The organism is Roseovarius sp. (assembly GCF_018066915.1).
Classification (GTDB): Bacteria; Pseudomonadota; Alphaproteobacteria; order Rhodobacterales; family Rhodobacteraceae; genus Roseovarius.
Genome location: NZ_JAGPVV010000362.1, coordinates 1 through 52,751, shown reverse-complemented (window position 1 = coordinate 52,751; position 52,751 = coordinate 1). Strand labels below are relative to the sequence as shown.

52 protein-coding genes and 1 pseudogene are annotated in these 52,751 nt (G+C 64.3%); 18 read left to right on the top strand and 35 right to left on the bottom strand.

Annotated features, from left to right (window positions below; genetic code table 11):
* Positions 1-183: pseudogene (locus KBT70_RS20655) on the top strand (RNA polymerase sigma-54 factor); the annotation flags it as partial.
* Between the two features lie 15 nt (positions 184-198).
* Here the strand turns inward: KBT70_RS20655 and KBT70_RS20650 are convergent.
* Positions 199-897: a PDZ domain-containing protein gene (locus tag KBT70_RS20650; protein WP_296638719.1), complete on the bottom strand. Its 699-nt coding sequence runs from the start codon at positions 895-897 to the stop codon at positions 199-201.
* Between the two features lie 12 nt (positions 898-909).
* Positions 910-1,605 (bottom strand): hypothetical protein, encoded by a 696-nt coding sequence (locus KBT70_RS20645; protein ID WP_296638715.1) that lies wholly within the window; start codon positions 1,603-1,605, stop codon positions 910-912.
* A gap of 144 nt (positions 1,606-1,749) precedes the next feature.
* On the opposite strand from KBT70_RS20645, the gene KBT70_RS20640 reads away from it, so the two are divergent.
* The 3 genes from KBT70_RS20640 (at position 1,750) to KBT70_RS20630 (ending at position 5,695) form a co-directional block, all read left to right on the top strand.
* Complete coding sequence (locus tag KBT70_RS20640; RefSeq protein ID WP_296638711.1) at positions 1,750-2,334, top strand: hypothetical protein; 585 nt, start codon at positions 1,750-1,752, stop codon at positions 2,332-2,334.
* 229 nt (positions 2,335-2,563) lie between these two features.
* Complete coding sequence (locus tag KBT70_RS20635; RefSeq protein ID WP_296638708.1) at positions 2,564-3,058, top strand: oxidoreductase; 495 nt, start codon at positions 2,564-2,566, stop codon at positions 3,056-3,058.
* 3 nt (positions 3,059-3,061) lie between these two features.
* Positions 3,062-5,695 carry a PAS domain-containing hybrid sensor histidine kinase/response regulator gene (locus KBT70_RS20630; protein WP_296638703.1) on the top strand — a complete coding sequence of 878 codons (2,634 nt, stop codon included), beginning with the start codon at positions 3,062-3,064 and terminating at the stop codon, positions 5,693-5,695.
* Here KBT70_RS20630 and KBT70_RS20625 read toward each other — a convergent pair.
* The 10 genes from KBT70_RS20625 to KBT70_RS20580 all read right to left on the bottom strand — a co-directional run bounded on the left by KBT70_RS20625 (position 5,681) and on the right by KBT70_RS20580 (position 17,028).
* Entirely contained in the window at positions 5,681-6,751 is a 1,071-nt protein-coding gene (locus tag KBT70_RS20625) for a sigma-54 dependent transcriptional regulator (protein ID WP_296638700.1), read from the bottom strand. The two genes, KBT70_RS20630 and KBT70_RS20625, sit on opposite strands and share 15 nt — an antisense overlap.
* Positions 6,752-6,874: 123 nt before the next feature.
* Positions 6,875-7,651, bottom strand: a complete 777-nt coding sequence (locus KBT70_RS20620; RefSeq protein ID WP_296638697.1) for a transglycosylase SLT domain-containing protein — start codon at positions 7,649-7,651, stop codon at positions 6,875-6,877.
* A 50-nt stretch (positions 7,652-7,701) separates the two neighbouring features.
* A complete protein-coding gene (flgL, locus tag KBT70_RS20615; RefSeq protein WP_296638694.1) occupies positions 7,702-8,940 on the bottom strand; it encodes a flagellar hook-associated protein FlgL in 1,239 nt (412 codons plus the stop codon).
* Positions 8,941-8,948: 8 nt separating this feature from the next.
* The gene (gene flgK, locus KBT70_RS20610; RefSeq protein WP_296638688.1) at positions 8,949-12,956 is read right to left on the bottom strand and encodes a flagellar hook-associated protein FlgK; all 4,008 of its coding nucleotides are present in this window, start codon (positions 12,954-12,956) and stop codon (positions 8,949-8,951) included.
* 3 nt (positions 12,957-12,959) lie between these two features.
* On the bottom strand, positions 12,960-13,286 hold the full coding sequence (locus KBT70_RS20605; RefSeq protein ID WP_296638686.1) for a rod-binding protein: 327 nt from the start codon (positions 13,284-13,286) through the stop codon (positions 12,960-12,962).
* Positions 13,287-13,299: 13 nt separating this feature from the next.
* The gene (locus KBT70_RS20600; RefSeq protein WP_296638683.1) at positions 13,300-14,412 is read right to left on the bottom strand and encodes a flagellar basal body P-ring protein FlgI; all 1,113 of its coding nucleotides are present in this window, start codon (positions 14,410-14,412) and stop codon (positions 13,300-13,302) included.
* Positions 14,413-14,423: 11 nt separating this feature from the next.
* On the bottom strand, positions 14,424-15,089 hold the full coding sequence (locus tag KBT70_RS20595; RefSeq protein WP_081507924.1) for a flagellar basal body L-ring protein FlgH: 666 nt from the start codon (positions 15,087-15,089) through the stop codon (positions 14,424-14,426).
* An 8-nt stretch (positions 15,090-15,097) separates the two neighbouring features.
* Positions 15,098-15,886 carry a flagellar basal-body rod protein FlgG gene (gene flgG, locus KBT70_RS20590; RefSeq protein ID WP_296638674.1) on the bottom strand — a complete coding sequence of 263 codons (789 nt, stop codon included), beginning with the start codon at positions 15,884-15,886 and terminating at the stop codon, positions 15,098-15,100.
* Positions 15,887-16,014: 128 nt separating this feature from the next.
* Positions 16,015-16,650 carry a hypothetical protein gene (locus KBT70_RS20585; protein ID WP_296638671.1) on the bottom strand — a complete coding sequence of 212 codons (636 nt, stop codon included), beginning with the start codon at positions 16,648-16,650 and terminating at the stop codon, positions 16,015-16,017.
* Positions 16,651-17,028 carry a hypothetical protein gene (locus KBT70_RS20580; protein ID WP_296638668.1) on the bottom strand — a complete coding sequence of 126 codons (378 nt, stop codon included), beginning with the start codon at positions 17,026-17,028 and terminating at the stop codon, positions 16,651-16,653.
* Between the two features lie 119 nt (positions 17,029-17,147).
* On the opposite strand from KBT70_RS20580, the gene KBT70_RS20575 reads away from it, so the two are divergent.
* Together KBT70_RS20575 and KBT70_RS20570 are read left to right on the top strand one after the other, a co-directional pair.
* On the top strand, positions 17,148-17,648 hold the full coding sequence (locus tag KBT70_RS20575) for a hypothetical protein (RefSeq protein WP_296638665.1): 501 nt from the start codon (positions 17,148-17,150) through the stop codon (positions 17,646-17,648).
* Between the two features lie 55 nt (positions 17,649-17,703).
* A complete protein-coding gene (locus KBT70_RS20570; protein WP_296638663.1) occupies positions 17,704-17,850 on the top strand; it encodes a hypothetical protein in 147 nt (48 codons plus the stop codon).
* 20 nt (positions 17,851-17,870) lie between these two features.
* On the opposite strand, the gene KBT70_RS20565 is transcribed toward KBT70_RS20570, so the two are convergent.
* The 11 genes from KBT70_RS20565 to KBT70_RS20515 form a co-directional block, all read right to left on the bottom strand.
* A complete protein-coding gene (locus KBT70_RS20565) occupies positions 17,871-18,092 on the bottom strand; it encodes a hypothetical protein (protein WP_296638661.1) in 222 nt (73 codons plus the stop codon).
* Entirely contained in the window at positions 18,092-18,400 is a 309-nt protein-coding gene (locus KBT70_RS20560) for a hypothetical protein (RefSeq protein ID WP_296638657.1), read from the bottom strand. The genes KBT70_RS20565 and KBT70_RS20560 overlap by 1 nt, the downstream gene beginning before the upstream one ends.
* 17 nt (positions 18,401-18,417) lie before the next feature.
* Positions 18,418-18,816, bottom strand: coding sequence for a flagellar protein FliS (locus KBT70_RS20555; RefSeq protein ID WP_296638654.1), 399 nt, complete (start codon positions 18,814-18,816; stop codon positions 18,418-18,420).
* Between the two features lie 96 nt (positions 18,817-18,912).
* Positions 18,913-22,638 carry an Hpt domain-containing protein gene (locus tag KBT70_RS20550; RefSeq protein WP_296638651.1) on the bottom strand — a complete coding sequence of 1,242 codons (3,726 nt, stop codon included), beginning with the start codon at positions 22,636-22,638 and terminating at the stop codon, positions 18,913-18,915.
* Positions 22,639-22,672: 34 nt separating this feature from the next.
* The gene (locus tag KBT70_RS20545; protein ID WP_296638646.1) at positions 22,673-23,077 is read right to left on the bottom strand and encodes a response regulator; all 405 of its coding nucleotides are present in this window, start codon (positions 23,075-23,077) and stop codon (positions 22,673-22,675) included.
* A gap of 65 nt (positions 23,078-23,142) precedes the next feature.
* Positions 23,143-24,948 carry a methyl-accepting chemotaxis protein gene (locus KBT70_RS20540; protein ID WP_296638644.1) on the bottom strand — a complete coding sequence of 602 codons (1,806 nt, stop codon included), beginning with the start codon at positions 24,946-24,948 and terminating at the stop codon, positions 23,143-23,145.
* 147 nt (positions 24,949-25,095) lie between these two features.
* Positions 25,096-25,617, bottom strand: a complete 522-nt coding sequence (locus tag KBT70_RS20535) for a chemotaxis protein CheW (RefSeq protein WP_296638641.1) — start codon at positions 25,615-25,617, stop codon at positions 25,096-25,098.
* Between the two features lie 2 nt (positions 25,618-25,619).
* Positions 25,620-26,747 (bottom strand): chemotaxis-specific protein-glutamate methyltransferase CheB, encoded by a 1,128-nt coding sequence (gene cheB / locus KBT70_RS20530; protein ID WP_296638639.1) that lies wholly within the window; start codon positions 26,745-26,747, stop codon positions 25,620-25,622.
* Complete coding sequence (locus tag KBT70_RS20525) at positions 26,747-27,556, bottom strand: protein-glutamate O-methyltransferase CheR (protein WP_296638726.1); 810 nt, start codon at positions 27,554-27,556, stop codon at positions 26,747-26,749. Before KBT70_RS20525 ends, cheB begins: the two co-directional genes overlap by 1 nt.
* A complete protein-coding gene (locus tag KBT70_RS20520; protein WP_296638637.1) occupies positions 27,556-28,767 on the bottom strand; it encodes a chemotaxis protein CheW in 1,212 nt (403 codons plus the stop codon). The genes KBT70_RS20525 and KBT70_RS20520 overlap by 1 nt, the downstream gene beginning before the upstream one ends.
* A 139-nt stretch (positions 28,768-28,906) precedes the next feature.
* Positions 28,907-29,215 (bottom strand): hypothetical protein, encoded by a 309-nt coding sequence (locus tag KBT70_RS20515; protein ID WP_045682434.1) that lies wholly within the window; start codon positions 29,213-29,215, stop codon positions 28,907-28,909.
* A 364-nt stretch (positions 29,216-29,579) separates the two neighbouring features.
* On the opposite strand from KBT70_RS20515, the gene KBT70_RS20510 reads away from it, so the two are divergent.
* From KBT70_RS20510 to KBT70_RS20480, 7 genes are read left to right on the top strand one after another with little or no spacing between them, the layout of a single operon-like run.
* On the top strand, positions 29,580-30,716 hold the full coding sequence (locus KBT70_RS20510; RefSeq protein WP_296638635.1) for a sigma 54-interacting transcriptional regulator: 1,137 nt from the start codon (positions 29,580-29,582) through the stop codon (positions 30,714-30,716).
* Between the two features lie 12 nt (positions 30,717-30,728).
* Positions 30,729-31,055 (top strand): flagellar hook-basal body complex protein FliE, encoded by a 327-nt coding sequence (fliE, locus tag KBT70_RS20505; protein ID WP_296638631.1) that lies wholly within the window; start codon positions 30,729-30,731, stop codon positions 31,053-31,055.
* Between the two features lie 56 nt (positions 31,056-31,111).
* Positions 31,112-32,806: a flagellar basal-body MS-ring/collar protein FliF gene (gene fliF, locus KBT70_RS20500; RefSeq protein ID WP_296638629.1), complete on the top strand. Its 1,695-nt coding sequence runs from the start codon at positions 31,112-31,114 to the stop codon at positions 32,804-32,806.
* Positions 32,803-33,840: a flagellar motor switch protein FliG gene (fliG, locus tag KBT70_RS20495; protein WP_296638627.1), complete on the top strand. Its 1,038-nt coding sequence runs from the start codon at positions 32,803-32,805 to the stop codon at positions 33,838-33,840. Before fliF ends, fliG begins: the two co-directional genes overlap by 4 nt.
* Positions 33,841-33,844: 4 nt before the next feature.
* A complete protein-coding gene (locus KBT70_RS20490; RefSeq protein ID WP_296638625.1) occupies positions 33,845-34,636 on the top strand; it encodes a FliH/SctL family protein in 792 nt (263 codons plus the stop codon).
* Positions 34,633-35,967, top strand: coding sequence for a FliI/YscN family ATPase (locus KBT70_RS20485; RefSeq protein WP_296638624.1), 1,335 nt, complete (start codon positions 34,633-34,635; stop codon positions 35,965-35,967). The genes KBT70_RS20490 and KBT70_RS20485 overlap by 4 nt, the downstream gene beginning before the upstream one ends.
* Complete coding sequence (locus KBT70_RS20480; protein WP_296638621.1) at positions 35,964-36,380, top strand: hypothetical protein; 417 nt, start codon at positions 35,964-35,966, stop codon at positions 36,378-36,380. Before KBT70_RS20485 ends, KBT70_RS20480 begins: the two co-directional genes overlap by 4 nt.
* Positions 36,381-36,399: 19 nt before the next feature.
* On the opposite strand, the gene KBT70_RS20475 is transcribed toward KBT70_RS20480, so the two are convergent.
* The gene (locus KBT70_RS20475; RefSeq protein WP_296638618.1) at positions 36,400-37,263 is read right to left on the bottom strand and encodes a helix-turn-helix transcriptional regulator; all 864 of its coding nucleotides are present in this window, start codon (positions 37,261-37,263) and stop codon (positions 36,400-36,402) included.
* Positions 37,264-37,371: 108 nt separating this feature from the next.
* On the opposite strand from KBT70_RS20475, the gene KBT70_RS20470 reads away from it, so the two are divergent.
* Complete coding sequence (locus KBT70_RS20470; protein WP_296638615.1) at positions 37,372-38,310, top strand: fatty acid desaturase; 939 nt, start codon at positions 37,372-37,374, stop codon at positions 38,308-38,310.
* Positions 38,311-38,550: 240 nt separating this feature from the next.
* Here the strand turns inward: KBT70_RS20470 and tsaA are convergent, their stop codons facing one another.
* The 10 genes from tsaA to KBT70_RS20420 form a co-directional block, all read right to left on the bottom strand.
* On the bottom strand, positions 38,551-39,033 hold the full coding sequence (gene tsaA / locus KBT70_RS20465) for a tRNA (N6-threonylcarbamoyladenosine(37)-N6)-methyltransferase TrmO (RefSeq protein WP_296638612.1): 483 nt from the start codon (positions 39,031-39,033) through the stop codon (positions 38,551-38,553).
* 16 nt (positions 39,034-39,049) lie between these two features.
* On the bottom strand, positions 39,050-39,403 hold the full coding sequence (locus KBT70_RS20460; protein WP_296638609.1) for an H-type lectin domain-containing protein: 354 nt from the start codon (positions 39,401-39,403) through the stop codon (positions 39,050-39,052).
* Positions 39,404-39,517: 114 nt separating this feature from the next.
* Entirely contained in the window at positions 39,518-39,943 is a 426-nt protein-coding gene (locus KBT70_RS20455; RefSeq protein ID WP_296638603.1) for a F0F1 ATP synthase subunit epsilon, read from the bottom strand.
* 66 nt (positions 39,944-40,009) lie between these two features.
* Entirely contained in the window at positions 40,010-41,434 is a 1,425-nt protein-coding gene (gene atpD / locus KBT70_RS20450) for a F0F1 ATP synthase subunit beta (protein ID WP_296638600.1), read from the bottom strand.
* An 18-nt stretch (positions 41,435-41,452) separates the two neighbouring features.
* Positions 41,453-42,328: a F0F1 ATP synthase subunit gamma gene (locus tag KBT70_RS20445; protein ID WP_296638597.1), complete on the bottom strand. Its 876-nt coding sequence runs from the start codon at positions 42,326-42,328 to the stop codon at positions 41,453-41,455.
* Positions 42,329-42,343: 15 nt separating this feature from the next.
* Positions 42,344-43,882 (bottom strand): F0F1 ATP synthase subunit alpha, encoded by a 1,539-nt coding sequence (atpA, locus tag KBT70_RS20440; protein WP_296638594.1) that lies wholly within the window; start codon positions 43,880-43,882, stop codon positions 42,344-42,346.
* On the bottom strand, positions 43,883-44,449 hold the full coding sequence (locus KBT70_RS20435) for a F0F1 ATP synthase subunit delta (protein ID WP_296638722.1): 567 nt from the start codon (positions 44,447-44,449) through the stop codon (positions 43,883-43,885).
* A 373-nt stretch (positions 44,450-44,822) separates the two neighbouring features.
* Positions 44,823-45,485, bottom strand: coding sequence for an NnrU family protein (locus KBT70_RS20430; protein ID WP_296638589.1), 663 nt, complete (start codon positions 45,483-45,485; stop codon positions 44,823-44,825).
* Positions 45,485-46,699: an NnrS family protein gene (locus tag KBT70_RS20425; RefSeq protein ID WP_296638587.1), complete on the bottom strand. Its 1,215-nt coding sequence runs from the start codon at positions 46,697-46,699 to the stop codon at positions 45,485-45,487. The genes KBT70_RS20430 and KBT70_RS20425 overlap by 1 nt, the downstream gene beginning before the upstream one ends.
* On the bottom strand, positions 46,696-47,391 hold the full coding sequence (locus KBT70_RS20420; protein ID WP_296638583.1) for a 5-formyltetrahydrofolate cyclo-ligase: 696 nt from the start codon (positions 47,389-47,391) through the stop codon (positions 46,696-46,698). Before KBT70_RS20420 ends, KBT70_RS20425 begins: the two co-directional genes overlap by 4 nt.
* Before the next feature lie 116 nt (positions 47,392-47,507).
* On the opposite strand from KBT70_RS20420, the gene KBT70_RS20415 reads away from it, so the two are divergent.
* Positions 47,508-47,930, top strand: a complete 423-nt coding sequence (locus KBT70_RS20415) for an Rrf2 family transcriptional regulator (protein ID WP_296638579.1) — start codon at positions 47,508-47,510, stop codon at positions 47,928-47,930.
* Positions 47,931-47,975: 45 nt separating this feature from the next.
* Here KBT70_RS20415 and KBT70_RS20410 read toward each other — a convergent pair whose 3' ends face one another.
* A complete protein-coding gene (locus KBT70_RS20410; RefSeq protein WP_296638575.1) occupies positions 47,976-48,716 on the bottom strand; it encodes a class I SAM-dependent methyltransferase in 741 nt (246 codons plus the stop codon).
* A 63-nt stretch (positions 48,717-48,779) separates the two neighbouring features.
* On the opposite strand from KBT70_RS20410, the gene gloB reads away from it, so the two are divergent.
* The 3 genes from gloB to KBT70_RS20395 all read left to right on the top strand — a co-directional run.
* Positions 48,780-49,547 carry a hydroxyacylglutathione hydrolase gene (gloB, locus tag KBT70_RS20405; RefSeq protein ID WP_296638570.1) on the top strand — a complete coding sequence of 256 codons (768 nt, stop codon included), beginning with the start codon at positions 48,780-48,782 and terminating at the stop codon, positions 49,545-49,547.
* 154 nt (positions 49,548-49,701) lie between these two features.
* Positions 49,702-52,038, top strand: a complete 2,337-nt coding sequence (gene clpA / locus KBT70_RS20400; RefSeq protein ID WP_296638567.1) for an ATP-dependent Clp protease ATP-binding subunit ClpA — start codon at positions 49,702-49,704, stop codon at positions 52,036-52,038.
* Positions 52,035-52,751: M23 family metallopeptidase (locus KBT70_RS20395; RefSeq protein WP_296638565.1), on the top strand; the 717-nt coding region annotated here is incomplete at its 3' end. The genes clpA and KBT70_RS20395, both read left to right, overlap by 4 nt.

Here is a 52,751-nt window from a genome sequence, read left to right as displayed (position 1 = left end):
CGCATTCAAAAGATGGTGGCGCATGAAGACCCCGCCAATCCCCTCAGCGATGATGCCATCGCCCAGATGATCAGCACCGATGGCCCGGTTCTGGCCCGTCGCACGGTCGCGAAATACCGCGACATGCTGCATATCCCCTCGTCCTTTCAGCGCAAGCGTCAGGGCAAGTTGAACGGGATGTAACAGAGGGCCGAGGCGTCAGCGCGCCTCGACCCGCTTGGGCATGGGCCGTGCCGCCGCATGGAAAAACCGCAGATCGGGCGCCAAGCTGGTCATCTGCCGGTGCAAGTCCCGCTCTGACCGCGCCGCAATCACCCGCCACAGGCGAAAGCCGCGCGCCGTGCGATCCGTCCGCACCAGCATCGGGGCCGCCCGCCAGAAATAAACACAAACCAGAATCTGCAGCGCCGCGCCCGCGACCCATCCCAAAGGGACGGACACCAGCGCCAGGGCCGCCCAGAGAGCCAGCGGCGTCCAGAGCCGCATCTGGACCATGTAGAGCGGCGGCAAGAGCGCCATCACCGAAGGCGTCCGGGGCTGCGCATCATAGGTCTCGTCCGGGCCAATCATCACATCGAAATTCTGCAAGCGTTCCGCCGGGCGATGTTCTGGCAGGGTCGCAATCCCTTCTGGCCGTGGCATCACCCGCCAACGCCCCAGAATGGCGCTGCGCCCCAGCACCGGCCACACCTGCCCATCGCGCCAGATCCACAGCACACGCGCGCGATCGGGTTGTGCGCGAAAGAGCGCCTGAATATCCTTGGTCTTGCCATCCACCGCCTGCCCGTCCACCCGCAACAGGATGTCACCGGGCCGCAGCCCCAGCGATTTCCCTTGCGGATTGACCGAGGCCAGCGCAAGCGCCGTAGGGCGCAGCACGGGATCAGAGGGACTCATGCGCCCATCCTCCTAGGGAAAGCCAAAGGGATTGGGCTCGGCGCGGGCCTGCGGCTTCTTGCGCGACGGTGCCTTGGCAACCGGCTTGGGGGCGGCGGCGACACTCTGAGGTGCGGCCTTGGCCGTCACCTCGGTCCGCTCGGCCAGCATCTTGGTCAGGGCCAGTTGCAGATCCGACAACCCCTTGGCAAAGGCATCGCGTGTCTCGACATGGCTGCTCTCGACCCGGTCCACCAGACCGCGCAGCATTTGCGGCGCGGCGGGATCTTCGGTGCCCGACATGGCCTCGGCCAGACGCGCGGTCTCGGCCATCATCGCCGCTTCCAGCCGCTCGATCCCGGCGGTCTGTGCCGCCTCGATTGCCGCCACCTTCTCGGACATATCGCCCAGCGCCTCCAACTGCGCCTGCAAATCGCCCACGGATTTGGAAAACACCGTCAGCGCCTCGATCTGCGTGGCGGTCGCGGTGCGCATGTCCGACAGGGTGCGCAGATAGACCAGCCCGGCCAGCGCCACACAGAGCACCGCCGCGGCCACCACACCGAACAAGAGCGGCTTCATGCCCTTGGCGAATTTGTCCAGCCGCGCGGCGGCGGCCAATGTCTCGGTGGACACGCGCGCCACGTCCTCGGCGCTGTCATTGGCGGCGGTCGCCGCCTCCAGCGCCAGTTGAATACTGTTTTCCAGCTCGGTCGGGGGGGTGGTCATGCGGGAATCCTTCGGATGTTGCGGCATACCGGGAGACCCGGCTTTGACCCCAGCGTGCAGGGTTCATGCCAAGTGAGCGGCTAACATTCCGACAGGGGCGGTCGTTGACACACGCAGACCCAGACCCAAGATCGAGACCTGCACATGCACAGCCAGACACTGATGACCGATACCTTCGCCCCCCGTGCCGAGGGCCGTCCCCGCTGCGCCAGCCATGGGCATGTCTGCAGCGCCAGCGCACCGTTTGCCCACCTCACCTTGGGCGCGCGCAGCTATGAGATCGCCGAGGCCACGGGCGAGGGCGAGCGTCTGGCCTTTCGGGCGCAGGGCCAGCAGGAATGGTGCGCGCTTGACCGCCGCATCGCCGAAGGCTGGATCGAGGTCGGATCAGACATCCTCTTGCTCGATCCCGATGTGCTCTATGATTTCCTGATGACCCATGCGGTGCGCACCCAGACCGCCCAGGAACCGCCCTATGACATGGCTTTTGACACCCTCGGCACCAAATGGACCGCGCGCCTCTTGCAGGACCGCGATGGCGAGGTGTGCTTTGGCGATGGCATCTGGCACCATGCCCGGCTGGGTCTCAAGGCCCCGCAGGACGGGCGCGAGCGCGCGATCATGGTCTTGATGGCCGCCCTGCCCGATGCCCGCCTGCGATTCGAACCGCATATCACCAATTGGGCCCGCCGCATCGCTCAGGGCCTGCGCGTTATGCCGGTGATGTGACGTTGCGCAACCCGCTGCAATCCTGGGCGCGGATGCTAACATAGGGGCAGAATTCACATTTATGTGACGGCTTCCCCAAGCGACCCATCCGTTGATTTTGCAGCACTTTCACCGGGCGCTGCTATCTTTAGATATGCCTATCCCTTTAGATAGCACCCGCCTCCCCAAAAACTCTGCTAGAACACTCACGGCGACATCGCCTTGTTCCGGTATCCAAATGAGACACATCATGAATCGTAGATTCTTTCTGACCCTCGCGGCCCTTGGCCTTACCCTTGCCCAAACCGTCGCAAGCCCTGCTTTCGCCGACGAGGTCATCCTGACCGTGAACGATCTGCGCAGCGGTGCGACCAAGACCTTCACCGAGGCCGATCTTCTCGCCCTGCCGCAACAGAGCTTTGAGACAACGACCATCTGGACCGACACGACGCCCAAAACCTTTTCGGGCCCCTCGCTGAAAACCGTGCTCGATGCCGCAGGCAGCACGCCCGGCAACCTGCGGGTCTATGCCATCAACGATTACAACGTGACCTTCCCCGAGGCGCGGATGGAAGAAAACGTGCCGATCCTCGCCATCCGGATCGACGATGCGGCCTTTTCGGTGCGCGAAAAAGGACCGCTCTGGCTGGTGTTTCCCTATGATTCCGACACCCGCTATCAGAGCGAAGAGTATTTTACCCTCAGTGTGTGGCAGTTGAACAAGATCGACATTCTCGCGGAATGACCCGTGCTGACTCCGCCCCCCACAGGTTCTGGTCCAGACAAGGTCTTTAACACGACCAAGCGTCTTTCGGCGCAAATCCTGCTGTTCCTGATGCTTGTGGCCAGCATCGCGCTGCTCGTCAGCGCGATGGCCTTTCAGCAGCGCCTCGAAGATATCCGCTCGGCCAACACCGACAATGGCGGCTGGGTCGTGGCCCAGCTCGAGGTGGATCATCTGGGGCTGATGCAGAAACTCGATGCGGCAGTTCTGGTGACGCGGCCCGATATCACGGCACCGCTCACTCCGGAAACGCTGGCCATGGTCAAGCGAGAGTTTGATATCTTTTACAGCCGCGTAGACATCTTCAGCGCGACCCTGCAACGCATGGAGGTATCCGAGGACCTGCTGAACCAGGTCGAGCGGCTCAAGGTCGCGCGCGAACGTCTTGCCAACCGGATCGACGCCATCAAAGGCGATGATCCGGCGGCACTCGAGGCGTTCCGCACCGCCGTCGAAGACACCTATCCGATGGTCCGCGACATCACCGTGGCCGGGCTTCAGGAAATCACCGTCGAAACCTCCCGCGCGCGCGGAGAGGAAAAACGCCTCTTTGTGCGCTTTTTCATCCAATCCCTGCTTCTCTTCTGCCTGATGGCCATCGGCGCGGTTCTGGCGGTGCGCATCTGGCGCGAGTTGGAGCGCCGCACCGCCGAGACAGGGCGCATCGCGGCCATGCTCTCGACCGCGTTCAATTCGACCATGAACGCGGTCATCGTGACCGATCCGCAATCACGCATCCTCTACAGCAACGCCCGCGCGCAACGCCTTCTGGGCTATACCGCCGAAGACCTGCAGACCATGCGTGCCGAGGATATCCTGATCTTCGATCCCTCCGTGCCGCGCGACGCGGTCGAGGGTCTGGCACCTCGGGAAAAGGCCCCCTTTGTCGCCGCCTGCCGCAGCGCTGTGGGCCGCGAGATTCCGGTGGATTTCGCGATGGTCGAGGATCACGACATTTCCGGCAATCCCATCGTCATTCTCTTCATCCGTGATATCTCGGTTCAGGTCGAGGCCGAAACCAATCTGCGTGAAGCCCTGGTTCAGGCTGAACAGGCCGCCCGCGCCAAGAGCATGTTCCTCGCCACCATGAGCCATGAGATGCGCACGCCGCTGCATGGGCTGATGGCCTCGCTTTCGTTGATCAACGAAACCGACATGTATCCCGAAAACCGCGCCTTGCTGAAAACCGCCCGCGATTGCAGCGCCCGCGCGCTCGTTCAGGTCGATGACGTGCTGGAACTGACCCGTCTGGGCGAGAGCACGGAAACGCCCGTGCCCTTCAGCCCCGCGCGTATCGCCGCCGACATCGTGGACGAATTGCAGCCCCTCGCCAAAAAGGCCAATAACCGGATCGAACTGATCACCCAAGGCGACTTTGACCTGCACCGGCTGGAAGGTCTGCCCAATGCCTTTTCCCGCACGCTCTATAATCTTGCCGGCAATGCGGCCAAATTCACCAAGAATGGCACCATCACCATCCGGCTCAGCTTGGGCGGCCACGCGCCCGACAATCTCGACCTCACGGTCGAGGTCGAGGATACCGGCATCGGCATTGCCCCCGAGGATCAAAAGCGCATTTTCGAGAGCTTCGAGACCGTTGGCCGCAGCGAGGTGAATTCCGCCATGGGCACGGGCCTTGGCCTGCCCATTGCCAAGCTCGCGATCGAACGGCAAGGCGGCGTTCTGGGCCTATACAGCACACCGGGCGTTGGCAGCCGCTTTTTCTTCACGATCCCGCTGCGCCTGTCACAAGCGCCGCAGCAAGGCCCCGCACCCGCACCCAAGGCGGCAGAGCGCCTCATCACGGACACGCCCCGGCGTATCCTTGTCGTTGATGACAATGACATCAACCTGACCCTGATGACCGAAATGGTCCGGCGCATGGGCCATAATCCCGCCACCGCCATGAACGGCCAAGAGGCGCTGGACAAGGCCGCGACCGAGGCCTTTGACGTGATCCTGATGGATTTCTCGATGCCGGTGATGGACGGGCCGACATCGGCCAGGATGATCCGCGCCTCTGGCGGGCGCTCCGCGCAGGCGGTGATCATCGGCGTGACCGCCCTCATCGGCGCGCATACCGGCGACGAGCAGGCGGCAGCGATGGACAATATCTTGACCAAGCCCGTCAGCCAGGAACATCTCGCCCGCGCAATCCGCGACACGCGGCGCAAGGAGAGCGCCGCCGTCGAAACCGCAGAAGGTGATGCGGACGAGGATCTTGTGACCGAGAGCCGCGATGCCGCGACCCTGCTGCACGATCTGGGCAAAATGGTGGGCCACGATACCGCGCGGCGGCTGGTCCGCACCACGCTCAGCGATGCCGAAGCTGCCTTCGCGGCCATGATCGACACCGGCCTCACGCTCGACGACAAGGCGGCGATCATTCACAAGGCGGTGGGATCGACCGGCGTCATCGGGCTGGAAGAGCTGACAGAAACCCTGTCAGAGGCAGAAACCCTCGCGCGGGCGGGCACAGACCCCGGCACCACCGGGCTCGTCGCCGCTGCACGGGCGCTCTTGAACGAGGCGCGCAGCGATTTCGCACCCCTTCTGCCTGCGGATGGAAATTCCGGCGCGACCTCAGAGACCGTCTGATTCAAGCCCCAGCTTCTGCATGCGGCTGATGAGGGTGGTCCGCTTGAGCCGCAGCATTTCCGCCGCACGGGTAACGCGCCCCTCGCTCAGTTCCAGCGCCGATTGGATCACCTTGACCTCGACCCGCTGCAACATGGTGCGCAGGTCGAGTGTGCCGCTTCCGGCCAGCATCCCCTTGAGATCGGTCACACCCTCCGGCAATGTATCGACCACCGGCTCGGGCGCCACCGGGGCACCCCCGGCAAAACTCAGGCGCGACACCATGGCGATGCGCGCTTCTTCTTCGGTGATGGTGCGGTTGCGAAAGAGGATTTGCGCCCGGTCATGAAAGTTGCGCAATTCGCGCACATTGCCCGGCCAGTCCTGCGCCATGAGCAGCGCCAGTGCACCGGGGGTCAGTTGCAGCGTGCTGCCGCCCCGGCTGCCCTGCTCCATCGCCCGCAGGATTTGCGGAATATCCTCGGCATGCTCACAAAGGGCCGGCACGCACAGGCTGAACACCTCGATGCGGAACAACAGGTCCTCGCGGAACCGCTTTTGGATGACTTCTTGCTGCAAATCGCGGTGCGTGGCACTCAGTAGGCGGAAATTGACCGGGATCGGCGCGCCGCCCCCGACCCGTTGGATGGTCTGGGTTTCGAGCGCACGCAGCAACTTGACCTGCACATGCAGCGGCGTCTCGCCAATCTCGTCGAGAAAGAGCGTGCCGCCCTCGGCCTGTTCGATCAACCCGATCCGCTGCGCCGTAGCGCCCGTGAACGAGCCCTTTTCATGGCCAAAGAGTTCGGATTCGAGCAGGTCGGCGGGAATGGCCCCGCAATTGACCGGAATCATCGGCCCCGTGCGCCCCGACATTAGGTGCATCGCATTGGCCACCACCTCTTTGCCCGCGCCAGTGGGTCCGTTGATCAGAACCGGCACATCGCTCGGGGCGATGATGCTGATCGCCTGTTTCAACCGCCGCATCACCGGCGCATCACCGACCAGCACGGCATCCAGCCGCAGGTCGATGGGAAACTGTTCCGTGATGGAAGAGGTCGGCCAATAACTTGTCATGCTACGCGATCCGGTATGCTTAAGGATATGCATCCTCATTAACAGCATCTCGGACGTTACCTATGCGTGCAAAAGGAGTCCGCCGATTATCTAAAGATACGCGCTGCGCCCGTGGCCACGCACTCAACGACGCGTCTTGTCGGGGGTCTTGCGTGCGGGCATGCGCGGCACCGTGCCTTCTGGCAGGGCCGCAGTCTCCCAATAGCGCACCTGCTGCACTTGGCTCACAAGTGGTGCCGACCCGGCAAAGCGCCGGTCCTCGCGCGGCGCAGGCTCTGCAAGACGCGGGGCCTCGCGCGGCGGGATCATCGGCCCCGTCATCCCCATCGCGGCCCGCGCAACCTCTGCCTCTTGCCCCCTCTCGGAAGAGGCCTCGACCGGCCCCAGCCGCGCCAGAACCTGACGCACCCGGCCCAGATAGGCTGCCCCCCGCCGTGGGTCTCGGGAATGGTAATAGCGCGTCGCGGCATCCCAGCTCCCGGTTTCCGCGCGCAACTCGCTCAGGTAACGGGCGGCATATTCCGTGTTGCGGGCCGGGTCGATCATCTCTTCCAGATCGGCGAAATTGTCGCCATGCCACCGATAATTGAGCTGCATGCAGCCCACATCGAACCCCCGCACACCGCGCGCCACCAACTGCCGCATATGCGTCAGCGCCTCATCCTTGCTGTCATAGTAATAGCCCTTGCCCCGCACATTCGCGGTCCAGGCCCAGGCGCGCGCGCCTGCTTTACCCTCGGCGCGCCCCGATTCCGTGCGCGCAATCGCCCGCAAGAGGCCCTCGGGCAAACCATAGCGCTCGGCAGCCTGCGCCGCCAACGCCTCGCAATTCGCGGGGCTGGCGAGAGAGAGGGACGGCACCCAGAAAAGCGCCACACAAAGAAGGATTACATGTCTCATGCCCCAGCTTTGCAAGCGTCGGGCCAACTGTGGCCTGATGGCCAAAAACCCTAGCGCAGGAAATCAAAGAGGCTCTGTTGCGCGATCCGCACATAGGCCTGTTGCGTCGCATCCCGCGTCAGCATGGATTGCTGGAGCCGGGTCAGCGCATTGGCAAGGTCCAGATCCTCCAATCCCGACACCGCCTTGCTCATCGCGAGCTTGCGGTTGTCGATCATGTCCGAATGTCGCGCGGCATCCGCTGACAAGGCCCCCAGTTGCGTGCGTTGGTCGATCAGATGCTCGGACGCCCCGCGCAGCCGGTCAATCACCGCATCCCGCGTGCGCGCGTGCGGCACCAGCGCCTGTGTCCCCCCTTCGGCATCGCGCGCCACCATCAGCACGCCGCCGTCGTCGGGCTGTCGGGCAACATTCGAAACCGTAACAGCACCCTCAGCCGTCAGGATCAGACCGCGGGTCTCGGGATCAAGGGCGGCGCTGATACCAGTGGCGGTGGTCTGGGCATTGATCGCCTCGACCGCCCCCGACATGGCCCCTTGGGCTGCGACAAACGGAACTGTCGCCGTGCCCAATGGCCCCTCAAGCGTCATCGCCCACTCTGCCGGTGCGCGGGTCAACGCAGGCTCAACGCTCAGGTGCCCGGCCCCCGTCACACTGGCGCGCGGCGCGGCACTTGCCGTGCCAAGACTGCCCAGAAAATCGTCGATCACAGCAAAGACATCACCGCCCTCGGCCCCCATGGCAAACACCGCATCGCCGCTCAGCCCCGACGGCAGGCTCAGGGATTCCGACACTTGCAACCGCGATTGCCCGCCATCACCCTGATAGACCACACCGTCCGGCCCATCACGGAACGGATCGGATTGCGTGCCATAGCCGCCAAAGAGCGCGCGACCACTCTCGTCGCGGGCATTGGCAAGACCCAAGAGACTGTCGCGCAACGACCGCACCTCGGTGCCGATACTGTCGCGCTCTGTTGCCGTCGCCGTGTCCGAGGCCGCACGCAGCGCCAATTCGCCAATCCGGCGCATGACATTGCCCGCCTCAGACAGCACCGTATCGGCCTGATCAAGCCGCGCACCCGCCCGGTCAAGATTGCTTGAATAGCGGTCCAGCGCCTCTTGCTGCTCTTTCGCCGCCGACAGGCGCAGCGCGCGCACCGGATCGGCCGAGGGGCGCGGATCATTCACCCCTGAGGAAATCTGCCCCTGAAGATCGGAAATCCGCTCATTCACCTGCGACAGGTTGCGCGTGGTGACGTTGTGAAAAAAACTGGTGCCGATACTCATTCAGAGCCTCATATTGCTTGCAGCAGGGTGTCGAACAGGGAACGCGCCACGGAAAGAACCTGCGCATTGGCCTGATAGGCCTGTTGCTGTTGCATCAACTGTGCCGCCTCTGCATCGAGATCGACGCCGCCCAATTCGGATTCCGCGCGCGCCGCACTTTCGGCCTCGGCCTCGGCGGTGGCGACCCGGCTCTCGCTGGCCGTGACCTGCGCGCCCGCCCGCTGTTGCAGGCTGGCAAAGCCGGTGGCATAGCCGCCCTGCCCGGTCAGCCCGTCGCGCTGTCGCAGATTGGCCAGTGTCTCGATGCTGCGCCCGTCCCCGGCCCCGCCGGTGCTGGGCGAGAGGAGGTATCGGTCGCCCGTCACGCGCCCACCCCCCAATGTCACCTCGAGATCGCCAAACCGCGCGGTGCCTGCGGCATCCAGCGTGCGCGACGCCAGATGCGCGCCGCTCGCGCTGTCAAAAAGACCAACCAGACCCGTGGCGGCATCGAGCACCCGCACTTCGCGCGCGCGCTCAGCAGCCGGCGTGTCGCTGACCTCACCGGCCAGCCGCAAGGCCCCCGTGCCGCCCATGACCACGATCAGATCCTCGTCGGGAATGTCCTTCAAACGCAGCACCGATCCGCCGCCACTGGCCACACTCTCGACCGCCAATACCCGGTCATCGGTGGCGGTCAGGCGCAGCGCGCCACCCTCTGTCACCTCGGCGCGCAGGCCCAAGGTCTCGAACCCCGCCGCCGCAGCCCCCGGCTGCGCGTCAATCAGCATCTCGCCGTCAAGGGCGCTGAACTGGATTTCTACCCGGCCAAAGGCGGTGTTGATATGGCCCGTGCCGGGGAAGGTTGCAGGCAGCACGACCGCCCCTGCAGACACGCTGACAAAATGCTCCTGCCCATTCAGCTTGATGGTGAAACTCGATGGCAGGCTGCCCGCATCGAACGGCTGGCCAATGACGGTCGTCACCGGCGCATTGCCTTGCCCCATGCCAAAGCGCGCCGCCTCACCCGCATCGCCGGGCAAACGCAGCGCCGCGCCATCGAGCGTGCCGCCTTCGGTCTCAAGGATCAGGCGATTGTTCTCGTCAAACCGCGCGGTGACGCGCCCCGCCTCGGGGCCGCTCACCACCGGCGCGCCACCGCTCATGCGGATGGCATAATCCTGCGCCCCAAGGCTCACACGCATTTGCGCGCCCTCAGGCGGTAGCGCAGTCAGCGCCGCGCCGGTGATCCGGCTGGCAGGGGCCGTGGCGCGCAGATCGGCGGCCAGCGCCCGCGCCATCGCCGCCCCGGTGCCCAGCGCCGGATCGGCCTCGGCTGTCACCACACGGCCATCGGCCCCGGTCACGCTGATCCGCCGCAGGCTCAGATCCCCCGGCCCTGGCTCGGCCGGGGTCAGGGTAACTTGCGCGCCCGCAGCACCGGTCTGGCGCGCAACAAGACCATTGGCAAAGCCGTCAGGCTCCGCCGTTTGCAAAATCCCGTTCTCGGTCACGCCAAAGCCAGCGCCGCCGCTCAGCCGCACCGTGCCGGAAATCCGCGCCGCATCCGGCCCACCGGCCCCAAGGCTCACCGTGCCCAGCGCCGCGCCATCCGGTGCCAACCGTGTGAGCGTCACCGCCTCGGCCCCGGAATGGGCCAAGCGCGAGAGCGAAATATCCGCACCATTGGCCTCGACCAGCACCAGCCGCCCGCCGTTGGGCGAAAGCTCGGCGCGGATGCCCGTGGCCCCCGACTGTGCATTGATTGCCGCTTGCAGCCCCGCCGCACCGACTGCGCCCAGATCGGCCGCAATCGTCAAGGGCGTCAGGTTCTGCCCGGCAAGCTGGAACGACAGCACGCCACTTGTGGGCACATCCAGCGCCAAACGGGTTTCCGCCTCGGCACGCACCGGCAGGGCCGTTGTCAGCTCCTGCGCCGCCCAGGCCGCATTGGCCCCTTCGGGAAGGCGCAGCGTGCTGGATTGTGTGGCCCCCTCATAGCCGATTTCAACGCTTGGGTTGGCCGGGGCGGGGGTGGTGCCGGTCCAGGTGGCAATCCCGCCCGCCTGCCCCAAGAGCGCCACGTGATCGCCGCTGACCGATTGCCGCGTCAGGTTCAGCCCGCCATAGGGCGCGGCCCCGTCGAGGTAATCGGCATTATAGGCCGCATCGGGAGAGAATCCGTTTTCCGGCGTCAGCAGCGCCGCCGCCGCGCTCGCGCCCAGAGGGGGACCCGAGAGTTGCCGCCCGTCACGGGTAAAGACCGACAGCACCGCCGCTGGGGCCGCATCCGCGACCACCACGCCCGCCAAACTGCCCAGATCGGTCGCAAGGCTGGCCGACAGCGGCAAATCCCCATCGCGCGCCAAGAGGCTCAGCGTGTCGCCGATCGCTTCGGCCATAAGACCGAGCGCCCCAAGGCTTTGCCCCTCAGCCGTCTGCACCGCCCCGGAATTCAGCGCCCCCGCCAAGGCGTCGGTCGTCAGCCCCGCAGGCAGCGCGAATTGCGCCACACCCTCGGGCGTGGTCAGGCTCAGCGTTTGCGGCGCAGCCCCCGCCAGCGGCCCCAGATCCATCGCCGCAAAGCGCGGCTGGACCGACAAAGCAGCCCCCGCGCGGCCTGCCGGGATCACCCCGACAACGCCTGCACTCAGGAATTCAACCGGTTCAGCGCTCAGAATCCCCGACAGATCACGCGGCCCAGAGGCCTGCGCGCTCAGCACCGTGGCACTCAGCGTGGCGGTGCCGCGATTGCCCGGCACGGCGCTCACCGTCAGCGTGCCCGCCGCCGCAATCCCCTGCGGATCATTCAGCACCAGCGTCATATGCCGCGCCGACGCATCCTGCCGCGTCAGCGTGATCCGGTCGCCATCCTGCGGCACGCCGCTCATCTCGATCCGCAATCCCGGCAGGCTCAGGGTCTGTTCACCCGTTGCCAGCACCTGCCCCGCCGCATCCCGCGCCTGCCACAGACCCGTGGGCGCATCCTGCACCAGAGTAAGCGGCCCCGCGGGCATGACAGTCGCATCTGTGATGGTAACACTGGCCGCGCCCGTGCCGCGCATCAGCGCACCCGGCGCCGCCTCCCATCCCGACACGGAAAAGAGCGCCCCACCGCGCCCGCCCGTAGGCGTCAGGCCTTGGGCATGCACCGCGTTGATTTCCTCGGCCATCCGGCTGGCCCAGAGGTCGAGATCGTCGCCCGCCTGCGCCATGGCCCCGGCGGCACTCGCCAGCCCGCCCAGCATCCCGCCGCGCAGGGTGGTCTGCACTTCGACCGCCTTTGTATCAGCAGAGGTCACAAGATAGCGCCCGCCCGTGCCCTGCTCGATCCGCCCGGCGCGGCCCCGTTCCAGAACCAGCGGCCCGCTGCCATCGGCCCCCAATCGCACTGTCGCGCGACCGGCATCGTCAAGGCTCACATCAATCGAAACCAACTCGGCCAGATTGACCAACAGCCGGTCGCGCTGATCCAACAGGGGATTGCGCGCGCGCTCATCGGTCACTTGCGCCAATTGTTCCTGAACTTCGGCCAGACCGCTCAGCACGGTGTTGGCCTGCGCCACGGTCTGCTCGGTCTCTTCGCGCACATTGCGCGCCAGAACGTCGATCCCTTCGGCCAGATCGGCCACACCACCTGCCAGCGCCGTGCCCGAACTCAGGACCGCTTGCCGCAGCCCCTGATCCTCAGGCACCTGCGACAACCCGTCGAGCGCATCGAAAAAGCCATCCAGCAGATCGGGCAATCCGCCCTCTCCCGGCAGAAGGCGATCTTCAAGCGCCTGCACATGGCTCAGATGGGTTTCCGCCGCGCCCAGCGTGCTTTGCGCGTCGCGGCTGCGCGCGGCCACCAGACCGTCAAAGGCGCGGCGGATGTCCACCACGTCCACGCCGCCGCCCACACCCACCTCTTGCATCACCGCATCGCGGCGGCGATAGCCGGCCGTGTCGACATTGGCGATATTTTCGCCGGTCACGCCAAGCGCTGTGCGATAGGCCAGAACCCCGCCGCGCCCGATGTCCATCAAATCGACCATGGTTTACTCCTGTGCTCCGCCCAGATGGGCGGAAAACTGGCGGTAAATCGCCTCGGACAGGCCCAGACCCGCGCGCCCGGCCCCCACCTCGGTCAGCGTGCTGTCGAGCAGGGATTGGGCGGTCTGGGTTGCCGAACTTTCCGTCAACGAGTCTCCAAACGACGCGGCGCGGCCCGATTGTAGGATCTGGTTGAGAAAAAGCGCCTCGAACCCCTCCGCAGCGCCGCGCAGCCGGTCTTCGTCGCGCGTGGCCTTGGCCGCAATGCGCGCGTCCCCAAGGCTCGAGGTCTGGCGCGCGTCAAACGCTGTGGCAACCGGCGGCAGGGTCATGGCGATATGCTCCTCAGATCACGATCAATTCGGCGCGCAGGGCCCCGGCCCGGTGCAGCGCCTCGAGAATGGCCACCAGATCGGCGGCACTCGCCCCTACGGCGTTGATCGCATCAACCAACGAGGCCAGCGACACACCGGGATCAAAGACAAAGGCGGGGTTGTTCGCCTGATCCACGGCAATCTGGCTATCGGGTGTCACCACCGCGTTGCCCGGCACCACCACGCCGCCATCCTGGCCATTGACCACCGTCGCGGCCTGATCGACGTTGAAATCCTCGTTCACCCGCACCGTGAGCGACCCGTGCGATACGGCAGCGGGCGTCACCCGCACCATGCCCCCGATCACCACAGTCCCGGTGCGCGCATTGATGATCACCTGCGCCGGGGGCGCAGCGGGATCGACCTCGATATCCTGCAAAAGGCCCATGAACGGCACCCGTGCCGCCGGATCGGCGGGCGCACGCACCCGCACCGAACTGCCGTCAAAGGCCACGGCCACGCCGTCGCCAAACTGCGCATTGATCGCATCGGCCACATTGCTCGCGGTCGAGAAATCCGGGCGGTTGAGATTCAGCACGAAATATTCGGTTTCAAGAAAGGACGTCTCGACCATCCGCTCGACCGTGGCACCACGCGGCACCCGGCCCACGGTGGGCACATTGACCACCACAGACGAGCCGTCACCACCCTGAACCCCCAGACCGCCCACCACCAGATTGCCTTGGGCGATGGCATAGACCTCGCCATCCGCCCCCATCAGCGGCGTCATCAAAAGTGTGCCACCCTGCAAAGACTTGGCCTTGCCAGCGGTCGAAACCGTGACATCCAGCACCTGACCTGGCTTGAGAAAGGGCGGCAATTCCGCCGTCACCATCACCGCCGCCGCGTTCTTGGCATCCAGATCATTGGTCCCCACCTCAAGCCCGAGGCGCGAGATGATGGATTGCATGGATTGCCGCGTCAGCCCCGAATTGCCATCGCCCGATCCATTCAGACCCACGACAAGGCCGTAACCCACCAGCGGGTTTGATCGCACCCCGGCCACATCGGCCAGATCCTTGAGCCGGTCGGCCAGCGCCGCGCCGGGAACAAGACAGACCAGCAACAGCAGAAACCGCAGCATGCCCGCGCCCCTCATAGCGGCGACACGGTTTCAAAGGCGCGGCGCAGCCAGCCTTGCTTGGCGGTATCGGCCACATCACCGGCACCCACGTATTTGATCTCGGCATGGGCGATCCGGTCCGAGCGCACGACGTTGTCGGCGGAGATATCCGTGGGCCGCACCACACCGCGCAGGCGGATGTATTCCTGACCATTGTTGAGCGTCAGTTGCTTTTGCCCGATGATTTCCAGATTGCCGCCCGGCAGCACCCGCACCACCGAAACCGACACCCGGCCGGTCAGCGAATTGGACTGCGTGGCATTGCCCCGCCCGGCATAGCTGCGGGTGGTGCCGCTGGTCAGGCGCGTGTCGTCAAAGCCAAAGGACAGGGCATCGGGCAGGTCCAGCTCGAAATTGTCGGTCTTGCTTGATCCCGCCGCCTGCGACTTGCTCGCGGCAAAGCGCTCCGAGAATTCGACCGTCAGGATATCGCCCACGGCCCGCGCGCGCCGGTCGGCAACGAACAAACCGTTGGAATACCCGGCATAGATCGAGCCGGTGGGCATCAGGCGCGATTGCTGCACCTCTTCGACCGGATAAACCGGCGCATAAAGCTCCGATTCCGCTTCTTCGATCTTGGTAGAGCAGCCCGCCAGCGCGATCAGCGCGGCGGCGGTGCAGGTGAAACGACGCATCATGGTCCCCTTCAGAGGTTATTGGCGAGATAGCTCATCATCTCGTCCGAGGCCGAGATGGAGCGCGAGTTGATTTCATAGGCGCGCTGCGCTTCGATCATGTCGACCAGCTCCTGCACCACATTGACGTTCGAGGTTTCCAGCGCACCCTGCACCAGATCGCCCATGCCCTCTTCCAGCGGATTGCCCACAACCGGCGCGCCGCTGGCGGTGGTCTCGACCACAAAGGTCTCGCCCACAGGCTCAAGCCCGCGCGGATTGGCGAATTGCGCAAGGGTCAGCTGCCCCACCTCTTCGGCCTCGACCGCATCGGGCAGGGTCACGCTGACGATGCCATCGCGCGAAATGCTGATGCTGGTGGCCTCGGGGGGGATCTGGATTTCGGGCTGCACGACATAGCCGCTCGCGGTGGTCAGCACGCCCTCGGCATTCTGCGAAAAGGTGCCGTTGCGCGTATAGCCAATGCGCCCGTCGGGCATCAGCACCTGAAAGAACCCCTTGCCGTCAATCGCCAGATCAAGCGCGTTGTCGGTCGTGGTCAGGCTGCCTTGGGTATACATCTTTTCGGTGCTGACCAGCCGCACCCCGGTGCCCAGCGTGGTCGGTGCCGTCTGCTCGGTCGCCTCTGAGGTCTGCGCGCCCGCAGGCCGCAGCGTCTGATAGAGCAGCGTTTCGAAATTCGCGCGGTCGCGCTTGAATCCGGTGGTGTTGACGTTGGCCAGGTTGTTGGAAATCACCTGAATACGGGCTTGCTGCGCATTGAGCCCGGTTTTGGCCACATGCATCACGTTCGAGGACATCGGCGCTGCCTTTCCTGAGGTCTCTGTTCGATCTCAGTGTGCAAACCGCGTGCCAGCCCAATCAGGTCTTACGACCAATGTCTCAGCAATTTTAGCCCCTTGTCCGAAAAATGACGGGGATCACCGCCTCAGGGCGCGCGCGCGCAGGTCTCGGGGCGGGCGTCTTGTGGCATCTCTGCGCACCATTTGGCAAACTCTGCTCCCGCGCGCTCCTGCACCGCCAGCCGCGCCTTGGGCTCCAACTCGGCCATCGTCACCTCGCGCAGCGCCAATGCGCCCGGCTCTTCAAACGCGGCCCCAAGTGTGAACCACAGCGCCGCCTCGTCCTTCTTTGCGGGCGTGCGCAACTGCGCTTCGACCCGACCAATCGCCGCGAATTGCCCCGGCACGCCCTCTTTCGCCCGCGCGCTCAGATCCGCCAGCAACCGATCCGCCAGCCGCGCCCGCGCGGCCTTTGTCAGACGGTCCAACAGCAGATCACTCACCGCAATCGCCCGTGTTTCGCCCGCCAGACGCGCGCGCCAGGCCCAATAGGCCGCCGCCTGATCGTCCTGCGGCACGCCCTGCCCGCGCGCCAGCATCACCGCCAGATTGACCTGCGCCGCACGGTGCCCGGCCTGCGCCAGATCGGCAAAGATCGCCACCGCTGCCCCGGCCTGCCCGTCCTGCGCCATGGCCACCGCCCGGCCAAAATCCGGCGTGGACCCGGCCATCGCCGCAGCACCGCATATCCAAACCACAGAGGCCAGTAGAAACCGCCGCATCTATTTGCCCGCCATCATCACCAGTTGCAGATACATCATGCGCCGCCGTTCGCCGTCGGGGCGCTGCTCATAAACCACCAGACGATGCCGCTGTGTCGGGGTCATCTCGACATCAATACTGACTGTCTCGGGCAGTTGAATATCATGCTGCGCCAAGAGCGCCTTGGGATCAGCCAAGAGCGCCGCACTGAACGCCCGGTCGATCCAACTGCGCGCCAAGGCCCGCCCGAGGATTTCCGGCAAATGCCGCTCGACCAGCGAAATATCGTGCAGATTGGTGCTGCGCCGCACCAAAGGAAAAGCGTCCGGGGTCTGTCCCGGCGTGGCCTGTCCTGCGGCGCGACGCAGCAGCCTGAATTTCGACAAGGCACCCGCCACTCTGCCCACTCCTTTTGGTTCCCGTCCGTCGCACGGGCGACACGGCCCCACATACCCCTAACGACAGAAAACCGCGTCAGTTTAGCGCCGCTTGGCGCGATCCTTGCTCTCAGCTTCGCATGACCCGGATTTCGCCCCGCCAACCTCTCCTTGTCTTTGCCCTGACTGCAAGTCTGGGGCCAATAGCACTTGGCGGCGCAAGCCTCTGGGTTCTGCACCAGACACCTGCCGTGCCCCTGCCCGCGCTCCCGGTCACGCCCGCGCCCGACGCCCCCGCCGGACCCGAGCCGCGCCGCTATCTGCCGCTCATGATGCCGGTGACGGTGACGCTGCCCGAGGGCGGCGGCACGCTCAGCATCGGGCTTGGCGTGGCCCTGCGCGAAGAGGGCAGCCTTGATCTCATGGCGCGCCTCGCGGATCGCCAGCAAGAGGCACAGGCCGAATTGGCCGGTGTCGTGCTGCGCGACGCCGAAAGCCATCCCGCCGACACCCGCCTCGCAGCGCTGCGGAGCAGCCTGCCCGAGACGCTGAAAGAGGCGATGAACGCCCGCCTCATCACCATGGGCGAAGAGCCCGCCATTCTCGAGGTGCTGATCCTCGACTGGGCGCATGCGCCCTGATTGGCAGGATTCTTGCAAACTTTAATCAAATCCAAGACCCCAGAAAGGACATCCCATGATCGCCATGCGCCAGACCTTCATTCCCGCCCCCGGCACCGATCCACACAAGGTCGGCGTGGAACTCGTGATCTGTGACGAAAACGGCGAACCCCGGCGTCAGCATGTCTGGGGTCTGGTGCGCCTGTTGCGCCGCCTCTGCTGAGACTGCACAGCCCGGTGCTGTCAGCGACGCTGCCGCACATGGTCGCGAAACCGCAGACCAAAGCTCAGGCTGCCCACAGCACAAATCCCCCAACCGATCATCAGCGGCGCAGGCATCAGCCCGGCCACCGCCGTGGCCCATCCGGGTTGCAGGTACAGACCTGCAATCAAGCCGCCCGCAATCGTCAGGAACATGCGCAACCGCAGGCAGGTGGCGCAGGTCTGTTCCTGCGCGCCCGACATCAGCGTGGCCCCGCCTTGCGGTCGCAGTTGAGATAGACCAGATTGGCCCGTCCCTGCCCTGCCCGCCGCGCCGCCTTGGCCGACAAGAGATCGGCGGTGCGACGCACGGCATCGAGCGCCTCGGACAGGATCGCGATACGGTCCTGCGCGCCATCCTCGGACAGCGACGCACCCCCGACCAGCGCAATCACCGCACATCGCAGGGCATGATCGGCGCGCGACACCGCCGCCAGATCGCCCGTTTCCGCCGCCGCCACCAGACCGGCAGTCAACTGCCGGATCTGATCGCCAAGAAGGCTGTAGGTCATTTGTTGCACCACACGTGTCATACCGCCTGTGCCTTGACTTGCGATCCGATCTGCTGCCAGGCGTCCAGAATATCGCCCATGGCGGCAGCGGCCTCGCTCAGACGGGCGCCTTCTTCGCCGCGCATGGCCTTGAGGACGTGAAAACGGGCGAATTCATAAAGCTGGAAAAGATCCCCCGCCAGATCGCCACCCGCCTCGAAATCAAGGCTCGATTGCAGGATATAAATCGCGGTCAACACACGGTTGACGTGATCCGAGGGCAAGGGGCGCGCGTCTTCTTGCGTCCGCGCCAGCACACCAAGCGAGCGGTTGAGTTCGCGCAGCGTCACAAACACGATGTCGTAGGGGTCCGTTGCCGCTTCCTGCACGAGGGTCTCGGCCTGACGGTAACGGGAACGGGCGAAGGCGAAACTCATCGAAACTTCCTTTGACATGATTGCCAGATCTGTCTCTCAAAACGGCAAATCGCGTCAGGATGTTAGCCCCGGCAGCATAACCGCCGGGGCCGGGTCTCAGGCCGCAACGCTGGCCTTGCGCGCATCGCCCGAAGCCAGGGCACTGACGGCCACAACCATGCCCACCTCGCCCCCCGACAGGATGGCGATGCCACTCATGTCGCGCATGCCCGACAGCACGCCTTGCAAGGGGCGCAGCATCACAAGCTGCTGACCCAAAAGTTCATCCACCGGAATGGCAATGCGCGTCTCGTTGCTGCTCAGCACCACATAGAGCCGCGCGCCTCCTGAACTGGCAGCGGGCTCCGGCATCAAGGGATGCACGGGCACCAGCGCGCCCTCGTCGATATGCAGCATCCGTGTCGCCCCCGAGGCCGACACCGGCAAGAGCCGGTCGGTCTGAAGAATACGGTGGATCGCATCCACCGGCAGCACATAGCGCACATGCCCCACCCGCACGACCATGCCATCGAGCACGATCATGTGCTGCGGCACTCGCAGGTGAAACCGCACCCCGGCCCCGGCCGGCAGGCTGACCCGACGCAGCGCGCCTTTCTTGCGCGCCATCTCATCGGCCAGCGCACCATAGGCAGGGGCCATCGCAGGCTCGGGGCTGTTGTCGGTCAACTCGACCCGCACGTGATCGCTCTCGGCCTCGACCGAGATATGGAACCGTGACGCCGGATATTCCCCGGCCAGCCGCAGGTTGACCAAGGTCTTGAGCGGCCCGCGCAGTTCCTCGATCAACATCTGGTCGAGCATCACATCGCCCCCCACATAGGTGACAGAGGCATCGACGCCGATCTTGCGCGCGCGCGTGGCCACATAGGCCTTGAGCGGGCGCAACAACACTTCGGCAGGGCGCGACCGTTGCGCCACGCTCTCTTGTTGCAGATGCGACAGCTCTGCCGAGAGCTGCGCCCCCGACTCGCTGATTTCCTGAAGCCGCAGATTGTGCTGCTCCAGCCGGTCGCGCAGGACAGAGCGCACGCGCTGCTCCAACTCGCCCACACCGGCGGCGCGCAGCGCCTCCAGCACATCCTGCACCAGATCGACCGAGGCAAGCTGCGTCAACTCATGCTCGAGCTGCGCGTGGCTGGCGGAAATCGCCCCCACCGCCTCGAGCAGCGCGAGACTGTCGCCCACCTCGGACATCGGGATCAGATCGAGCGAGTCCGGCTCTGCCGCCTCGACCTCGGGCGCTTCGCGCACCCGCAGGGCCTGCGCCATCATCAGCCGCGCACCCGACGGGTCCAGCATCGCCAGCCGCTCGACCATCCGGTCTTCTTCAAGGGTTGACGCCACGAGAAAATCAAACAGCGTCGCCTTGTCCAGAAACACCGTGACGTTGGTGATCATCCGCACCACGCCCGTGGTGATCCATTCAAGGAACCCCTGCGCCAGCGCGTCATCGTCATTCAGATCAGCCCGCAGCACGTAGAAATGCAGACCCTCCCGGATCGCCTCATGCGCGGTCTTGACGCTCTCGGGCGACATCACCCGGTGGAATTCCGGCGGCAGGCCCAAACGTGTCTCGATGCTCTTGGCGGTCATCACGCCACTGGCGACGAAACAGGCGTTGGTCGCCTCTTCGAACATCTTTTCGATCCGCGAGGTGTCGGGCGTGTCGCCCTGATCCAGCGCATCGAACACCAGTTCCATCGTATCGACAAAACCGCGCCCCATCTGGAGCAGGATCACATCCGGCGCTTTCTGGTCGATGCGCACCCGCGCAAAGAGGTCGATCAACGCCATGGTAAGTTGCGAGGCCGTGTCGATCCGGTAATTCAGACAGGCGAAATGCACCTGCCGCATCAGCGTGTCAAAGGCCGGGAACCAGTTGGCCCCCGCCTCGGCGCCCCGCGCCTCGAGCCCCTTGCGCAGGCTTTGCAGCGTCTCAAAGATATGATCGGCGCACCAGGCCCCCAAAATCTGGCTCGGTGCCATCATCTCGGCATCAAAAACCGACGCGGGCAGGCTGCGCTCGACGCTGACCAATTCCTCATAAAGCGCCAGTTCGGCGGCGCGGTAAGCATGGCCCGCCGGTTCTTGCGACAACCGAAGCGCGCTGTCCACAAGGCGAACAAACCCGCGCGGCGCGGCCTGATCGGCGATCCGCTCGGCGAGGTCTCGCCGCTCGGCCACGGTGCAGGGCGCATCGCCCGACATCCGCGTGCCCTGCTCGGCAATCAGCGGGTAAAGCTCTGCCATGACAAGGAAAAATGCCCGGCCATCCGCGGCCGGATCAACCGGACCGCGCGATTGCACCGGGGCAGCATCACCGCCGCCAAACTCCTGTGCCGCATGCGCGCGCAGCGCCGCCACATGGCCTTCGGCTGCGGCGTGGCTCATGCCTTTGGCCTCGGCCATCGGACCCAGCAGCGCCACCCAACTGGCCAAATCTAGCTGTTGCGCGGCATAGCACAGGCCATCGGCTTCCTTGCGCAGCGCGGCAAGGCTGGTGGCCTCCGACCAACTCGCACAGAGCGCGTCCAGTTTCTCGAGCGACTTCGCCACCATATCGGCAAAGATCTGGTGATAGGTCTGATCCGCCCGCAGCTTGCCTTCCGTGACCTCGACCACGGGTTTCGCACGCGGCACCGCCTTCTTTGCAGGCGCAGGTTTGGGCGCGGCTTCGGGTTCTGGCGCGTGGACCGCCACGGGCGCAGGCTCGGCCACGGGGTCTGGCGCGGGCGCTTCGGGTAGCGCGTCGGGCACAGCCTCCGGCTCTGTCTCACCGCTCAGCAGACGGCGCATCGCGGCACTCAGATCACGCGTCGCGCCCAGGTCCGGCGCATCCGCGCTCAGGAACGGCCCCAACAGCGCCAGCCAATCGGCAAGGTTCAATTGCCCGGCGGCATAGTGCAGATTGTCCGCCTGCCGGCGCGCTTTCGGGCTGCTGTCCTCGGCCCAATCCGCAATCAGCGCATCCAGCGCGGCGCAGGTCTTGTCGGCCATGTCGTTGAAAATCTTGTGATGCTCGGGGTCAGGGGCCAAGAGCTTGCCCTCTGTCACCTCGGCCACGGTCTTGACCTGCGGCGCGGGCGCTTGCTCAGGCTCAGGCTCAGGCTCAAGCTCCAGCGGAGGCTCAGGCTCCACCACCACTTCAGGCTCTACGGCCTCGCCAAACTCCGGTTCCGGCTCAAACTCGGGCGCGTCGTCGTCTGCAACCTCCGCCTCGTCGTCATCCCCTTCGAATTCGTCGAAATCCGTGCCATCGCCGCCATCCAACTGATCCAGCAACCCCGCAAGGCCCATATCAAAGGCCGGAACCTTGGGCTTTGGCGCAGCAGCCGGTGCCGGTGCTTCTTCCATGGCGTCTTTCTGCGGCGCACCCTCGGCCTGCGGCGCCGGTGCAGGCGCCGCCGCTTCGGTTTCGCGCCCTGTCAACCGCCCGATCATCGCGCGCAGATCCTGCTTGAGCCCCGCCGTCGGCCCCGGCTCCACATCGGCGCGGGTGTCCGCGGTCTCTTCCAGCATGCCGCGCAACGCGTCGCCGGTGCGCATCAGGATATCGGTGATCTCGCCACTCAGCGGCACGCCCTCATCGCGCACCAGCCCGATCAGGTCCTCGGCCAGATGCGCCAGCCCCTCGACCTGCGCCAATCCCAGCACGCGCGAGTTGCCCTTGAACGTATGGACAGCCCGGAACAGCGCGCCGATATGCGCACCCATGTCGCCTTTGCCCCCGTTGAGGGCATCCAGCGCCGCTTCCATCGCGTCAAGGGACTGCGCGCCGTCATCGGCATACAGCATCCAGATTTCGTCCATCTCGTCCATCATGGTGTCACCCGCCCAGTGGGTTGCATTGCGGCCCTCAGGCCCCGACCAGTGCCCGCATCACGCGCGTCAACTCGTCTCCGGTCTTTTCCTCAAGGTCATGCGACACCGTGCCAGAGGGCTTGGAAACCACCCCATCCGCGCCCAGTTCGCGCGCCTTGGCCGCCAGGGGCGAGCCCTGCACCGTCACCGACGACAGCATGCAGATCTTCGCCCGCGTCTTGAGCTTGGCGTGACGCAGGAATTCGAGCCCATCCATCACCGGCATCTCGATATCGAGCAGGATCAGATCGAGGTCCGGAAGATCCGGCAGCTTGTCCAGCGCCTCTTGCCCATTGGCGGCCTGCGCCACCAGCTTGAACTCTTTGCGCGACTTGAGAAAACTGGAGATGTAGAGCCGCATCATTGCGGCATCGTCCACCACCATCACATTATAAGGCATTGTCTTGTCTCCAAATTGTATGGACTTCGGAAAACGTGGGGCGGCACCGCGCCGCCCCCGCCCCCTCAGAAGCCGTGAAAGCCGCGCGCATCGAGATCGAGCGATCCGCCGCCATTCACTCGCCCGTTGGGCTTGCCGTTCATCATCGCCTGAATCTGCGCCATCATCTCGGGTGTGAGGCCGTTAAAGCCTCCCATCGGCAGGGATGCTGCCGTGCGGCGCAGCTTGAAGCGACCGATTTCTTCCTTCATCTGCTGGGTGGCCGCACTCATCTCGGCGGCCCCGGCAGCCAGTTCGTCCGCCTGCTGGCTGGTATCGAGCGCGGATTTGGCGATTTCGGACATGGCCAGCGAGATTTGCGCCACGCCGCGCGACTGCTCGGCACCCGAGCGGTCGATCTCCTCGACGATTTCCCGAACCTGCGTGATCTGCTGCGAAATGCCGGTAAAGGCCTCGGAGGTTTCATCCGCAATCCGCACACCTGCATTGACCCGGTTCGACGCATCCTCGATCAGATCCGAGGTTTCGCGCGCCGCCTTGGCGGAGCGTCCGGCAAGGTTGCGCACCTCTTGCGCCACCACGGCAAACCCGCGCCCATGTTGACCGGCCCGCGCCGCCTCGACCGCCGCGTTCAGCGCCAAGAGATTGGTCTGGAACGCGATTTCGTCGATCACCTTGATGATCTTGGCGATGTCCTGCGACGAGGTCTTGATGCCATGCATGGCCGTGACCATGTCCTTGATCTTGGCCGCGCCCTGATCGGCCAGACCCACGGCGCTGCCCACGAATTGCGACGCTTTCTGCGTCGAATTGGCATTGGCGCGCACCTGCTGATCGGTCTGGTTGACCGAGGCCGAGACCTCTTCCACCGAAGCCGAGGCCACTTGCGAATTGGTCGAGAGAGTCTGGCTCGAATGGGCCACCTGGTTGACCGTGGTCGCAACCTGATCCACCTGCTCTGCAATCACTGCAAAGGCGCTGTTGAGACTGCCAAAGGCCTGCTCGAAGGACTCGATCACGCTGCGATATTCGCCCTTGAACTTGGACAGATCCGCCTGCACGTCAAGATTGCCCGAGACAATGGAATCCGACAGTGCGCGAATTTCGCTGACCACACCGCGGAAATTGCCACGCACCTTCTCGATGATGTGGTTGAGGAACACTTTCTTGCGCGGCATCTGCGGGAAGGGCGCATCGAAATTCCCCTCGCCAAACTCCTCGACGACACTCATCGCCAGTTTCTTGGTGTCGATATGCGCCTGCACCATGGCATTGAGCATCTCAGCCGCCTTGCCAACTTCTGCTTTGTCAAAGTTCTTGCTGTCGATAAAGACGTCGATATCGCCCGCGTCATGCGCAGCGGCCATGTTCTCCATCTCAGAGAGCAGAAGCCGGAATTGATCCAGCGTGCGGTCATTCTCGGCTTTGACGCGCTTGATCTCGGTCACATCGCGCCATTCCACCAGCACGAATTGCGTCCCGCGCTCGATGCCCGGCACCGGCGTCGCGGTGAACTCCAGAGAGATCCCCCCGATGGTAAACGCCCCTTCGTGCGGGCCGGTCATGTTGTCCATGATACGCCGCTGGTAATGCGGGTTCTTGTGGAACACATCGACATTCTTGCCGATGATGTCGCGCGCCCGGAAACTCGGCAGATCGCGCCGGATGTCACTCTCGATCCGCTCAAACATCTGGAACCCGGCTTCGTTGCAGTAGAGGATGTTGTAATCCTCATCAGCAACCATGACGGGATTGCCAAGCGAGGCCAGCAGCGTGGTGGCCACAATGCGCTTCGAGAATTCCGTTTCCTTCACATCGTCCATGGTGTCGTTGGCCTTGAGTTTGCTGTCGCGCGGGGATTGCGAGGTCATTTGTTCTTTCCTTTCGGTGTCGCCGGCGGGCTGGTCCGGCGCGGGCTGGGGGGCTGAAACATCCATCCGCGACGCAGCCGCGGCACTGGACGTGAAAATCGGTTCCTGATCGGCAACCGGGGGATTGGACTGCGGCGCGGCCATGGCTCAGGCCTCGGCCATCATCGGCGGGATGAGCGCGTCATCCTCGACCAAGAGATTGACGTTGAGCAGGATCGCCACCCGCTCCTCCAGACGGCCCAGACCCAGCACAAGACTGCGGCCCTCGGCGCCCGAGAAACTATGGGTCCGGTCGATCTGATGCGCGGGGATATCCAGCACCTCGTTGACGCCATCGACGATCAGCCCCACGGGCGCATCATTCACCTGCAACACGATCACCACGGTGCGGTCGTCATAGGCCTTGTCGGGCATGCCAAAGCGCAGCCGTACATCCATCAGCGGGATCACCTTGCCCCGCAGGTTGATCACACCCTTGATGTAATGCGGCACGTCCGGCACGCTCATGATACGTTGCAGCCCGACAATCTCGGTCACAACGCCGATAGACACCCCATAGAGCTCCGATCCGACCGGAAAGGTCAGATACATGGTCTCGATGGAATCCGACGGCTCGGCCTGAACCTCGGTCTGCGGGGTCTGCGCATCGGCAAACGCGGTTTTAGTCATGGTCAGACTCCTCTATGGGTCGGTCGGGGGGCCGGGACGGCGCTTGCCCGGGGGGATGCAGATGTCGTGCCAACCGAGGCCAGCAGCTGCGCCGCGATCTGGTCGAGTGGCACCTGCGCCAGCGCAGCCCCCCGTTCCCAGGCGCGCGCCGGCATGCCGTAGACCAGCGATGTCGCCTCGTCCTGAACAAAGGTCTGCGCCCCGGCCAGACGCGCGGCCAGCAATCCGTTGGCCCCGTCGCTGCCCATGCCGGTCAGAATGGCCGCACTCAGACGCGGTGCTGCCAGTTGCGCGGCAGAGGCCAGCAGCACATCAACCGACGGGAGCGAGAAACACACCGGCTCGCCCGCCACCAGATCGACCATCAGGCCACCTTGCGCCGCGCGGCGCAGCCGCATGTGCCGCTCGCCCCCCGGCGCGATAAGGGCCAGACCGGCACTCAACCGGTCGCCCTGCCGCGCCTCGCGCACTTCAATGGCGCAGGTCGTATTCAATCGCCGGGCAAAGGCCTCGGTAAACCCTGCGGGCATATGCTGGACAATCACCACCGGCGGGCAATCGGCAGGCAGCGCATGCAGCACCGTGCCCAGTGCCTGCACCCCGCCCGTCGAGGCCCCAAGCGCGATCACCCAATCCTGCGACAGCGCGCGGGACGACACCATAGCGGACGACCCCGCAGGCGCGCTGACCGCAGCAGGCTTCAGCCGGTGCAGATCGACCTGCGCCACCGCCCGCACCCGCGCGGCAATCGCAGCCAGCGCGATGTGATCCGCCATCCCCGGTGCCACGCCCTCCGGCTTGGGCATCACATCGACCGCGCCCGCCTCCAGCGCCTCGATACTGCGCCGCGCCCCAAGCTGGGTAGTCGAAGACACCACGATCGTCGGAATACGCAGCCGCGCCACGGTCTGACGCAGGAACGCCATCCCCCCCAGCCCCGGCATCTCGAGATCAAGCGTGATCACATCCGGGCGGCGCGCCATGACAAAATCATGCGCCTCTTCGGCGCTCGCGGCCTCGCCGATCACCTCGATGCCCGGATCGGCACTCAGCGTCCGGGTCAGAAACCGGCGAAAGAAACTGGAATCGTCTACGACAAGCACCGTGATCGGTGCATCAGGCTTGGTCATCACGACCTCCTTCGATAAAGACCGGTGGCGACAGGCTCCCAGAGGGTGCCCAACTGGCGCACGGATTCCGTCACCGACGTAATCAGCCAGCCACCCGGCTCGACCACGTCATAGAGGGCATTGACCGTGGCGGCCTGATCGGCCCGGTCGAAATAATAGAGCACGTTGCGGCAGAACACGGCCTGAAACGGGCGGTTGAACGGATAGGGCGTGGCCTTGAGGTTCATCCGCCGAAACGTGCAGGCCCGGCGCAACTCGGGCGCCACGCGGTATTGATCCAGCCCTGCAGGCTCGAACCAGCGTTTCACCCGCGCAGGATCGGTCTGCGAAAACTGACGGGCGGAATAGATGCCCAACTCGGCGCGCTCGACCACCGGCTCGCTGATGTCGGTGCCCAGAATATGCGTGCGGTTCAGAACGGCAGGCCCCAGCCGTTCGGCCAGCATCATCCCCAGCGTATAGGCTTCCTCGCCACTGGAACAGGCCGCCGACCAGAACCGGAACTCGGACCGCTCCCTCAACTCGGGCAGGGCAAGGTCCATGAACTGATCCAGCACCTCGATCTCGCGAAAAAAATAGGTGTGATTGATCGAGGCCGCGTGCAGCACCGCAAGCTGCAGGTCCTGCGCGCCTGCGCGGTCCAACTCGCGCGCCAGATAATTGAGATCGGGCAGGTTGAACCGGCGCAACACCCGGTCCATGCGCTGCCGCAGCAGATTGGCCTTGGACGGGCCAAAGGTGATCCCGCAGCGTCGGCTCAACCACTCGCGCAACTGCTCGAACCCGGCCTGATCCGCATAGACCTGCATCACCGCACGCCTCCGTTTGCCAATCGCTCGCAATCGAGCACCATCGCCACCTCGCCCGACGCCAAAAGCGCAAAGCCCCAGCTTGCGCGCACCCGCGTCAGCGTGCCTTCGAGCGGCTTCATCACCACCTGCTGACGGTCGAGAATTTCATCGACCGGCACCGCAATCGGACCAGAGGTCGACTCGAACACGATAAAGACCATCTCCGAGAGTGGCGGCAGTTCGCTGCGCATGCCCGCAAAGAACTTCTCCAACCGGCACACCGGAATAAAGCGGTCGCGCTGCCGCAGCATCTCGCGCCCACCCTCGGCCGACAGGGCCAGATGATCGCCCATGCCCGGTTTCACGATCTCGGCAATATCGTCGATCGGCACACAGTATAGCTGCGTGCCCAGCCGCAGGATCACACTGTCAAGAAACGCCAATGAAACGGGAATATGCAGCGAGACAGTCGTGCCACGGCCCTCTTCGCTCTGCACCCCGATACGGCCCCGCAAATCCTTCATCGTGGTGTTGAGCACATCCATGCCCACGCCGCGCCCCGACAGGGTCGTCACCGCCTCGGCGGTCGAGAACCCCGGCTCGAAAATCGCCTTCCAGACGGCGGCATCCTCGGGCTCTTCGGAGGGACCAAAGAGACCCCGCTCGCGCGCCTTGGCGAGGATCTTGCCCCGGTTCAGCCCGCGCCCGTCGTCGATCACCTGAATCCGCACTTCGCTGCCCACCTGCGCGGCCGACAGAATAATCCGCCCCGCAGGCGACTTGCCCGCCGCCTCGCGCTCTGCGGGCGGCTCCAGCCCGTGATCGGCAGAATTGCGCACCACATGCAGCAACGGATCATAAAGACGGTCCGCCACCAGCTTGTCGATCGAGGTATCCTCGCCGCGCATTTCCAGATCAATCTGCTTGCCGGTCTCGCGCTGCAACTCGCGCACCATGCGCTTGAGGCGGCGAAACACCTCATCCACCGGCACCAGCCGCAATTCGCTGGCCGCATCCTGCACCTCGCCCACGATCATCGACAGGCGATGTGCGGCGGCCTCGAACCCCACAAGGTCGAGATTGGCCAGTTCCGGCGCGTTGATGGTTTCCGACACAGACAACGACAACTCGCCCACAAGGTCCATCAACCGCCCGATCTTGTCCGAAGAGACGCGCAGCAACGCCCCGCCCGAGGCCTGCTCGGGCACCTGCTCTGCACGCGCCGTCATGCCTGCGGCCCTGCTTCAGGACACAGCTTCTTTGTGGACACACTCGCCATGTGAACGGGTCTTTCTAAAACTGTCGGCTTGCGTGCCGGTTACATCTGCACGCAGGACTGCAACCGGCGTGCCAGACTAAGGAGCGCCGTCAGGCGGCATCTTCGGCGTTCCCGTCGAAGTTAAAGATACAAACCCCCTCGAACCCCGTAGATCGGAAGAGAAAGGTTTTCTTCATCGTCTGGATGAAGCCCCCGTGCTTCTTCTCGAAGTTCTTGAGATCCGCGATGGTCGGAAAGAACAGGTTGACAGAAATGTCACCTTCCTTGCCGATCATCACCGTCAAACCCGAGATGCGACATTCCGGAATCGCATTTCCCAGAATCTCCGTGATGAATGGTGCCGCGATTTGTGCCGCGTCGAGGCTTGGAAACTTGAGATGATACGTTTTCGATAACATTGTTGCCTACCAGTTGAGCTCTTCTGACTCCCCAAACGGACCCTTCCCCGAAAATGTGAGCGCTTGAGGGACATACCCCCCGAGTATCTTTGGAGCGCGGGCGCTCGCTTTTGGCGCGATCCCGCGCTGAAAGTGCTGGTCTGTGCAAAGGACAGCGCCCGCGCTCTACCCGACTGACGAAGCCTCGACACACGACAGTCGACACCCGCCCTTTTCGTCGGAGTTGCGACGTTTTCCCGGCGCAACCGGCCGAAACCCTCTGCAAAATCACAACTTTGGGCCAATCCGGGGCCAAAATGCCCCCAAAACCCGTGTGGCACGATCCCTGCTTACTCATTTCATATCGCAATCAACGAGGTTTCCCATGGCCGACATCTGCATCACCGCCGCGAATTTCCCTCAGGCTCAGGCCCTCAAGGCCCTGCTCGACGGGCGTCGTCTGAATGTCCGCATCGGCTATCAGCCCACCTGTCATACGCTGGTGCAGGGTGCCCCTGTGACCGACCAGCGCGCGCTGGTGGAACTGGCCCGCAAACTGGGCGCGAAACGCATCGTGGTGATCGAAGGTCAGGCCCCCGAATTCGCCCTGCGCGAGGATCTGGGTGGGCGCATGCTGACCGTGTCGCTGCCCGACAGCGGCCTGCCCGCCCTGCGCGATGCCGCACTGATGGCCTTGGCCGATCTCTTGGCCGCGCCCTTTGGCACCATGGTCGCCGCCGATCCGAACTCGGGCGCGCTGATCGACATGGCCCGCCGCGTCGCCCGCTTTGACGTCAGCGTCTTCATCAACGGCCCCACCGGCAGCGGCAAGGAAGTGCTCTCGCGCCTCATTCATCAGGCCTCGCCGCGCGCCGACAAACCCTTTGTCGCGATCAACTGCGCCGCGATCCCCGAAAACATGCTCGAAGCGCTGCTCTTCGGCCATGAAAAGGGCGCCTTCACCGGCGCCAACACCGCCAACAAGGGTTATCTGCGCGCCGCCGACGGCGGCACGCTGTTGCTCGACGAGATTTCCGAAATGCCGATGGCGCTTCAGGCCAAACTCCTGCGCGTCATTCAGGAAAAGGTCGTGACCCCCCTCGGCAGCCAGACCGAAACCCCGGTCGATGTCCGCATCCTCGCCACCTCCAACCGCGATATGGAGTGCGAAATCGCCCGCGGCACCTTCCGCGAAGACCTCTATTACCGCCTCAACGTGTTCCCGCTGGAAACGCTGGCCCTCTCTGCGCGTCCGCAGGATGTGCCGGTGCTGGCCCAGGCCATGCTGCGCCGCCATACGCCCGAGGGTCTGCCCACGCCGCTCCTGTCGCCCGAGGCCTGCGATATCCTCGCCGCACATAGCTGGCCCGGCAATGTGCGCGAGCTGGAAAACGTCATGCAGCGCGCGCTGGTGCTGGCCGATGGCATGGTGATTGCACCCGAACATATCATGCTCGTTGCTCGCCCCACCTCGCTCTTCACCGCGCGCCCCGCAGCGCTTCCCACCCCTCTGGCCGCTTGATCCTGACCTGACATGAGCCTGACCGGCATCTCCTCTTCCGTCAGCATGATGCACGCCTCACAGGCGGCAGCACGCCCTGACCCGATCCAGCGCCCGACCGCCATGGCCGACGCGCAGGGGCCGGGCTTTGCCGAACGGCTGGGCAAGGCGGTCGAGGGCGTGAACGTGCAACAGGGCAAGGCCTCTCAGGCCGCTCGCGACTTCGAGACCGGACGCACCGAGAACCTCGCCGCCGTGATGGTCGAGCAACAGGTCGCCTCGCTCGGGTTCCAGATGACGATGCAGGTCCGCAACAAGGCCCTCACAGCCTACCGCGACATCATGAACATGCCAGTCTGACCCCACCCAGTCTGACCCCAGCCTGACCCCAGACCAGAACCACGGAAGTAGAGAATATGGACGGACAGCAAACCACCCTCCCGGCACAGGCTGGCGCCACCTCGCTGGTCCAGCGGGCGCGTCTCGCGCTCTCGGGCATGGATGGGTTCATCGCCCAGCCCGCCCTGCGCCGTGCCTTGCCCGCGATTGGCGTGCTGCTGGTCGTGACCCTCGGTCTGGCCGCATGGCTGCTTCTGGCCCCCGCTGACCGCGTGACCCTGCACGCAGGTCTGCCCGAGGCTGAAAAATCCCTGGCGCTTGAGGCGCTGACCGCCGCGGGCATGGACGCGCAGCTTGATCCCTCCTCCGGCGCGCTGACCGTCGCTGCCGACCAGTATCACAGCGCCCGCATGCTCTTGGCCTCCCAGGGCCTGCCCGAAGGGGCCACCGACGGCATGTCCGCGATTGACGAAATGCCCATGGGCACCTCGCGCCAGATCGAATCCGCCCGCCTGCGCCGGATGCAGGAACTCGACCTTGCCCGCTCCATTCAGGAATTGCGCCCGGTGCGCGCCGCCCGCGTGCATCTGGCACTGCCCGAACGCAGCGCCTTTGTCCGCGACAGCCAGCCGCCCCGCGCCTCCGTATTCCTCGAACTCGCCCCCGGCATGACCCTCGATCAGGCGCAGGTCCGCGCCATCGTCAGCCTCGTGGCCGCAGCCGTGCCCGACATGCCGCGCAGCAATGTCTCGGTCGTGGACCAGACCGGCACACTTCTGACCAGCCCCGAAGAAGACCCGGTGCAGGCCGAGGCCGACCGCCAGATGCAGCACCAGCGCCGCCTTGAAGCCGTCTACCGCGACCGCGTTCTGGCGCTCCTCACGCCCATCGTGGGCGCAGGCAATGCCGCCGTCGAAGTGACGCTGGATATGGATTTCACCCGCTCCGAGATCACCAGCGAAGAATACCTCCCCGACACCGCCCTGCGCAGCGAGCAGAGCAGCAGCCAGCAAACCAACGGCGCACAGGCCGGCGGCGTTCCCGGTGCCGTCGCCAACACGCCCCCCAATGAGGCCCAATTGGCCGAGGCCGCCACCCAAGGGGCCAAGGATGGCACCACCAACAGCGCCACCTCGTCGACCCGCAATTACGAAGTCAGCCGCCGGGTGGAAACCCGCCAGCCGCAGACCGCCCAGATCAGCCGCGTGCATGCCGCCGTGCTCTTGCACCGCCTGCCGACACCCGCCGCCCCCGCCGAAGGTGACGCGGCCCCCGCCCCCGAGGCCGTGCCGCTCGCGGAAATCGAGGCGCTGACCCGCTCCGCCATCGGCTTTGACGACACCCGCGGCGATATCGTCACCGTGGCCAGCGCCCCCTTTGTCGTGGCACCGTCTATGATTTCCGCCGAGCGGTGGTATGACGCCGCATGGCTGCCCACACTGGGGCGCACACTGGCGCAACTGGCCCTCTTCGGCATTATCGTGCTGGGGGTCGTGCGCCCGATCCTCAACCGCCTGCTGCCGCCCGTCGGGGCCACCACCGCCTCCACCGGCATGACCTATGGCGACGCCATCGAAGTGCCCCGTGGCGAGAGCCTGTCAGCCCTGCGTCAACGGCTCGAGACCGCAGCACCCAGCGCCGACGACCTCAACGGGGCCATCACCTACGAGGAAAAGATCGACCTCCTGCGCCAGATGGCCGGGGCCGAAACCAACCGCATCGCGGGCGTCTTCAAATCCATGATCGCCCCCACAGGTGAGGACCGTCCATGACCCTCGCGCTGCCTGCCCCTGCCGGTGCCCGCCCCGGTGCCGACCTGACCCCGGTGCAAAAGGCCGCCATCCTGATGATGGTCTTTGGCGAGGATACCGCCGCCCAGATCCTGCGCGCCCTCTCCCCCTCCGAAGTGCAGGTGCTGGGCGAGGCGATGTTCACCGTGCAAGGCGTCGATCACGATACGGTCGATGCCGTGCTCAACGAATTTCTCGGGCTGGTCAGCAATCAGACCGGCATCGGCATCGGCGCGGGCAATTATGTCCGCCAGGTGCTCGATCAGGCTCTTGGCGCCCACAAGGCGCAATCGGTGCTCTCGCGCATCGTGCCCTCCAACAGCGAACGCCCGATTGAAATCCTCGACTGGATGGACCCGTCTGCCGTGGCCGAACTGATCCAGGACGAACATCCGCAGATCATGGCGCTGGTCATCGCCTCGCTCGACTATGCGCAGGGGGCCGAGGTGCTCAAACTCCTGCCGCCCGAGGCCCAGCCCGAGATCATTCGTCGCATCGCCACGCTCAACACCGTGCAACCCGAGGCGCTGCGCGACCTCGAAGAGGTGATGCGCGCCAAATTCAAGGCCAACACCACCCTGCGCGCCTCGCAGATCGGCGGGGTCAAGGCCGCCGCCCGGATCATGAACTTCACCCGTCAGGACATGGAAGAGCGGATCATGAAGGACATCCGCAAGGACGACAAGAACCTGTCCGAGGATATTCAGGACAATCTCTTCGTGTTCGACTACCTCATCAAATCCGACGAACGCGCCCTGCAAACCGTGCTGCGCGAAATCGAGAGCGAAATGTTGGTTCTTGCCCTCAAGGGGGCCAACCCCACCCTGCGCGACAAGCTTTTGGGCTGTGTTTCGGCCCGCGCCGCCGCCAATATCATGGACGAGATGGAGGCCATGGGCCCGGTGCGCCTGAGCCAGGTGCAAGAGGCCCAGAAACAGGTCATCACCGTCGCCCGCCGCCTCTCGGACGAGGGCAAGATCACGCTCGCCGGACGCGGCGGCGAAAAGATGGTCTGAGACCATGACCGCCATGCCCGCCACCGACCTGCCCCCCGAACCCGGCGCGCTCACGCCCGAGGATCTCTTGGCCCTCGTGCGCCGCTCCTCGCAACAATTCCAGCGCCGCGACCCCGCCAAGCCTGTGGCACAGGCCGAGAGCGGCTTTGCCCCGCAGGCCGTGGTGCGCCCCCTGCACCCGCGCGCGGATGCAGCAGCCCCGGCACCCGTCGCCCCGGCAGCCGACCCCAAACCCGCTGCCGCCTTTACCCCTGCCCCGCCGCCCCCCACCTTCGACATCGAGGCCGAGCGCCGCGTCGCCTGGGCCGAGGGCCACGCCGCCGCGATGCAAGAGATCGAGGCCGCCCGCGCCAAAGCCCGCGCCGAGGCGCTCGAAGAGGCCAGCGCCACCGCCGCACAGGATATCGCCGAGGTGCGCGATGCCTTCACCGCCGCCATCACCCGCCTCACCAGCGCGGAAAACGAACGCCTTGCCGACCTCACTGCCAAGCTGGAACTCGCCGTGCGCCAATTGGCCACCCAACGCGCCGGGCAGAAAATCGACGAGGCCCCCCGCCCCTTTCTGCGCCGGATCGAAAAGATCACGCACCAAATCGCCGCCGGGGCGGAAAATACCGTCGTGCTGATGAACCCTGCCGATCTCATGGCGATCAAGCCACATATCAAGGATTTCAGCCCGCTGGCCAAAGGCCGCCTCTCGCCCGACACCACGCTCGGACGTGGCGATCTGCGCCTGCGCATGGACGAGATCACCTTTTCCGACGTGATCGCTGAACGCGACGGGGGGCTGGCATGACCGATCTGCTCTCGCGTCTGGCCCAAGCCACCGAATCCATGACCGAGGTGCCACCCCCCGGCTATTCGGGTCAGGTGCTGCGCTACGATGGCCTCATCCTCGAATGTGCGGGCTTTCCCGCCAGCCCCGGCACCCGCTGCCGGATCGACACCGAGGATGGCAAAGGTGCCACCGGTGAAATCGTGGGCTTTGCCAATGGACGCAACCTGCTCTTTCTCGACCAACCCGGCGCACGCATCACCCATGGCTGCATGGTGCATAAAGTGCGCGGCGGCCATAATGCCGCGATGGGCGACGCCCTCTTGGGTCGCGTGCTCGATGCCGAAGGCGTGCCGCTCGATGGCTTTGGCCCGCCCGATTGCCCCGACATCCGCCCGCTCTCGGGGCGCGAACAAAACCCGCTCGCGCGGCAACCCGTGGATGCCCCGCTCGACGTGGGCGTGCGCGTGATCAACGCCGCTCTCACCGTGGGGCGCGGTCAACGCGTGGGCATCATCGCAGGCTCTGGCGTGGGCAAATCCGTGCTGATCGAGATGATGACCCGCTACACCTCTGCCGATGTGATCGTCGTCGGGCTGATCGGCGAGCGTGCCCGCGAAGTGGGCGATTTCGTCTCCAAGGTGATGACCGGCGAAAACCGCGCCAAGACCTGCGTTGTGGCCGTGCCCGCCGACCGCTCGCCGCTCCTGCGCCTGCGCGCGGCACATCGCGCAACCGCAATTGCCGAATATTTCCGCGATCAGGGTAAACAGGTCATGCTGATCATGGACAGCCTCACCCGCGTGGCCCATGCCCGCCGCGAAATCGGTCTGGCGCTTGGCGAACAACCCACCGCCAAGGGCTATACCCCTTCGGTCATCTCGATGATCCCCGGTCTGATCGAGCGCGCCGGCCCCGGCCTGCCCGGTCAGGGCAGCATCACCGCGTTTTATACCATTCTGGCCGATGGCGATGACACCACCAACGATCCCGTTGTGGACACCGCCCGCGCCATTCTCGACGGGCATTTCGTGCTCTCGCGCAATCAGGCGCAGATGGGCATCTACCCCGCCATCGACCTCACCCAATCGGTGAGCCGCGTGATGAAGGACATCGCCGACAAACCCCACCACGCAGCCGCGCTCCGTCTGCGCCGCCTCATTGCCCTATATATGGAGAACCGCGACATGATGCTCATGGGTGCCTATTCCCCCGGTCAGGACGCCACGCTTGACGAGGCCGTTGCCCTCTGGCCCCGGATCGAGAACTTCATCCGACAGGACATCCACGAACCCGCCAGCCTCGAAGACAGCATCAGCGCCCTGTGCGCGCTGACAGGCGGTGCCGCATGAGCGCGCGCCAACACCGCCTGCTGACCCTGATGGCCCGGCAGGAAAACCGCGAACTGGGGCATCTCTCGATGCAGCTTGGCCATTTGCGCCGGCAGGAACTGCAGCAATTCGACATGGCCGACCGTCTGGGCCAGATGCTCGATCAGAGTGCGCAGGCCCCGTCCCAGCCGATGACCCCCGGCCAACTCAGCACCGCGCATTTCATGGGCCGCACCCTCGTGCAACAGCTCGAGGCGACGCGCAGCCAGATGGCGCGCACACGGCAGGAACGCGCCGCCGTGGAACAGGACCTCTCGCAGCACCAGCGCCGCCAGCAGATCCTGCAAGAGCGCGCCGAGCTTAGCCGCCGCGCCCAGCATGTGGCCCGTGCCGAGGCCGAGGACAACGCCACCCTGCCCCGCCGCACGCGCTGACCCTGCGGCGCGCGCGCCGCTACTTTAACACCCCGTCACGCAAGGCGCGCAAATGCTCCGGGATGGCCCGCGCCGTCACGCCCGCTTCGCGCACCAGCCCGTCGAAATGCAGCGTCATCGCCTGTATCCGCTCGGTGTCGCGAAACACCATGTAATTGCGTCCCAGATAGAGCACCGCCAAGAGCGGCCCGAAAATCGTGATCGGTGCCGAATAAACCCGCCGCGCATCATAAAGATAAAGCCGCAGACGCGGATAAAGCTGCGTCGTGGTGGCAATCAGATGATCCAACTGCGCCCGCCTCAGCCCCGCAGGCAATCCGCGATAGTAACCTTCGCCCCGCGCGAAACTCTCGATTTCATAGAGCGGCAGGGCAATCTCGTAATCCGACCGCGCCGCCCGCATCCAAGCCATGCGATCCTCGGACGCCCCAATCGCCTGATCGGTCGAGCGGCCAAGATGTGGCGCATATTCCCATTCCAGCATCGCGCGGGTTTTCAGCATATCGGGAAGTGCGGCAGGCACATGCCGGATCTTGTATCCCGCCGCTTCACGGTGCCAGGCAAAGATCTGTTCATCCACCAAGGCGCGCGGCGCTTCGGTCAGCGACAGCGTATTGGCCAGCATATCAGCAGCAGTCTCGGGCCGGTCGGTCAACCCCAAGAGCCAATCCGCCGAGACCCCCAGCGCCGAGGCACATTCCCCCACCACCTGCGCATTGGGCAGCCGCGCGGCATCGCCCTTGAGCAGTTGCGACACGGTCGAGCGGTCCACGCCGATGGTCCGCGCCAGAACGCTCTGATTGCTGCCCCGCAGGCGCATCGCCTCGGCCAGCCGGGTGCGGAACAGGGTCGCGCGCAGGCGTTTGTCGATGTTTTGGCTCATTTGGTGACTTTTATCACAGTTGCGGAGAAATGTTAACCATTTCCGAAATGGCACATCAACGCATTCGCAACCAATGTCGCGCCATGCTGCCAATTGACAGGAGCAATAATGCAGGCCCAATCGCACCGCATACCAACCTTGGCCGAGAGCGCCAGCCACCCGCGCACGAGGGTGGAATGGCCCACGCTCGGGCTCTTGACGCTTTGCTATGCGACCTGGATCTTCGGCACCACGGCGGCGACAGGTCTCTGGCTCCCGCTCGGCATCCTGCTCACCGCCCTTGCCATAGCACTCCATTCCTCGCTCTGTCACGAGGCGTTGCACGGCCATCCTTTCCGCTCCCGTCACCTGAATGAAACGCTGATCTTTCCCTGCCTCTGCCTCGTGATCCCTTACGCACGCTTTCGCGACACCCATCTTGCGCATCACCGCGAGGAGTTTCTGACAGACCCCTATGACGACCCCGAGGCGAATTATCTCGACCCCGCCGTTTGGGCACGCCTGCCGCGCGCGGTGCGGATCGTCCTGCGGGTCAACAACACACTGGCGGGGCGGATGCTGATCGGTCCGCTGGTGGCGCAAGTCATGTTCCTGCGCACAGATTGGCAGGCGATCCGCGCCGGCGACCTCGCCGTGCGCAAGGCCTGGCTCTGGCATATTCCGGCGGTGGCGCTGGTTCTTGTCTGGCTCTGGTTCGCGCCGATGCCGATCTGGGCCTATCTGCTGGCAGTCTGGATCGGATTGGCGGTGCTGAAAATCCGCACCTTTCTAGAGCATCGCGCCCATGAGCGCGCCAGTGGCCGCACCGTGGTAATCGAGGATCGCGGCCCGCTCGCGTGGCTTTTTCTCAACAACAACCTGCATGTGGTGCATCACATGCACCCCGAGGTGCCGTGGTATCAGTTGCCCGCGCTCTATGCTGCGCGCCGCGACCATTACCTGCGCCGCAACGATGGCTACGTCTATCGCTCCTACGCCGAGATTTTCCGCAGCCATTTCTGGCGGGCCAAGGACCCTGTGCCGCACCCGCTCTGGCCGAGGCAGTAGAGGAGGGTTTGGCGGGTGGGAGAACCTCAGGTCAAGGCATAAGCCGCGCGGTCGCTGGGCCGGGGACTAGCGAAGCAACGTCAGTGACTGCCACTTTATGCCAGCAAAGTCCGTATGACCTCACAGTGAGGCGCTCCATCTCGAAATCGCTGGTCCGCGGGACGGCCCAGCGATCCGCGCGGCGGCGCTCCGCGCCTTGTTCCGCGCGGGGAATCCATACAAGTTCTGCCATACCCACTCCTACCCCGCATCCGCCGCCTTTTCCGGGGCCTTGGGGGTAAACTCGCAGCGGTCCGGCTTGATATCCACCAGCGGCGTGCCATCGAGACAATCCAGCCCCCGCACGATCAACACCGCCCCTTCCACCCCGACCAGCCGCACCTGCGACGTGCCGATCGGATTGGGCCGTTGCGGCGAGCGCAGGGCAAAGGTGCCGAAATACCGCGCCCCATCGCCTTTGGGGTTCTGCCGCACCAGATCACGCCGCGACCGGTCCAGCCAGTAGAGGATTTCGAGATGCCGATAGGCCTCGATCCCTTCCAGCGCCGCAACCCAAGGCGCAAAGACCTCGATCCGGCACTCCGGCCCCTCGAGCCGCCCCTGACGCGGGCAATCCTCGCGCCGGGTCCAGGGCGTCTGTATCCGACCGATGAACTGCAGCGCGGCATCCTGCCCCTCGGGCAGCGCCGTCACCACCTCACCGGGCCGCAATCGCGTGTCCATCCCGGCCCTCCCAGCGTCAGTAGACGTCTTGCCAGTCATCCTCGTGGAACACTTCGCCAAGCGCCATCCACCGCACCCGGACCCGTGCCACCCGCGTATCCGCCCAGGTGCGGAACACGATGTCAAACCCCTTCGTCGTGATCTTCTCCGCCGTCACATCGGCGCGGGCATTGGTGGCACTGTCCATATCCCAGAGCGACAGCGCCACATGCACCGCAGGCTCTGATTTGAATGGCGTGTCAAAGGTGATCTTCTTGCGCCGTTCCCGCGCACCCGACCCGGTCCACATATCGCCGCCATCAGCAAAATCCGAAAAGAGGACATCATCCCCCTGTTCGATCCCTATGGCCTGATTGATCAAGAATTTCATACGATGCCTTCCGAAACTCGGTCGAGCCTACACCGCTTTTCCGGCAAAATTGAGAGCGAAAAATGAAAAAAGGGCCGCGGAACGGCCCTTTTGATTGCGAAACCCGTCGCCGCCTCAGTTGGCGGACAATCCGATATGATCGCCCACGGCCACCATGTCGGCCAAGAGCTTGGCCATCTCGTCAACCGGGCCGGGCTCATTGACGAATTTTTCCTGCGCATGCGCCAGTTTGTCAGTCGCCGCATCCACCATCGCCTTGAACGTCTCGCGCGTCATATCCTCACGCGCCACGGCATGTTCGGCCAGCACCGACACGCTCTTGCCGCTGATCTCGGCAAAGCCACCGGTCACGACATATTCCTTCTCGCCCGACGGACCCGAAACCCGCAGGATACCGGGCCGCAGGGTGGTGATGAGCGGGGCGTGATCGGCCATGGCGGTCAGATCGCCCTCGGCCCCCGGAATGCTCACCTCATGGGCAGCGACCGAGGCCAAGAGCCGCTCAGGGCTCACCAGATCGAATTGCACTGTTTCAGCCATCTCGGCCTCCCTCATGGTGTCAGGCCTGCGCGGGGATCACCCGCGCAGAACCGTGACAGGCGTTGATCAGGCCGCGTCAGCAGCCATGCGTTCGGCTTTGGCGATCACGTCGGCAATGCCACCCACCATGTAGAAGGCCCCTTCCGGCAGGTGATCGTATTCGCCGGCAACCACAGCCTTGAACGACTTGATCGTCTCTTCCAGCGGCACCTGAACCCCATCAGAGCCGGTGAAGACCTTGGCCACGTCGAACGGCTGGCTGAGGAAACGCTGGATTTTCCGGGCACGTGCCACGGTAAGCTTGTCCTCTTCGCTCAGTTCGTCCATGCCCAGAATGGCGATGATGTCCTGAAGCGACTTGTAGCGCTGCAAAATCCCCTGCACGTCGCGGGCAACCTGATAATGCTCTTCGCCCACGATCTGCGGGTCCATCAGACGCGAGTTCGAGTCGAGCGGGTCCACAGCGGGATAAATGCCAAGCTCGGAAATCGCGCGGCTGAGAACGGTCGTTGCGTCAAGGTGTGCAAAGGTCGTGGCCGGTGCCGGGTCGGTCAAGTCGTCCGCAGGCACGTAAACGGCCTGAATGGACGTGATCGAACCAGATTTGGTCGAGGTGATGCGCTCCTGCATGGCACCCATGTCGGTGGCCAGCGTCGGCTGATAGCCCACAGCGGAGGGAATACGACCCAAAAGCGCCGACACCTCAGACCCCGCCTGCGTAAAGCGGAAGATGTTGTCGACAAAGAACAGAACGTCCGACCCCGACTGATCGCGGAACTGCTCGGCCAGCGTCAGGCCGGTCAGGGCCACACGCGCACGCGCTCCCGGCGGCTCGTTCATCTGGCCGTAAACAAGGGCCACTTGGCTCTCTTCCAGATTGTCGGGCTTGATCACGTTGGATTCGATCATCTCGTGATAGAGGTCGTTGCCCTCACGGGTCCGCTCACCCACACCGGCAAACACGGAATAGCCCGAGTGCACCTTGGCGATGTTGTTGATCAGTTCCATGATGAGAACCGTCTTGCCCACACCGGCACCACCAAAGAGGCCGATCTTGCCGCCCTTGGCATAGGGGGCCAGCAGGTCCACCACCTTGATCCCCGTCACGAGGATTTCGGACGCGGTCGACTGCTCGGAAAACTCCGGCGCAGGCTGGTGGATCGATCGGTATTCCGTCGCCTTGATCGGCGCACCCTCGTCCACCGGCTCGCCGATGACGTTCAGGATGCGGCCCAGCGTCGCGTTGCCCACCGGCACCGAAATCGGCGCGCCGGTGTCGCTCACGGCCTGACCGCGCACGAGACCTTCGGTCGCGTCCATCGCGATGGTGCGCACGGTGTTCTCGCCCAGATGCTGCGCCACTTCGAGGATCAGCTTCTTGCCGTGGTTGTCGGTCTGCAGCGCGTTCAGAATGGCTGGCAGATCGCCGTCAAAGTGAACGTCCACAACGGCGCCAATGACCTGTGTCACCTTGCCTTTTGCATTTGCCATGTTTCGTCTCCGGTTCTCTTACAGCGCTTCCGCGCCGGAAATGATTTCAATAAGCTCGTTGGTGATCACGGCCTGACGCGAGCGGTTGTATTCGATCGTCAGCTTGTCGATCATCTCGCCTGCGTTGCGCGTCGCGTTGTCCATTGCAGACATCCGCGCCCCCTGCTCCGAGGCACCGTTTTCCAACAGCGCGGCAAAGATCGCGGTCGCCACCCCACGCGGCAAGAGATCGGCAAGGATCGCCTGCTCATCGGGCTCGTAATCATAGAAGCTGTCGGTATCGACCTCCCCCACTTCGCTCATGTCGAAGGGGATCACTTGCTGCATTGTCGGGATCTGGCTGACCACGTTCTCGAACCGCGAGAAAAAGATCTTCGCGACGTCGAATTCGCCACTGTCGAACCGCTTGAGCACTTCGGCCGCGATCCCCTGCGCATCGGCATAACCCAGGCGCTTGACCTCGCTCATGTCGATGTGACCCACGGAATACTGACCATAGTCGCGCCGCATCGCATCGCGGCCCTTCTTTCCGACGGTCAGGATCTTGACCGTCTTGCCCTTGGCCAGCAACTCGGCGGCATGCAGCTTGGCCAGCTTGGCGATATTGGCGTTGAAGCCACCGCAAAGGCCCCGCTCGGCAGTCATCACCACCAAGAGATGCACCTTGTCCTCGCCCGTCCCCGCCAGCAGACGCGGCGCATTGGCCGCATCGCCGACAGAGGCCGCAAGCTTGCCCATCACCGCGTTGAAACGCTCGGTATAGGGGCGGGCCTGCTCGGCAGCATCCTGCGCGCGGCGAAGTTTCGCCGCGGCAACCATCTGCATGGCCTTGGTGATCTTGCGGGTCGATTTGACCGACGCGATCCTGTTTTTCAGGTCCTTGAGATTCGGCATTGCCTTATCTCCCCCTTATGCGAAGTCAGCGGCGAATTCGTCCAGCGCAGCTTTGATACGGCCCTCGGCTTCACCCTTGATCTTGGGATCTTCCTTGGTGATGTATGCCAGCAGATCGGCATGCTTGCCGCGCAGGTGCTTGAGCAGCCCCTGCTCGTAGCGGCCCACCTGCTTGACAGGAACCTTGTCCAGATAGCCCTTGGTGCCAGCATAGATCACGCAGACGATTTCCGCGTTGGTCAGCGGCGAATACTGCGCCTGCTTCATCAACTCGGTCAGACGCGCACCACGGTTCAAGAGCTGCTGCGTCGCCGCGTCAAGGTCGGACCCGAACTGAGCGAACGCCGCCATCTCGCGATACTGCGCCAATTCCAGTTTCACCGGACCCGCGACCGACTTCATCGCATTGGTCTGAGCGGAAGAGCCCACACGCGACACCGACAGACCGGTGTTCACAGCCGGGCGGATACCCTGATAGAAGAGTTCCGTCTCAAGGAAAATCTGGCCGTCGGTGATCGAGATCACGTTGGTCGGAATAAATGCCGACACGTCGCCACCTTGGGTTTCAATGATCGGCAGCGCGGTGAGCGAGCCCGAACCATTGGCCTCGTTCAGCTTGGCCGACCGCTCCAGCAGGCGAGAGTGGAGATAGAACACGTCGCCCGGATAGGCTTCACGGCCGGGCGGACGACGCAGAAGCAGCGACATTTGGCGATAGGCCACGGCTTGCTTCGAGAGATCATCGTAGACGATCAGCGCATGACGGCCATTGTCACGGAAATGCTCGGCCATCGCGGTCGCGGAATAAGGCGCAAGGAACTGCATCGGCGCGGGGTCCGACGCGGTGGCGGCCACAACGATCGAATATTTGATCGCGCCGCTCTCTTCGAGCTTCTTCACCAGCTGCGCCACGGTCGAGCGCTTCTGACCGATAGCAACATAGACGCAATAGAGCTTCTTGCTCTCATCGTCGCCTGCGGCTTCGTTATAGATTTTCTGGTTCAGGATCGCGTCCAGCGCCACAGCGGTCTTGCCGGTCTGACGGTCGCCAATGATCAGCTCGCGCTGACCGCGACCAATCGGGATCATCGCGTCCACCGACTTGAGGCCGGTCGCCATCGGCTCATGCACCGATTTACGCGGGATGATGCCGGGGGCCTTCACATCAGCCAGACCGCGGGCCTTGGTCTTGATCGGGCCCTTGCCGTCCAGCGGGTTGCCCAGACCGTCCACAACGCGGCCCAACAGCTCGTCGCCAATCGGCACGTCCACGATGGACTTGGTGCGCTTGACGGTGTCGCCTTCCTTGATGTCACGGTCCGACCCGAAGATCACGACACCGACGTTGTCGCTCTCAAGGTTCAGCGCCATGCCCATGATCGAGCCCGGAAACTCGACAAGCTCGCCAGCCTGAACATTGTCCAGCCCGTGAACCCGTGCGATCCCGTCACCCACCGAGAGAACCCGGCCGATCTCGGCAACTTCGGCATCTTGGCCAAAGTTCTTGATCTGGTCCTTCAGGATCGCAGAAATCTCTGCTGCTTGGATACCCATTTATCCGACCTCTTTCATTGAATTCTGGAGGGAATCGAGCTTGGAGCGGATCGACGTGTCGATCATCTTCGAGCCCATCTTGACGACTAGACCGCCGATGAGGCTTTCATCAACGGTCGCATTGATCTTGACATCCTTGCCGACGCGCTCCTTGAGCGTCTTGGCCAGCTTGTCGGCCTGCGCCTTGGTCAGCGCCTTGGCGCTGGTCACATCGGCACTGACTTCGCCCTTGTCCTCGGCGATCATGGCGTTGAGCTGCGCGATCAGTTGCGGCAGCACAAAAAGACGCCGCTTCTGCGCCATCAGCGCCAGACCGTTCTGCAACTCGGGCAGCAGTTTCATCTTGGCCGCCACAGCAGACATCGCGGCGCCCTGCACATCGCGGCTCAGCACCGGAGAGGCGATCATCGCGCGCAGGTCGTCGCTCTCGCTCAGCGCCTGTGCCAGATCATTGAGATTGCTTTCGAGCTTGGCCAAACCTTTGGCCTCTCTCACAAGCTCGAATATCGCAGTGGCATAGCGCGCGGCAATGCCAGTAGAGATCGAAGCTGGTTCGGACACGTCCACCCTTCCGATAATCTGGCCCCGGTTGGTCAGCCGTGACGCAGGGTCACATCCGGGGGCGTTGGCATAGGGTGAGACTTGCGAACCACCCAAATTCGGCTGCGGTGTAGCAGAGCCTTCCCAAGCGGGCAAGCCGCTTGAAAACTATTGTATACGAAAGAATACAACACTATTTCAATGACTTAACTCAAGTGCGACCTAATGCGCGCTTTTTAATCTTCAAAAAACTTCACTTTTTCCTACCAATTGGCGATTCCCCTCACAAACACCCCGCCCAAAGCATGGTCAAGCGTTAACGCTATCATGGATTCGCGGAACCGCCGCGCCTAATTATGATGACCGGCGGCATACCGCCCGGCGCACGCAATTGCCCCCTTTATCCCAGCGGCGCCACCCCGATCACAGCGGGATGCGCCCAGAGGAGCAGCGCATAGAGCAAGACGCCCAGCAGCCCCCGCAGCCCCGCCATCGCCCAGCTTTGCGGCCGCAATCCCGACTGTCGCCGCGCGTGGTCCAATCGCACCCACTCGGGCCCCATCGCCCGCCGCTTGCGCCGGTCAATGAGCATCGCCCCCAGCCCCGCAAAGCCCGCGAAACTGCCAAAGAGGATCACATGCGCCAGATCGCCATTTGGCAGCATATGCCCCAAGGCCCAGAGCGCCAGCGCCAGCAACAAAGGATGCCGCGTCAGCCGCACGATCCCCGGTCGCTCCGGATCAAACCGCGCAGTCTTCGCCCCACCAAAGGAAAACGGATTGGGCCGCCCGATACTCATCCCTAGGATCACGCAGACCGCCAGCATCACGCCCAGCGTCACATGCCCCTGCCACGCCGCCCAGCCCCAGAGCGGCACAAAAGGCGCGCGCCCCGCCGCCCCGATCACCCATGCCAGAACCGCCAGCGACAGAATCGAATAACCAAGGGTAAATCCCCCCGGCCCCACCCGTGACACCAGCCAGGCCTTGACCTTGGGGCGCACCGGCACCGAATGGCTGAGGAAAAAGACGCCAAAGGCCGCGATGAACTCGACCCAGCCCATCAGGCCCCCGGAATTGTCTTTGCCGGTTTTTGCCGCAGCATCAGCGGCCCGTAAAGCACCGCAAACCCGCCAAACGCCCCGATCCACGCGATCCCCGCCAGCGCGTGCAATGCACTCGCCTCCGCAGGCCACAGCCCCGCCGCCAACCGCGCCAGCACGGACACCACCAGCGCGAGGTAAATCGCCACCGTGCCCCGGCCAGCCGTCAGCGGGCGGCCCGTATGGCCCAGCGTCGCCCGCGTCATCACCGCCAGCGTCATCAACCCCGCGGCCCCCGCCATCCACAGATGCTGCACCGCCGCCGCGCCAAATACGCCAGAACTCAGCGCCTCCAATCCCATCGCCAGCGCGCCCAGCGGCACAAAGGCATAGGCCAGATGCAGCACCCAGACGAGCGGCTCCGCCCCGGTGCGATCCCCCGCCCAGCGCGTCAACCGCGCCAGATGCAGCGCCCCCGCCACCACCAGCGCCCCGCCCGTGGCCAGTGCGTCCGGCCGGGCAACCCACATCCCCAGCGCCGCCAGCAGCATCAAGAGCACCCCCTTGTCGAACCGCTGCATCGGCGGCACCGGCAACCGTCCCGGCCCCCGCCGCGCCAGCCAGTTGCGCGTGAACGACGGCACGACCCGCCCGCCGATGACCGCGATCATCATCACCACCGCCGCCAGCCCCAGCCGCAGGCCATAACCCTGCGCCGCATAATCCCCCCGCGCTGCCTCCCAGTGAAAGAGCGCATTGCCAAGCGCAAAGACCGCCAGCATCGCCAACACGATCAGATTGCGCCAATTCTTGCCCGCTATGATCTCGCGCAGGATCAACGCGCCCAGAACCACCGGCATCGCCAGATCCATCAGCGCCACCGCCAAGGGCGGTATCCCGGCAGAAACCATGACCGCCCCCCGCCCGATCAGCCACAGCGCCGCCAGACCGCCCAGTGGCCAGCCCACAATCGGCAGCCGCCCTGTCCAGTTCGGCACGGCCGTCAGCAGGAACCCGGCGATCACCGCCGCCAGATAACCAAAGAGGAACTCATGCGCGTGCCAACTCACTGGATCGAATGCCGTCGGCAGACTCAGCGCGCCCGCCAGCATCGGAACCCAGAGCGCCATGATCCCCGCCGCCCAAATTCCTGCACTCAGGAAAAAGGGCCGAAACCCGAAACTCAGGAGCGCAGGCCCCTGCCAGCCCCGCATCTGCTCTGCCGTGCTCGTCATCTCTCGGTCCTTTCGGCCCTCAGGCCCGTGTCCGTCACGACCAAGTCGAGCGGAATATCATGCGGCTGCGGATAGATGGTCCCGATCTGCGCCGCACTCAGCGCAATACCAATGCTCACCGGGCGTGGATCAAGCGCCGCCAAGGTCCGGTCGAAATACCCACCGCCATAGCCCAGCCTGTAACACTCGGTCGTCCAACCGATCATCGGTGCAAGCGTGATGTCGGGTGTCACCTGCTCCGCCTCGGGCGGCGGCACCGGGATATTCCAATCGCCGCGCACCATCTGTGTCTCGGGCGTCCAGCGGCGAAACACCAGCGGCGCAGCCTTGACCTCGACACTCGGCAGCGCGATCAGCACGCCATTTTCGTGCCACTCCGCCATCAGCTCGCGCAAATCCGGCTCGCCCTTGATCGGCCAGTAGCAAGACAGAACCTTGCCCCGCGCTCCGTTGAATTTCTCTTGCACCACCGTGCGCAGGTGGTCCGAGATGGCCCGCCCAATCTCCTGCCGCGCCGCCACGCTCAACGCATCGCGTAACCCGCGCAGGCGCAAACGCTCGGATTTGCGCCACAGCACGACATCGCGCGCCTGCTCCGGGTCGGTTGCGAGGCGATCCAAATAGCTCGGGTCGACGTCATCCGCCATGCAGGGCGATGAGGCATATTTCCCCGGCTTCGAGGCATCGGACATATCGCGGTCCTTTCCGTGGTCCGGGACGGGCAGGCGGCACCAATCCCGCTTTCCATCCCGGTCTAGCCCTGCTAATAGGTATTGTAAATACCGATTTAATCGAGAGCCCAGCGACCATGCGCCTCACCTCCTTTACCGATTTCGGCCTGCGGATGCTCATGCGCATGGCCAGCGCCCCCGAGCGCGCCTTTTCCAGCGCCGAGTTGGCGACCGAGTTCGACCTCTCGCGCCATCACCTCGCCAAGATCATGCAACGCCTGTCACAGGCCGGTCTGATCGACACACGGCGCGGCGGCGGCGGCGGTGCGGTCCTTGCCCGCCCCCCATCCGAGATTCGTTTGGGGGATGTCGTCCGTCACCTCGAATCCGGTCAGGCGCTCGTCGCCTGTTTCGGGTCTGACGGGGGGGATTGCTCCCTCGACGGGCGCTGCCGACTCAAGGCGCGGTTGCGGGCCGCCGAGCGCGCCTTTCTCGAGGATCTCGACCGCAGCACCTTGGCCGATATCGCCCTCGACCGGCAGGTCCAGACAGCGGGGTGAGGGAGCTTACATAACAGACACCTGCTTTGTAAGGTCTGTAAGGTCTCAGACCGGCTTGGCCTCAGGATGCGGACGCAGCACCGACAGCGGTTTGCGCACCTTGTCCCTCAGCCCCGGACCGCTCGGCGCCTGCACCCGCTTGGTGGCCTCGACCATCAGCACCCCGCCCGCCGCCACAACCGACAACTTGGCCCCCATCCGCTCCCACATGCCGGCGGTCTTGCGCCAAAAAGGGCGCTCCGACGGCGGTTGATAGAGCGTCGTGGCGTGACGCTCTGGCAAAAAGTTGTGCGATTTCAATTGGCTTTCCAATTGCGTCTGACTATAGGGCCGCCCGAATCCAAAGGGCGTGCGATCCGACCGCGACCATAGCCCGGCCCGGTTCGGCACGATGAACAGCACCGATCCCCCCGGCCCCAGCACGCGCCAGCACTCCTCCAGCACCGCGCCCGGCTGCTCCGAAGTCTCCAACCCATGCACCACCAAAAGCTTGTCGACATGCCCCGTTTCCAGCGGCCAAAACGTCTCTTCGCAGAGCACCGAAATATTCGGCATCCCCTGCGGCCACCCGATAACCCCTTGAGGTGCAGGCATTAATCCGATCACTCGACGCGCATCGGCAAGGTAGGGACGCAGGAAAGGCACCGCGAATCCATAGCCCACCACCGTCTGCCCCTGCGCCTCCGGCCAGAACTCTGCGACCTGTGCGCGCAAGGTTTTCTGCACCGCGCGCCCCAGGGTGCTGCGGTAGTAAAAATTTCGCAGGTCTTGTACGTCCAGATGCATTGCAGCCCGGCCAAAGATCAGTCACTCTTGACCCTAACACTAACCGGCAATCGGGAAAATACCATGGTTTTGCAAATCCTTACTGTCCCCTGCCTGGCTGACAACTATGCCTATATCGCGCATGATCCGGCCACCGGGGTAACGGCGGTGATCGACGTGCCAGAGGCCGAGCCAATCCTCCAAGCCCTTGATAAACAAGGCTGGAGCGCCTCATTGGTGCTGCTCACCCACCACCATGCCGACCATATTCAGGGCCTCGGCGCGCTGCTTGCGCGTCACTCCGCATCGGTGATTGGGGCTGCCGCCGACGCCCACCGCCTGCCCCCGCTCGACCAGAGTGTGACCGAAGGCGACCGGATCATGATCGGATCGGAAGAGGGGCGCGTGCTCGATGTGTCGGGCCACACGCTCGGCCATGTCGCGTTTCACTTTCCCGCCAGCGCCGTGGTCTTTACCGCCGACAGCCTGATGGCAATGGGTTGCGGGCGCGTGTTCGAGGGCACGATGCCGCAAATGTTTGAAAGCCTTGGAAAACTCGCCGCCCTCCCGCCCGAGACACTGGTCTGTTCCGGTCACGAATACACGCAAAGCAACGCGAAATTCGCACTGACCGTTGACCCCGACAACCCGGCCCTTATATCAAGGGTCAAAGAGATCAGCGCCACCCGCGCCGCAGGTCGGCCCACTGTCCCCTCAACCCTGGCCGAGGAATTGGCCACCAACCCGTTTCTGCGCGCCGATGACGCGGGCGTGCAGCACAACTTGGGCATGACCGGTCGCGCTCCGGTTGATGTCTTTGCCGAAATCCGCTCCCGCAAGGACCGTTTCTGAGCAGAGCGTGATGAAAACAACGCTGGTATAACGAAATGTGAGCCAGTTTGATGAAATAATCCTTGAAGACTGGCCACTATCGACCAAACTTTAAGATTATGAGGCCAAGGTTAGTGGGCAGCCCGCCCCGGCCAAGATCAGAAGGAGCACGACCGTGCCTTCATTCTCGAACACGCTCGAACAGGCAATCCATGCGGCATTGGCTCTCGCCAATGCGCGCCAGCACGAATTCGCGACCCTCGAACACCTTCTGCTCGCCCTCGTCGATGAACCCGACGCCGCCCGCGTCATGAAGGCCTGTAGTGTCAATACCGAGGAATTGCGCACCACGCTGGTCGAATTCATCGACGATGATCTGGCCAATCTGGTCACAGACATCGAAGGGTCAGAGGCGGTGCCCACGGCCGCATTCCAACGCGTGATCCAGCGCGCGGCGATCCATGTGCAATCATCGGGCCGGACCGAGGTCACGGGGGCCAATGTGCTCGTCGCGATCTTTGCCGAACGCGAGTCAAACGCCGCCTATTTCCTGCAAGAACAGGACATGACCCGGTATGACGCGGTGAATTTCATCGCACATGGTGTGGCCAAGGATCCCGCCTATGGCGAATCCCGCCCCGTCACCGGCGCGTCGAGCCAAGAGGGCGAGAGCACCAGCAAATCGACCGAAAGCGATGCGGTCGAGGCGGGGGATTCCGCGCTTGCGAAATACTGTGTCGATCTCAATGAAAAGGCCCGCAAGGGTGATATCGACCCGCTGATCGGCCGCGATGCCGAGGTCGAGCGCTGCATTCAGGTGCTTTGCCGCCGCCGCAAGAACAACCCGCTTCTGGTGGGTGATCCCGGCGTGGGCAAGACCGCCATCGCCGAAGGTCTGGCGCACAAGATCGTGCAGGGCGAAACCCCCCGCGTTCTGTCGCGCACTACGATCTACTCGCTCGACATGGGTGCGCTGCTCGCGGGAACCCGCTATCGCGGCGACTTCGAAGAGCGGCTCAAGGCGGTTGTGACCGAGTTGGAGAAACATCCCGACGCGGTGCTCTTCATCGACGAAATCCATACCGTGATCGGCGCGGGTGCCACCTCGGGTGGCGCAATGGACGCCTCGAACCTGCTCAAGCCCGCGTTGCAGGGCGGCAAGCTGCGCTGCATGGGCTCGACCACCTACAAGGAATTCCGCCAGCATTTCGAAAAGGATCGCGCACTCGCCCGCCGGTTCCAGAAGATCGACGTGGCGGAACCGACAGTCGAGGATGCGGTCAAGATCCTCAAGGGCCTCAAACCCTATTTCGAGGATCACCATAGCGTCAAATACACCAACGAGGCGATCCGCTCTGCCGTGGATCTCTCGGCGCGCTACATCAATGATCGCAAGCTTCCCGACAAGGCCATCGACGTGATCGACGAGGCCGGGGCCGCGCAGCATCTCTTGGCCGCCTCCAAGCGGCGCAAGAGCATCGGTGTCAAGGAAATCGAAGAGGTGGTGGCCAAGATCGCCCGCATCCCGCCAAAGAACGTGTCCAAGAACGATGCCGAGGTGCTCAAGGACCTCGATGGCGCGCTCAAGCGCGTGGTCTTTGGTCAGGATGCCGCCATCGAGGCGCTGAGTTCGGCCATCAAACTGGCCCGTGCAGGCCTGCGCGAACCGGAAAAGCCCATCGGCAACTATCTCTTTGCCGGTCCCACTGGCGTGGGCAAGACCGAGGTGGCCAAGCAATTGGCAGATACGCTTGGCGTGGAGCTTCTGCGCTTTGACATGTCGGAATACATGGAGAAACATGCGGTTTCGCGCCTGATCGGCGCACCGCCGGGCTATGTGGGCTTTGATCAAGGGGGCCTGCTCACCGACGGGGTCGACCAGCACCCGCATTGCGTGCTCTTGCTCGACGAGATCGAAAAGGCACATCCCGATGTGTTCAACATCCTCTTGCAGGTGATGGACCACGGCACGCTGACCGATCACAATGGCCGCAAGGTGGATTTCCGCAATGTGGTGCTGATCATGACCTCTAACGCAGGGGCGGCGGAGCAGGCGAAATCCGCCATCGGCTTTGGCCGCGACCGGCGCGAGGGCGAGGATACAGCCGCCATCGAGCGGACGTTTACACCCGAGTTCCGCAACCGTCTCGATGCGGTCATCTCGTTCGGTCCGTTGCCGAAATCGGTTATCCTCAAGGTGGTCGAAAAGTTCGTGTTGCAGCTTGAGGCACAGCTGATGGATCGCGACGTGACTATCGAATTGACTCAGGCAGCAGCGGAATGGCTGGGCGACAAGGGCTATGACGACAAGATGGGCGCGCGCCCCTTGGCCCGTGTCATCCAGGAGCACATCAAGAAGCCGCTGGCCGAGGAATTGCTCTTTGGCAAGCTGCTCAAGGGCGGTGTGGTCACGGTGGGGGTCAAGGACAACAAGATCGACCTCATCGTCGAGGGTCCTGTCACGCGCCGCCTGACCGGCAAGAAAAAGCCCCCCCTGCTGACCGCCGAATGACGGCACGGCTGGGGACTGCACTTGCGATATTGACCATGGCGGTGGCTACCCAAGCCACCGCCGAACCACCTAAACTAAGCCTCCCATTGGACTGCGAGCTTGGGCGGACCTGCTATATCGAGGATTACGTCGATACCGATCCCGGCCCCGGTCAGCGCGACTACACCTGCGGGATCAAGAGCCGGGACGATCATCGCGGCATAGACTTCATGCTTCTTTCCTTCGAGGAGATGGAGGCGGGCGTCAACGTTCTGGCCGCCGCTCCCGGCACTGTCGCTGCCACCCGCGACGGCATGGCCGACACCCCCGTCAAAGCCGAAACGCGCGACGATATCCGCGGGCAGGAATGTGGCAATGCCGTGCGCGTCGATCACGGCGACGGCTGGCAAACACTCTATTGCCACATGAAACGCGGGTCCATCAGCGTGCGCCAAGGCGCCAGCGTAGCAGCAGGCGATGTGCTGGGTCAGGTGGGTCTGAGCGGGCTCACCAATGCGCCCCATGTCCACTTGGGTGTTTTGCGGGACGGTCAGATTGTAGATCCGTTCAGCCCCGAGGCAGGCGATACCTGCGGTGCGCCCCTCGATCAGAGCCTCTGGCAAACCGTCCTGCCCTATGACCCCGCAGGGCTCTTTACGGCGGGGTTTTCCACATCCGTGCCCGAGTTTGACGCAGTCCGCTCTGGTGCCGCCCGTGCCAGCACCGCGCAGCCG

What these genes read in the sequence shown, in the direction of transcription:
- KBT70_RS20525 (WP_296638726.1), bottom strand. Translation starts at nt 27,556, where the DNA reads ATGCAGGTCTATGCGGATCAGGCCGGGTTCGAGCAGTTGCGCGAGTGG.
- tsaA (WP_296638612.1), bottom strand. Translation starts at nt 39,033, where the DNA reads ATGGACACGCGATTGCGGCCCGGTGAGGTGGTGACGGCGCTGCCCGAG.
- KBT70_RS20470 (WP_296638615.1), top strand. Translation starts at nt 37,372, where the DNA reads ATGCAGGCCCAATCGCACCGCATACCAACCTTGGCCGAGAGCGCCAGC.
- KBT70_RS20565 (WP_296638661.1), bottom strand. Translation starts at nt 18,092, where the DNA reads ATGTCGGGCGCGCAGGAACAGACCTGCGCCACCTGCCTGCGGTTGCGC.
- gloB (WP_296638570.1), top strand. Translation starts at nt 48,780, where the DNA reads ATGGTTTTGCAAATCCTTACTGTCCCCTGCCTGGCTGACAACTATGCC.
- KBT70_RS20455 (WP_296638603.1), bottom strand. Translation starts at nt 39,943, where the DNA reads ATGGCTGAAACAGTGCAATTCGATCTGGTGAGCCCTGAGCGGCTCTTG.
- flgK (WP_296638688.1), bottom strand. Translation starts at nt 12,956, where the DNA reads ATGGTCGATTTGATGGACATCGGGCGCGGCGGGGTTCTGGCCTATCGC.
- KBT70_RS20415 (WP_296638579.1), top strand. Translation starts at nt 47,508, where the DNA reads ATGCGCCTCACCTCCTTTACCGATTTCGGCCTGCGGATGCTCATGCGC.
- KBT70_RS20645 (WP_296638715.1), bottom strand. Translation starts at nt 1,605, where the DNA reads ATGACCACCCCCCCGACCGAGCTGGAAAACAGTATTCAACTGGCGCTG.
- KBT70_RS20650 (WP_296638719.1), bottom strand. Translation starts at nt 897, where the DNA reads ATGAGTCCCTCTGATCCCGTGCTGCGCCCTACGGCGCTTGCGCTGGCC.
- KBT70_RS20640 (WP_296638711.1), top strand. Translation starts at nt 1,750, where the DNA reads ATGCACAGCCAGACACTGATGACCGATACCTTCGCCCCCCGTGCCGAG.
- fliE (WP_296638631.1), top strand. Translation starts at nt 30,729, where the DNA reads ATGAGCCTGACCGGCATCTCCTCTTCCGTCAGCATGATGCACGCCTCA.
- KBT70_RS20430 (WP_296638589.1), bottom strand. Translation starts at nt 45,485, where the DNA reads ATGGGCTGGGTCGAGTTCATCGCGGCCTTTGGCGTCTTTTTCCTCAGC.
- KBT70_RS20585 (WP_296638671.1), bottom strand. Translation starts at nt 16,650, where the DNA reads ATGCGGCGGTTTCTACTGGCCTCTGTGGTTTGGATATGCGGTGCTGCG.
- flgG (WP_296638674.1), bottom strand. Translation starts at nt 15,886, where the DNA reads ATGTCCTCGAACGTGATGCATGTGGCCAAAACCGGGCTCAATGCGCAG.
- cheB (WP_296638639.1), bottom strand. Translation starts at nt 26,747, where the DNA reads ATGACCAAGCCTGATGCACCGATCACGGTGCTTGTCGTAGACGATTCC.
- KBT70_RS20540 (WP_296638644.1), bottom strand. Translation starts at nt 24,948, where the DNA reads ATGACCTCGCAATCCCCGCGCGACAGCAAACTCAAGGCCAACGACACC.
- atpA (WP_296638594.1), bottom strand. Translation starts at nt 43,882, where the DNA reads ATGGGTATCCAAGCAGCAGAGATTTCTGCGATCCTGAAGGACCAGATC.
- KBT70_RS20490 (WP_296638625.1), top strand. Translation starts at nt 33,845, where the DNA reads ATGACCGCCATGCCCGCCACCGACCTGCCCCCCGAACCCGGCGCGCTC.
- KBT70_RS20600 (WP_296638683.1), bottom strand. Translation starts at nt 14,412, where the DNA reads ATGCTGCGGTTTCTGCTGTTGCTGGTCTGTCTTGTTCCCGGCGCGGCG.
- KBT70_RS20560 (WP_296638657.1), bottom strand. Translation starts at nt 18,400, where the DNA reads ATGACCTACAGCCTTCTTGGCGATCAGATCCGGCAGTTGACTGCCGGT.
- KBT70_RS20425 (WP_296638587.1), bottom strand. Translation starts at nt 46,699, where the DNA reads ATGACGAGCACGGCAGAGCAGATGCGGGGCTGGCAGGGGCCTGCGCTC.
- KBT70_RS20570 (WP_296638663.1), top strand. Translation starts at nt 17,704, where the DNA reads ATGATCGCCATGCGCCAGACCTTCATTCCCGCCCCCGGCACCGATCCA.
- atpD (WP_296638600.1), bottom strand. Translation starts at nt 41,434, where the DNA reads ATGGCAAATGCAAAAGGCAAGGTGACACAGGTCATTGGCGCCGTTGTG.
- KBT70_RS20485 (WP_296638624.1), top strand. Translation starts at nt 34,633, where the DNA reads ATGACCGATCTGCTCTCGCGTCTGGCCCAAGCCACCGAATCCATGACC.
- KBT70_RS20475 (WP_296638618.1), bottom strand. Translation starts at nt 37,263, where the DNA reads ATGAGCCAAAACATCGACAAACGCCTGCGCGCGACCCTGTTCCGCACC.
- KBT70_RS20595 (WP_081507924.1), bottom strand. Translation starts at nt 15,089, where the DNA reads ATGATGCGTCGTTTCACCTGCACCGCCGCCGCGCTGATCGCGCTGGCG.
- KBT70_RS20620 (WP_296638697.1), bottom strand. Translation starts at nt 7,651, where the DNA reads ATGAGACATGTAATCCTTCTTTGTGTGGCGCTTTTCTGGGTGCCGTCC.
- KBT70_RS20445 (WP_296638597.1), bottom strand. Translation starts at nt 42,328, where the DNA reads ATGCCGAATCTCAAGGACCTGAAAAACAGGATCGCGTCGGTCAAATCG.
- KBT70_RS20545 (WP_296638646.1), bottom strand. Translation starts at nt 23,077, where the DNA reads ATGCCTTATAATGTGATGGTGGTGGACGATGCCGCAATGATGCGGCTC.
- KBT70_RS20520 (WP_296638637.1), bottom strand. Translation starts at nt 28,767, where the DNA reads ATGACGGCGCGTGCAGAGCAGGTGCCCGAGCAGGCCTCGGGCGGGGCG.
- KBT70_RS20575 (WP_296638665.1), top strand. Translation starts at nt 17,148, where the DNA reads ATGACCCGGATTTCGCCCCGCCAACCTCTCCTTGTCTTTGCCCTGACT.
- KBT70_RS20625 (WP_296638700.1), bottom strand. Translation starts at nt 6,751, where the DNA reads ATGACAAGTTATTGGCCGACCTCTTCCATCACGGAACAGTTTCCCATC.
- KBT70_RS20480 (WP_296638621.1), top strand. Translation starts at nt 35,964, where the DNA reads ATGAGCGCGCGCCAACACCGCCTGCTGACCCTGATGGCCCGGCAGGAA.
- KBT70_RS20410 (WP_296638575.1), bottom strand. Translation starts at nt 48,716, where the DNA reads ATGCATCTGGACGTACAAGACCTGCGAAATTTTTACTACCGCAGCACC.
- KBT70_RS20420 (WP_296638583.1), bottom strand. Translation starts at nt 47,391, where the DNA reads ATGTCCGATGCCTCGAAGCCGGGGAAATATGCCTCATCGCCCTGCATG.
- KBT70_RS20515 (WP_045682434.1), bottom strand. Translation starts at nt 29,215, where the DNA reads ATGTTATCGAAAACGTATCATCTCAAGTTTCCAAGCCTCGACGCGGCA.
- fliG (WP_296638627.1), top strand. Translation starts at nt 32,803, where the DNA reads ATGACCCTCGCGCTGCCTGCCCCTGCCGGTGCCCGCCCCGGTGCCGAC.
- KBT70_RS20550 (WP_296638651.1), bottom strand. Translation starts at nt 22,638, where the DNA reads ATGATGGACGAGATGGACGAAATCTGGATGCTGTATGCCGATGACGGC.
- fliF (WP_296638629.1), top strand. Translation starts at nt 31,112, where the DNA reads ATGGACGGACAGCAAACCACCCTCCCGGCACAGGCTGGCGCCACCTCG.
- flgL (WP_296638694.1), bottom strand. Translation starts at nt 8,940, where the DNA reads ATGAGTATCGGCACCAGTTTTTTTCACAACGTCACCACGCGCAACCTG.
- KBT70_RS20535 (WP_296638641.1), bottom strand. Translation starts at nt 25,617, where the DNA reads ATGACTAAAACCGCGTTTGCCGATGCGCAGACCCCGCAGACCGAGGTT.
- KBT70_RS20510 (WP_296638635.1), top strand. Translation starts at nt 29,580, where the DNA reads ATGGCCGACATCTGCATCACCGCCGCGAATTTCCCTCAGGCTCAGGCC.
- KBT70_RS20555 (WP_296638654.1), bottom strand. Translation starts at nt 18,816, where the DNA reads ATGAGTTTCGCCTTCGCCCGTTCCCGTTACCGTCAGGCCGAGACCCTC.
- KBT70_RS20635 (WP_296638708.1), top strand. Translation starts at nt 2,564, where the DNA reads ATGAATCGTAGATTCTTTCTGACCCTCGCGGCCCTTGGCCTTACCCTT.
- KBT70_RS20605 (WP_296638686.1), bottom strand. Translation starts at nt 13,286, where the DNA reads ATGACCCTGCCGCCGGTTGCCACAGCGTTTGACGCGCGCCAGACCTCG.
- KBT70_RS20460 (WP_296638609.1), bottom strand. Translation starts at nt 39,403, where the DNA reads ATGAAATTCTTGATCAATCAGGCCATAGGGATCGAACAGGGGGATGAT.